Below are 42,882 nucleotides of genomic sequence, written 5' to 3'. Positions count from 1 at the left end.
GGTTTTAGGAACTTTGACAACTTTAAGAAACGAATTTTCATCGCTCTGAATATAAAAATGGAGAGGACAACGATTGTCCTCTCCAGATGTTAGCTTTTATTCAACCCACTACAGTTGACAAAGAGCCCTTTTTTATCTAGTGGATCCTTCTTAAAAATCTATAGTGAATGATTAATCTTTTCATCTCAGATCTTAAGTAACATCTACTTATTCGCTTACTTCAACAGTTTCAACGACTTCTTCTACAGTCGTATCAACTGGAGCTTCTTCTTGTGAAGATGCTAGGTAAGACTCTTCGTTGACTGCTTGTGGTTCAAGGTTACGGTAACGTGCCATACCTGTACCAGCTGGGATAATCTTACCGATGATAACATTTTCCTTAAGACCAAGGAGATGGTCTTTCTTACCACGGATAGCTGCGTCTGTAAGGACACGAGTTGTTTCCTGGAAGGAAGCTGCTGACAAGAAACTATTTGTTTCAAGTGAGGCTTTGGTGATTCCCATAAGGACTGGACGACCAGTCGCTGGCACTCCACCTGCGATAAGAACATCCTTGTTAGCATCTGTAAAGTCGTTGATGTCCATAAGCGTTCCCATGAGAAGATCTGTATCCCCTGGATCCATAACACGAACTTTACGGATCATTTGACGAACCATTACCTCAATGTGTTTGTCACCGATTTCTACCCCTTGGCTACGGTAAACTTTTTGTACTTCACCGAGAAGGTACGTTTCAACTGACAAGACATCACGAACTGCAAGGAGACGTTTTGGTTGGATAGAACCTTCTGTAAGAGCAGCACCACGCGCTACTTGGTCCCCAACTTCAACACGCATACGAGCGGTAAATGGAACAACATATTCGCCTTCGCCAGTTTCACCCTTAACAAAGACTTTCTTAGTACGAGTTGAAGCGTCTTCTTCGATAGCGGTAACTTGTCCTTTAACCTCTGTGATAACCGCTTCCCCTTTAGGATTGCGGGCTTCAAAGATTTCTTGGACACGAGGAAGACCCTGAGTGATATCGGTATTTGAGGCAACCCCACCCGTGTGGAAGGTACGCATTGTAAGCTGTGTACCAGGTTCCCCGATAGATTGGGCAGCGATTGTACCAACCGCTTCACCAACTTCAACCGCATCACCAGTCGCCAAGTTGATACCATAACAGTGACGGCAGACACCATGACGAGTGTTACATGTAAATACAGAGCGGATAGTCACTTCTTCCACACCAGCATTGACAATTTCACGCGCCTTGTCTTCTGTGATCAATTCATTTGGACCGATAATCACTGCACCAGTTTCTGGATGTTTAACAGTTTTCTTAGTGTAACGGCCATTGAGACGCTCTTCAAGAGACTCAATCATCTCTTTTCCTTCTGCGATAGAACGGATCAAGAGACCACGGTCTGTTCCACAGTCGTCCTCACGGATGATAACGTCTTGGGCAACGTCAACCAAACGACGAGTCAAGTAACCTGAGTCGGCTGTCTTAAGGGCCGTATCAGTCATACCTTTACGCGCACCGTGAGTTGAGAAGAACATTTCCAATACCGACAAACCTTCGCGGAAGTTTGAAAGGATTGGCAATTCCATGATACGTCCGTTCGGAGCCGCCATCAGACCACGCATACCGGCAAGCTGTGAGAAGTTCGAGATGTTACCACGGGCTCCAGAGTCCATCATCATAACGATAGGGTTCTTAGGATCTTGGTTAGCAATCAAACGTTTTTCAAGTTTTTCACGGGCAGCACGCCATTCAGCTGTAACAGCATTGTAGCGTTCGTCATCTGTGATCATACCACGACGGAATTGTTTTGTGATTTGTTCTACACGTTTGTGTGATTCTTCGATGATTTCAGCCTTGTCTTCAACGACTGGAATATCAGCAATACCCACTGTCAAACCTGCAAGGGTTGAATGGTGGTAACCGAGGTTCTTCATACGGTCAAGTAGGGCAGAAGTTTCTGTCGTACGGAAACGTTTGAAGATTTCAGCGATGATATTTCCAAGGTTTTTCTTCTTGAATGGAGGGTTAAGTTCAAGATTGCTGATTGCTTCCTTGATATCTCCACCAAGTGGCAAGAAGTATTTAGCTGGAACGCCTTCTGTTAAGTTGGCATTGTTCGGTTCTTGCAAGTATGGTAGACCCTCTGGCATGATGTCGTTGAAAAGGATTTTACCAACTGTTGTAAGCAAGACTTTATGTTTTTGCTCTTCTGTCCATGGTTTGTTGAGGCTGTCTGTTGCAATACCAACACGTGAGTGGAGGTGAACATAACCATTGCGGTAAGCCATAACCGCTTCGTCACGGTCTTTGAAGACCATTCCTTCACCTTCACGACCAGCTTCTTCCATAGTCAAGTAGTAGTTACCCAAAACCATGTCCTGAGATGGAGTAACAACTGGTTTACCATCTTTCGGGTTCAAGATATGCTCAGCAGCAAGCATCAAGATACGAGCTTCTGCTTGGGCTTCTTCTGAAAGTGGTACGTGGATGGCCATTTGGTCCCCGTCGAAGTCGGCATTGTAGGCCTCACAGACAAGTGGGTGCAAGCGAAGGGCTTTACCGTCAATCAAGACAGGTTCAAAGGCTTGGATTCCCAAACGGTGAAGGGTCGGTGCGCGGTTCAAAAGCACTGGGTGTTCTTTGATAACTTCTTCGAGGATATCCCAGATACGTTCATCTCCACGTTCTACCAAGCGTTTAGCCGCTTTAACGTTTTGCACGATATCGCGCGCAACGATTTCACGCATGACAAATGGTTTAAAGAGCTCGATTGCCATTTCACGTGGCACACCACATTGGTACATCTTAAGAGTTGGACCAACGGCGATAACGGAACGTCCTGAAAAGTCAACACGTTTACCGAGCAAGTTTTGACGGAAGCGTCCTTGTTTACCTTTGAGCATGTGGCTCAATGATTTAAGGGGACGGCTACCTGGTCCTGTAATCGGACGACCACGACGACCATTGTCAATCAAAGCGTCAACCGCTTCTTGAAGCATACGCTTCTCATTTTGAACGATGATACCTGGTGCGTTCAACTCAAGCAAACGAGCCAAACGGTTGTTACGGTTGATAACACGACGGTAAAGGTCGTTCAAGTCAGATGAGGCAAAACGGCCACCATCCAACTGCAACATTGGACGAAGATCTGGTGGAATAACCGGAAGGATGTTAAGAATCATCCATTCAGGTTTGTTTCCAGACTTGTAAAAGGCATCCAAAACATCCAAACGACGGATAGCTTTGATACGTTTTTGTCCAGTTGCTGTCTTCAATTCTTCTTTAAGCTCAGCAATTTCTTTTTCAAGATCTACTTGTTTTAAGAGGTCTTGGATAGCTTCGGCACCCATTTTAGCAACGAATGATCCGTAGCCATATTCACGCAAGCGCTCACGATATTCACGCTCTGTCATGATAGATTTGTGCTCAAGTGGTGTATCCTTTGGATCAATCACCACGTAAGCAGCAAAGTAGATTACTTCCTCGAGGGCACGAGGGCTCATATCAAGGGTCAAGCCCATACGGCTTGGAATCCCCTTGAAATACCAGATATGAGATACAGGAGCTTTCAACTCGATGTGTCCCATACGTTCACGACGAACTTTTGTACGCGTCACTTCAACCCCACAGCGGTCACAAACAATCCCTCTGTAACGAATACGTTTGTATTTTCCACAAGCACATTCCCAGTCTTTTGTAGGACCAAAGATGACTTCGTCAAATAGTCCTTCACGTTCTGGTTTCAACGTACGGTAATTGATTGTTTCAGGTTTTTTGACTTCTCCATAAGACCATGAACGGACTTTACTTGGAGAAGCTAGTGTGATTTGCATACTTTTAAAACGATTTACGTCAACCACTATTTCTTCCCTTTCTATTCTAAGCGAGCTACCTATTCTTGTTCAGTAGCTTCTTCTGTTGCTTCCGCTTTTGCACCTTCTTCAGCTTCAAAAGCAGCTTTTGCTTCTTCAGCAGCTTTTTTACGTGCTTTTTCAAGGTCATCTACGTGGATGACATCTTCGTCCATGCCCTCATCAAGATCACGAAGTTCAACTTCTCGATCATCTTCGTCAAGGACACGCATGTCAAGACCAAGTGATTGCAATTCTTTAACAAGAACTCGGAAGGATTCTGGAACACCTGGTTTTGGAATTGGTTTTCCTTTTGTAATAGCTTCATAAGCTTTCAAACGTCCGTTGATATCGTCAGACTTGTAAGTCAAGATTTCTTGAAGGACATTTGATGCACCATAGGCTTCAAGCGCCCAAACCTCCATCTCACCGAAACGTTGTCCACCAAACTGAGCTTTACCTCCGAGTGGTTGTTGAGTAACGGTTGAGTATGGTCCGACTGAACGAGCGTGCAATTTATCATCAACCATGTGGTGAAGTTTGATCATGTACATGACACCAACTGACACACGGTTATCAAACGGTTCACCAGTACGTCCATCGTAAAGGATAGTCTTAGCATCGCTATCCATACCTGCTTCCTTAACAGTTGACCAAAGATCTTCTGAACTTGCTCCATCAAAGACTGGTGTTGCGATGTGGATACCAAGAGTACGAGCTGCCATACCAAGGTGAAGCTCCATAACCTGACCGATATTCATACGTGATGGCACCCCAAGTGGGTTCAACATGATATCAACTGGAGTTCCGTCTGGAAGGTAAGGCATGTCTTCTACAGGAACGATACGAGAAACAACCCCTTTGTTTCCGTGACGTCCGGCCATCTTATCTCCGACCTTAATCTTACGTTTTTGAGCGATGTAGACACGAACCAGCATGTTAACACCTGATTGCAACTCATCTCCATTTGCACGTGTAAAGATCTTAACATCACGAACAACACCATCGGCACCGTGTGGTACACGAAGAGAAGTGTCACGAACTTCACGAGATTTGTCTCCGAAGATAGCGTGCAAGAGACGTTCTTCAGCTGAAAGATCTTTTTCACCCTTAGGTGTCACTTTACCTACAAGGATGTCCCCTTCTTTAACCTCAGCACCGATACGGATAATACCCATTTCGTCAAGGTCTTTGAGGGCATCTTCCCCAACGTTTGGAATTTCACGAGTAATTTCTTCAGGCCCAAGCTTTGTATCGCGCGTTTCTGATTCGTATTCTTCAAGGTGAACAGATGTATAAACATCGTCTTTCACCAAGCGTTCGCTCATGATAACGGCATCCTCGAAGTTGTAACCTTCCCAAGTCATGTAGGCAACGATTGGGTTTTGTCCAAGCGCCATTTCTCCATTTTCCATAGAAGGTCCGTCAGCGATGAAATCGCCTTTTTCTACAACGTCACCAACTTTAACAAGCGTACGTTGGTTGTAGGCAGTACCTGAGTTTGAACGACGGAATTTTTGGATATGGTAAACATCCAATGAGCCATCTTCACGACGAACTTCTACCTTGTCAGCATCGGCATAAGTAACTTTACCATCATACTGAGCAATTACAGCCGCTCCAGAGTCATGGGCTGCTTGATATTCCATACCAGTACCAACGTAAGGTGCTTTTGGATTGATCAAAGGAACAGCCTGACGTTGCATGTTGGCACCCATGAGGGCACGGTTAGAGTCGTCGTTTTCCAAGAAAGGAATACATGCTGTCGCAACGGCAACTACCTGTTTTGGAGAAACGTCCATATAATCAACACTTGAAGCTGGGTATTCTTGGTTAACCCCTTGGTGACGTCCCATGACAACTTTTTCAGCAAAAGTGCCATCTGCGTTAAGGCGTGAGTTAGCCTGCGCTACAGTAAATTCATCCTCTTCATCGGCAGTCAACCAAACGATTTCGTTAGTTACTTTGCCTGTTTCACGGTCAACCTTACGATATGGTGTTTGAACAAAACCATATTTGTTCAAGTGACCGTAAGATGACAAGTTGTTGATCAAACCGATGTTCGGTCCTTCAGGTGTCTCGATTGGACACATACGACCATAGTGAGTGTAGTGCACGTCACGTACTTCATATCCTGCACGGTCACGTGTCAAACCACCAGGTCCTAAGGCTGACAAACGACGTTTGTGAGACAACTCAGAAAGAGGGTTGTGTTGGTCCATGAACTGTGACAACTGTGATGAACCAAAGAATTCTTTAACCGCAGCTGTTACAGGACGGATATTGATAATTTGTTGTGGTGTGAGCACTTCGTTGTCCTGAACAGACATACGTTCACGAACGTTACGTTCCATACGAGAAAGTCCAAGACGAACTTGGTTAGCAAGCAATTCACCAACGGCACGGATACGACGGTTCCCAAGGTGGTCGATATCATCAACACGGCCAATACCCTCAGCTAAGTTGAGGAAGTAGCTCATCTCAGCCAAGATATCCGCAGGAGTGACGATGCGAACCTTGTCATCTGGATTTGCATTACCGATGATTGTTACAACACGGTCTGGATCAGTTGGTGCAACAACCTTGAATTTTTGAAGAACAACTGGCTCTGTTACTACGGCAGCATCATTTGGAATGTAGACAATCTTGTTCAAATCGCCATCCAAATGACTTTCAATACTTTCAATAACGCTGCGAGTCATAACTGTCCCAGCTTCCACCAAGATTTCACCAGTTTCAGGATCTACCAATGGCTCTGCAATAGTTTGGTTGAGCAAACGTGTTTTAACATTGAGTTTTTTATTGATCTTGTAACGACCAACAGCTGCCAAGTCATAACGACGTGGATCAAAGAAACGAGCCACTAGCAAGCTACGTGAGCTTTCAGCAGTCTTAGGCTCACCTGGACGAAGACGCTCATAGATTTCTTTCAAAGCTTCGTCTGTACGAGAGTCCATTGGGTTTTTATGGATATCTTTTTCAACAGTATTACGAACGAGGTCGCTGTCACCAAAGATATCAAAGATTTCGTCATCACCTGAGAAACCAAGCGCACGAACCAAGGTCGTAAATGGAATCTTACGAGTACGGTCGATACGAGTATAGGCGATGTCTTTTGAGTCGCTTTCAAGCTCCAACCAAGCTCCACGGTTAGGGATTACAGTTGAACCGTAGCCCACTTTACCATTTTTGTCTACCTTATCATTAAAGTAAACACCTGGAGAACGAACCAACTGTGATACGATGATACGCTCACCACCATTGATGATGAAGGTACCCATCTCAGTCATGATTGGGAAGTCCCCAAAGAAGACTTCCTGTGTCTTGATTTCGCCAGTTTCTTTGTTAATCAAGCGGAAGGTTACAAAGATAGGTGCTGAGTAGCTGGCATCGTGGATACGTGCTTCCTCTAGCGTGTATTTTGGTTCTTTGATTTCGTAGCCAACAAATTCCAACTCCATTGTGTCTGTGAAGTTTGAAATTGGCAATACATCTTCAAATACTTCCTTAAGACCGTGATCTAGGAAATCTTTGAATGAATCTGTTTGAATTTCAATCAAATTTGGTAAGTCAAGAACTTCTTTGATTCTTGAAAAACTACGACGGGTACGATGTTTCCCGTATTGAACGTCATGTCCTGCCAAGATGATTCTCCTTTAAAATAAAGTTTCAAGCCTAGTCGTCTAGGCCTTTGATTATCGTCAAAAGGTTGTAAACCTTCTATCACCTTATCCCCCTTAACTAATTTTCAGAATTTTTAAATCTTTGTTACAAACACTAGAAAACCTGAAAAAAAGCACAAAAAGAGCAGCTAAATCTGACTTTTGTAAGAAGATTTAACTGCTGTGAGCCTTGCCTGGACAATATTTCAGACAAAACCTACGACAAATGATTATTTATATTATACCCTATTTAGCTAGATTTTTCAAGGTTTTAAAATATTTTTCTCTTCCTCTAATCCGTTAATTATCTACATCTTTCTCTGGAAAATCAGGTCCATATTTAGGAAAACGCTTGCCTTAACTATTCCCTCATGCTATACTGTTATTGAAATTAATAGACAGGAGACATTTTATGAAAACAGCTAAAACCACTGTTACAATCGTTTCTGCACTTGCATCTGTCATCTTATTGACCAGCTGCGCCACAAAATCCACAGAAACACAAACATCCGCTAATAACTCATCTGACAATCAGATTACAATGACTTACGACCAACTACGGTCTAGAGAAAATACCATGTCAACTCTCTGGTATCAAAAAGCGGCCGAAACAAAAGCCTTGTATCTACAAGGTTATAATGTTGCTACAGATCGTCTAAAGGAATTACTGAAAACAGAATCAGACAAGCCTTATTCGATTGTTTTGGACTTGGACGAAACGGTCCTAGATAACAGTCCTTATCAAGTTCAAAATGTCAAAGATGGAACAGCATTCACACCTGAAAATTGGGATGTTTGGGTCCAAAAAGCTGCAGCAAAAGCCGTCCCAGGTGCTAAAGATTTTCTTCAGTTTGCCGATCAAAACGGTGTCCAAATCTACTATATTTCTGACCGTTCAGTCGACCAAGTAGATGCTACCATTAAAAATCTAGAAAGCGAAGGTATTCCTGTACAAGGACGTGATCATCTCATGTTCCTAGAAAGTGGTGTAAAATCCAAAGAAGGTCGTCGACAAGCGGTTCAAGAAAAGACAAATCTTGTGTTACTATTTGGTGATAACCTTGTAGACTTTGCAGATTTTTCTAAGACTTCTGAAGCTGATCGTGACAAACAACTTGAAGAATTGCAAAAAGAATTTGGTGAAAAATTCATCATCTTCCCAAATCCAATGTATGGATCATGGGAAACAGCAGTTTACGGTGGTAATAAACTAGATTCCAAGGGACAAGTAGAAGAACGCGAAAAGGCTTTACAAGGCTTTGACAAATAAAGTAAGCTTGAAACCGAACAAATTTACAAGTACACAAATGGGGGCAATAGCTCTTTAACTGACAAAACTCAAAAAAGCGGACAAGAGAGGATTCTGATAATCAGAAAACTTTCCTGTCCGCTTTTATTATATGAATTGTATCTTAATGCGCCAACATCTCTTGGGCGATTTCTTGACCAGATAAGCCATCTGGATAGTAGGTTGGCCAGTTATCCATTTCTTCAAAGAGGGCTTCCTGGCTAGTACCTCCAAAGAAGATATGGAAATGTTCTGCCTTGACTGGAGCGATATTGTGGTCGCTAAACTGAACATACTTAAATTGTCCAGCATCCGCATCTGTTGCTTCAAAGAGATAACGAACTCCTCGATTCCCTTTCTTGTAGGTTAAGATTTTCTTGCCGACATACTTGTAAGTATATTTCTTACTTTGGCCACCTTGGATGAATTCCATAGTATTATCCGTGATATTAATCTTAGATACATCGGTTTGATAGCCTTTTTGATAGTAGGCTTTATATTCATCCTTGGTCATCTTACCAGTCAATTTAGCCTTGTAGTCAAAGACTTGGTCTAGAGTACCATTTTCAAGGAAAGGATAAACAGACTGCCAGTTACCAGCATAGTCACTCAAGGTACGATCCTTGACATCGGCATCTTCAAAGTAACCATTTTGAACGGTTTTAGTTTCCTCTGCTTTTTCTGGCTCAATTTCTGCCCCTGCTTGGTCAGTTGTTTGCTTGAGGGCCTTGAGATTTTTCTCCATGACAGAGATATAGTTTTCACCGGCCTTCATGTCCTCTTCGGTCAAGCTTTCTAGAGGATTCAGAACGTCTAACTTAACTCCTGTTTCTTTTGAAAGAGTATTAGCTAGAGCTTGAGAGGCATTTTCTTCAAAGTAGATATAAGAAATCTTGTTTTTCTTGATGTACTCGGTCAATTCTGCCAAGCGGCTTGCTGAAGGCTCCGCATCTGGGGAAAGACCTGAGATAGAAACTTGATTCAGTCCGTAGTCTAAAGCTAAGTAACGAAAGGCAGCGTGTTGAGTCACAAAACTCTTTTGTTTTGCACTAGAAAGTCCTTCAGTATAGGCCTTGTCCAAGGCTTGTAGTTTTTCGATATAGGCTGCTGCATTTTGTTCAAAAGTCGCCTTCTTATCTGGATAGTCAGCTGATAAACTGTCACGAATGTGCTCTACAAGCTTAATGGCACGCGCAGGAGACAACCATACGTGAGGATCATACTCGTGATGATGACCTTCTTCGCCATGGTCATGGTCTTCCTCTTCTTCACTTCCTGGAAGAAGCAACATATCTCCAGTAGCCTTGATTGTTTTTACTTTTTTCGCATCTAGTGAATCTAAAAGCTTAGGAACCCATGTTTCCATGTTCTCATTTTCATAAACAAAGGCATCAGCGTCTTGGATTTTAGCCACTGCCTTAGGCGATGGTTCATAATCATGTGGTTCTGTCCCTGCCCCGATTAAGAGCTCGACATTGGCTGTATCGCCTGCAACTTGCTTGGTAAATTCGTAGACAGGATAGAAAGTTGTGACAATATTTAATTTTCCGTCTGCCTGTTTTTGATTGGAACAAGCGACTAAGAATAGTGTCACAAGACTTGCCAAAAGTAAGCCTAGTTTTTTCATTTTTTCTCCTATTTGATAAAACGTTTGAGTAAGCTGACTAACAAAAAGACAACTACAAAGATAATGGTAATACTTGCACTCGGTGGTGTCTCTGCATAGTAGGAAATATAAAGTCCTGCTACCATACCTAGAAAACCAATAACGCTGGCAAGAATCATCACCGAGCTAAAGTTCTTCCCTAAACGCAAAGCGATACTAGCTGGCAAGACCATGATAGTTGATACCAAAAGTGCCCCTGCAGCTGGAATCATAAGAGCAATAGCCACACCCGTCACCATGTTAAAGAGGATAGACATGGTACGCACTGGAAGACCATCGACAAAAGCTGTATCCTCGTCAAAAGTTAAGATGTACATGGGTCTTAAAAAGAGGAAGGTCAGGATTAAAACAACCGCTGCAATGACAAAGAGCCCAATTACCTGTTCTTGACTGATGGTCACAATAGAACCAAACAGATATTGATCCAAACTCATCGAGCTAGAGCTCTTACCCTTACTCATAACAATGAGTGAAACTGCAAGACCCGTCGACATGAGGATAGCAGTTCCAATCTCCATAAAGCTCTTGTAAACCGTGCGGAGATATTCAAGAAAGACTGCCGCAATCAAGACAATCACAATGGTCGAGATGGTCGGAGAAATCCCTAAAACCAAACCAAAGGCCACACCTGATAGCGATACGTGACTCAGTGTATCACTCATAAGGCTCTGACGACGCAAGATGAGGAAGGTCCCAAGGACTGGCGAAAAGAGACTCATGGCAATAACAGCCAAAAAGGCTCGCTGCATAAAATCATAAGACAATAGATTAAACATGGTCCACCTCCTGATCATTTTCATGGACATTGAAACAACGCCATGGCGAATCTTGGTCACGGACAAGGTGGATATTGCGATCTGCGTAATCCTTGACTTCTTCAGGATCGTGAGTAATCATCAAAACAGCCTTGCCATGGTGGTGGGCACTGTGATGCATGAGTTCATAAAATTCATTCTTGGTACCTGCATCCATCCCTGTTGTCGGCTCATCCAAGATAAAGATATCTGGATCTGAAGCAAACATACGTGCAATGACCGCTCTTTGCTTTTGCCCACCAGAGAGAGAACCAATGCGTTTATCCCGATGTTCCCACATACCAACTGAGTTTAAACTAGCCTTGATGTGTTCTTCATCATGGGCATTCAAACGACGGAACCAGCCCTTTCTTGGGTAGCGACCTGATTTGACAAACTCATAAACAGTACTTGGAAAGCCCGCATTAAAACTTGCAATCTGCTGAGGAAGATAGGCGATTCTTAGCTTTTTCCCATGAATATTTGTCTTTGAGATGGTTACTTTCCCAATTCTCGGTTGTAAAATACCTAGACTAGCTTTGATAAGAGTAGTCTTTGCCGCTCCATTTTCTCCTGTCAGTGTGACAAATTCCCCACTATCAACACTGTAATTGATATGCTCAAGCACAGGTTCCTTGTCATAATAGAAGGACAAATCCTCTACTGTGATGTATCTCATTACTTGATTTCTCCTACTAAAGCAGTTAAAAACCGCTGGATAATTTTTTGTTCGTTTGGTGTGAACTGAGTGGCAACCTGCTCATAAGCCGAGAGGGTATGTTCATGATGATGGTGGTGTTCCTCAGCAATAGGTCGAGCCAAGTCTGTCAATTGATAGAAGACAACACGAGCATCCTTAGGGTCCTTAGACGTTTCTAACATTCCCTCCTTAACCAGGGATTTGATAGCCTTTGTAACGGCAGCTTGACTAACATTGAGACGACGCGCCAACTCAGAGTTGGTGAGCGACTCCTCTGATAAAAGCATGAGAATATGCTCCTGGGTATTCGTCAAGGCCACATTACTGGTGCAATGACCAATGAGAATTTCATGTTGGTTTTCCGCCTTGAGAATAATCTCATTTAAAAAACGATCGATATCTTTTGCCAACTGTCTCATGATTTGCTCCTTTCTCAGAACGGAATTTCTATAAATACAAGGTTTTCATACTCTTCAAAAATCAAATTCAAACCATTCCTTTACTAGTTAAGTATATCACATCCAAGCAAGGAGTCAAGAAAAAAGATGAAAACACCTGAGATGTTTTCATCCTTTAGAATTATTTTTCTTGTTTACGGCTAGTCCAGAGGGCTGTCGCTCCAAGAATCATACCAAGTAGCATCATGAAAATAGATTGCTCACTACCTGTATTTGGAAGTAGTTTCTCTGAGACTACTGTTTTCTTAGCAAACTTATCTGCAACCTTATAATCAACTTTTACAGTAGAAGGTTGAGTCGGTTTTGTTGCTTGGTCTTCTACTGGTTTAGCTGGATCCTGCTCTTTACCTTCTTCAGGAAGTTTAAATGTTTTTGAGTCCACAGAAATCGTGCGTGAATTTGGATTTACCTTTTCATACTGAGTCAAATCAGCTGTTTTGAGATAGTCTTCAAAGGCAGCATCCATTGAAGGACCTTCTTCTCTAGCACCACCAAGCATGGTATAACCGTCACCACCTGCCGCAAGGAAGTCATTGGTTGCTAGGTAGTAGATTTTCGCCAAATCTAGTTTTTCATAAAGACCAGTTGCACGATTCTTCACTTGAATAGCCAAGACGCGTTTACCTGCGACTAGATTTGTATCGTAGTAGACCTTGGCTCCTGAAATCTGTAAGAATCCACCACTTGGTTCTAGCAATGGTTGACCATTTTCATCCAAGACAGTTTTTCCTGCCTTATCAACCTGCAAGATAGAGCCGAGAGATTTTTCAAACATATCCAGAACTTGCTGACCAGTTACTTGAATTTGTGAGATTGTGTTTCCAAATGGCAAGACTGCAATGACATTTCCTTTTGTAATTGGCTTATCTTTGGAAATCGTTTCACGCAAGCCACCACCATTTGTCACAGCGATATCTGTTGGATGACTGAAGCCTGTTTGACCGTACTGATAGAGAGAATCTGCGACAACATTTCCAAGGTTTGTCTCGCGGACACGGACATTTTCACGGTCACCGTTCAATTCAACTGGGCTATTTGAAACAACTTCTACAGCATTTTCAGCATCATATTTTTCTTTGATTTCTTTGACCATGGCTGCAATCTTTGGATTGGCTTCTAATTTCTTAGCATCTGCAGCAGGTACCTGGCTTGGATTTCCTAATAATTGACGAGATTTGTAAGTGATTTTACCAACGTTATGGAGATAGCTTCCTGTCTGGTTGTATGTCACATTGTCCCCATAGGTAGTAGATTCTACTGTATGAGAGTGACCATCAATCACTGTAACACGCTTACCTTTCAACAAAGGATTTTTTGAAAGTGCTTCTGCAAGTGTTGAACCACGCCATTCTACAGGTGTTGTTGTATCAACTCCCAAGTGAGCGAGAACAACATAGTGTTTGTAGTCTTTGCCTTCTGCCAAGGCTTTAGCTTGAATTTCTTCGATAACCTTGTTAACCTCTGCAATCGGTTCTGTAAAGGTTACGCCTTTAACATTTTTAGGGTGAGTCTTAGTAGCTGTTTCAGGTGTTGTCACACCGATGACGACAAACTCATCACCTGCAATATCCTTGTTCTTATCAACAATTGTTGCTGCTTCAAATAGACGAGCTCCATTTACATAAGTATTCGAGCTAAGCAGTGGAAAGTTCAAGATTTCTTTGTATTTTTTAGCTTCGTCAAGTCCAAAGTCAAACTCATGATTTCCTACAGCCATAGCATCGTAGCCCATCTCATTTAGGATTTTGGCACGTGCTTCACCCTTTGTAGAGTTTGAAATTGGCAGACCTTGGAAGGCATCCCCTGCATCCACCACTAGAGTCGTTTGATTGCCCTTTTCGCGCTCCTTCTCAATAACTGTCGCGAGCTTGGCATCTCCAATTACTCCTTTTTCTTCTACGATACGACCATGCACGTCATTGGTATGCAAGATAACAGTATCTTGTTCTTCTTTTTGAGGTGCAACCTCTTCAGCTGGTGTTGCCGTATTTATAACAACCTCAGGAGTCGCTGCTACTACTGGTGCTTCTGCAGTACTCACAACTTCTGTAACTTCTGAAGAACTAGTATTTTCTTCAGCATAGACTTGTCCAGCTAAAAATGCTGGAGCTAACAGGGCTGTCGATAGGACAGGCAACAAGAAACGTTTATTCATTTTGAAATCCCTTTCTCTTCTTTCTTCTACCATTATACGCTATTTAGCATGATTTTAAAACTTTTAGCCTTTTTTAGGGCAAGCTATCTGATATTTCATAAAAAAGTCTGAACAAAAAGTTCAAACTCCTTTTCTATATTATTGAAAATCTTTAATATTCCCATCGTAATTTGCCCAATCCTGGCTAAAGAAACGGTCATTCATTTGGTAATTAGGTGCTGTTGTCGGATTGCTCAAAAAGGGATTCACAACCTTATCAAACGCCAACCAGCCCAACCAACCGATATGAATCGTATCCTTAACAAAGTAGGGATCTCCACCATTTTTTGAAAAGTCAGCGATATTGGTGAAACCCTGACTTTCCAACTGGTAACGAATTTTTTCAATAGAGTGTTGATACATTTCTTCGTCCAAACCTGTATAGTTCATCCATTTTTGATTGACAGGTTGAAAGACAAAGAGCACATTAACCTTAGACTTGGCAAATTGATCGAGCACTAGCTGCAAATCATTGTACTCACTTGATTGGAGAAAGTTATAATTCTTTTGATAGCCTTCTAAATTTTTTAAGTCCTTCTTTAGTTGAGTATTATAAAAGTGGTTCTCCATTCCCAAATCATTATTGGTCGTATTTTCCTCTGCATCCTTACGTGCAATATTTTCCAATTCTTCATAAGAAAATTGTTCTGGGAGACTGCTCAAATATTTCTCAACATGATCTTTGTACTTTAATCGACCATGAATGGAGAATTGACCAAAAAGAGCAGCTTGTCTTTCATTGAACTCGGCAGAGAGATTAACCATCGTTTGATCAAAGTCTGACAATTGTTCATTCTTGGCCAGCTTCTCAACAATTCCCTTCATCGGTACTCTTGGATTTTGCTTCAAGAGTCTAGTGGCCGCATATTGAGAGGCCAGATCTCCGGATTGATTTTCCAAAAAGGCCGTCAACTGGTCATTGTTAAAAAAGCTTTGAAAAGTAGGCGCATCGTGCTCCTCTTTTGTAAACCATTGTGGAGAGATTACAAATACCGCTTGTTTGTTTTCAAGCTCAGATGTGATTTGTTGTAGCCCAAAGTACTGACTAAGAGAAGCTGCTCCTGCCTGCCCCATAAAATAAGGACGATAGGGGCGATTATACTTTTCAGCTAATACTGCTGGATGCATGCTATCAAAACGAATCCATTCACTCGAACCCAAAAAGGGTATAAAACGTATATTAGGATCCGTGAGAGCTCTCACTTTTTGTCTTCTCTCTTTGAAACTTTCTGCACTTATCGAGGCTGCAGAGTATTTTTCCTCCATTAGATTATGACTCTTACTACTAGGATAGAAAATAATGAGTAGAAGAACCAATAAACCTGCAGTAAGAATGGGCCCGAAGATTAACCACAGGCGTTTAAGCATTCTTTAACTCCGTAATCCCTACTACGATTTTATTAGCTGTATTCCAGTCATCACGACCAAATTCTGTAACTGGGACACGAATATCAAAGCGATTTTCGATTTCCACGATCAATTCAACTGTTCCCATACTGTCCAAGACACCTGCATCAAAGAGATCCTCATCCATCATGTCAGAAACATCTTCCATAAACAATTCATCAATAATTTCAATAACTTCTGATTTGATATCCATTTTTTAATTCCTTTTATTTTTTAAACCATAAATCATTCAAAAATCCAGAGAAGATTAAGAATGAAACCATCACGACATGGAAGGTTATAACCATGCCAAGCAACTGAATCCAGCGATTCTCAGGTAGAGCAGCCTTCCCTGCTTTTTTCCGTTCCTTATTGAGGGTTTTCTTCTTACGAAGCCAGGCATCATTAATTACTAAACCTAACCCATGAAAGAGTCCGTAGACGATGTAAAACCATGTTATTCCATGCCAGAACCCCATAAGGAGCATGTTCAGGATATAGGCGACACTTGAAGTCACATTTCGATTCTTAAACAATTTCTTTCTCGTCATCACCATGACCAAGCGCATAAAGACAAAGTCACGGAACCAGAAAGATAAGCTCATATGCCAGCGATTCCAAAACTCTTTCAAATCCCTTGATAAGAAGGGTTTGTTGAAGTTGATCGGACTACGAATCCCCATCAGATTTGAAATAGCTATAGCAAACATGGAATAACCCGCAAAGTCAAAGAAGAGCTCCAAACCAAATGTGTACATGATGGCCACTACATAATAGTTAAAGACGCCCCCTTCCTGTAAAGCTAAGTTCTTTAGAGGAGGTAACAAAATCTCGCCTAAAATATGAGCTAGGATAAATTTGTACAGAAATCCCCACATGATATACCGAACGGACTCGGCTAGCATATCCATCAACTCATCGCGCTCTGGAATCGTCTGATAATTTTCATTAAAACGTTTGAAACGATCAATAGGACCACTTGAAAATGTCGGCATAAAGAGAAGAAAACGCAAATACTCCCACATCTTCAAATCCTTAATGACTCCATCTCGAAGTTCGATGATGATTCCCACCGAACGAAAAGTCAGGTAAGAAATTCCCAAAAATCCAAGCAAAGACTGCGTTCCATTGATAGCAGGCTGCACCTTGACAAAGATAATCGGAAGGAGGGACAGAAAACTAACTAGGTAGAAGACCCACTTGCCATCCTTACTTTTTCGATACTGCTTGTAAAAAAGAACCAGTACCATTTGCCAAATTAGATAGATTCCTAAGGCAGCTAATTGATTGGTCTTGCCTCCCGTCAACATAGTGACTATAAAGAAGAGACTAACCAATATTTCATACCAGCCAAAACGTTTTTTGAAAAAAAGACCGATAAAGATTGGCAAGGTAGCGGTAATCACGTAGACAAAGTACTGTAGATTTCCATAAGGCTCAATATGAGGAAGCTGTTTGAAAAGCTCCATCATCTATTATTCACCTCATTGATTAAGCCTTTAATGTCAATTTTGCCATTTGGAGTTAGTGGCAATTCCTTTCTGTAAAGGAACTTAGACGGCATCATGTAAGACATCATAATATCTTCCAAGTCTTCCTTGATCGCTTTCGTGATATCAATTTCGCGCTCAAATTGTTCTTTGACGCCATCTTTTAAGATAACATAGGCCAAGAGGTTTTGAACCTTGTGGTCTTTGTTGTAACGTGGAACTGCAACAGCGGATTCAACATACTGAGATTTATTCAAGTTTTGAGAAACATCTTCTAGCTCAATGCGGTAACCGTTAAACTTGATCTGGAAGTCCATCCGTCCACCATAGAGAAGGAGACCTTCATCTGTCATGGTTCCGACATCTCCCGTATGATAGGCTGGAAGACCTTCAAATTCGAAGAAGGCTTCAGCTGTTTTTTCAGGATTGTTCATGTAGCCTTTTGAAACAGCTGGACCAGATACGATAATCTCCCCTTGCTCTCCGTTTGGCAATTTGTTCCCTTCCTCATCAATGATAAAGGTTGGAGAATCTTCTTTGGTGTAGCCAATTGGAAGACGTTTCAAAGTTGCTAACATCTCATCTGTAATAGCGACTGCTGACAAAGCAACTGTTGCTTCTGTTGGCCCGTAAGCATTGATGATGCGCGCATTTGGGAAACGTTCGCGTAATTTTTGAGCAGTTTTAACTGTCAACTCTTCCCCATCAAAGTAAAAATGGGTAATATCTGGCATCTTTTCAGCATTGAAATCTTCAGACAACATGGCCATATCTGCAAAAGATGGTGTCGAAGTCCAGATAGCAATCGGAAGAGAAAAGATAGTTGCAAAGAGTTGTTTGAAGTCTTGAGTGATAGCTGATGGAAGAGCAAAAAGGGTTCCTCCAAGAGCCAAGGTCGGTGCCCAATACATGACAGACAAGTCAAAAGAATAAGGTGGCTGAGCCAGCATTTGTGGACGCTCTGGCGTCGCAAATTCCTTGTCCGTAATCATCCAGTTGGTAAAGCTGAGCAGATTATCATGCGAAATTTGCACCCCTTTTGGCTTACCAGTCGTACCAGAAGTAAAGATGATGTAGTAGTTATCATCTCCCTTGACTGGATGCGTCATCTCATAGCTTGCCCCTTGAACAAAGGCTTCATGAACCTGAGCTAGATTCATCATTGGTGTAGAGACCTGCTCCAATGGAAAGTCTGAAATAGCAATGATCAAGCTTGGCTCAGCCACTTCAAGAATGGCAGACACGCGCTCCAAGGCCGAATGACTGTCAATTGGAATGTAGGCATGACCTGACTTGGTCAAGGCTACAAAGGTAGCCAACATCTCATACTCCTGACCACCAAAAACGACTACAGGAGATTTTTCAGGTAAATCTAGTTGATCGATGGTTGCAGCCAAACTATCCGAATCAGCCTTCAAATCACCATAGGTACGTTCCTCACCAAGAACATTATAGACTGGAAAGCCAGGCTGAGTTTGGGCGAAGTACTCAATCACTTCAATCATATCTTTTATCGGTTTATTAGACACAGTTCGTTTTCTCCTTAAAGTTAAAATTCATTGTAGATAAAGCCACCCTGACCTTGACCTAGGTAACTAAAAAAGTAAAGCAAACCCAGTAAAACAATAAAATACAGGACCGTTTGCCCTAAAAAAATATATAATGGTTTCTTTCTATCCATGATCGATTTCTTTTCTGTAAATTTCCGTCAATTTTTCCACAAACAATTACTATTTTTTCTTGTTCCCATTTTACCACTTTATTCCCTCTATTTTCAACTGTTTACCATTTTTAGAAAGCACATTTTAGCTTATTTTAAGACAAGTTAAAATATTAATGTTTTGCCCTCAAAAAACAACAAAGTTTGAGAATCCAATCTCAAACTTTGTTACAAATAGCTCTTTTATCTTAGAAAAGTGAGAATACAAGCACGGCCAAGGCTGCACCGATAACAGGTCCCACAACTGGAATCCAGGCATAAGACCAGTCTCCATCTCCCTTGTTTGAAATTGGCAAGATGCTGTGCATGATACGAGGGCCAAGATCACGAGCTGGGTTCAAGGCATAACCTGTTGTCCCACCTAGTGATAGACCGATACCGACAATCAAAGTTCCCACTGCAAAGGTTCCGATACCAGGCTGAAGGTCATAAAGCCCCAAAGCAAAGATTGTCAACACCAAAACAAAGGTTCCAAGGATTTCACTGATCAAGTTAGAAACTGTATCCTTGATGGCTGGACCAGTACTGAAGGTTGCCAGGATATTGCCTGCATTTTCTTCTGCATCATAATGTGGTTTGAATTGCAACCAAACCAAAATCTGACCGAGCATAGCTCCTGCAAACTGAGCTAGGATGTAAGGGAAAACGGATGCCCAAGGCAGGCCACCTTTTAAGGCCACACCAATGGTCACAGCTGGATTTAAATGAGCTGGACTGAGGGTGCCAGACACAAAGGCTGCGACAGCAACGGCAATTCCCCAACCCATGGTAATGACAATCCATCCTGAATTGTTACTCTTAGTTTTGGGAAGAACCACACCTGCAACAACACCATTTCCTAGGAGAATCAGGATTAAAGTCCCCAAAAATTCTCCAAATAATTCTTTCATCATATCTTTGTCTCCATTTAAAAGAAGGAGAGAGAAAGCAAGGAACGCTTGTCTCCCTCTCTTCTAGTTTTTCTTAATTTTTTAATGCTGCTAAGTCATTTTGAGCGAGAGCTGCTTCGACATCAGCACGGTAAGCTGCTTTTTCTTCTTCTGACCAGTCATAGAATCGTCCCATTTCATTCAAAACTGGCTCAACGATGCTATCCAAACTATCACGCATAAAGAGCATATGGTTGGTACGACGAAGAAGGAAGTCAACTGGGCTAAGAGCTAGCTCATTGCGCATTGCATAGTGAAGTGATAAAGTATCTGCCAAGCTAAGTCCTGGCGCTTGTTCCAAACTATGAACAAGAGCAAAGACTTTCGGTGCATTTGAACCATAGAGATTTGCTAGGTAGTGAGCTTCCTTGCTATCCAAACCACGTGACACTCCAAGTTGCGCAAAGGCTTCGATTTCTGAGTCTACATTTGCTGGGTTCAATTCTCCACCTGAAACAGGGTAAGTCTTAGAATTGATGAGTTTAAAGCTACGGTCAAATTCTGCTTTGAGGATGTCAACCACGCGCTCCATAGCTCCTTCAGCCATCTTACGGTAGTCTGTGATTTTACCACCAGCAAGGGTCAAGAGACCATTATCATCTCGGTCCAAGCTCGAACCACGTGAAACTGCAGATGGATCCAAATGTTTCTCAGAGGTACTGCTTTCAAGCTTGCTGACAGCAGACTCAACATCTTCACGCGTTTTTTCTTTCGATAGATAAGATTCAACAGTCGCAATCAAGTTGTTAAAGCTTTCATCACTGATGGTTCCGTTATTTCCTCCATTGTAGTCAGAAGCGCTATTGCCTGCGATCAATGGACGAAGACCTGCCCAGCTACTTTCGATATCATCAATGGTGATGTTGACTTCTGGGAAGCGGTTGTTGACAATACCAAGTAGATAATCTACATCTTCCTGAGTCACTTTTGGATGTTCCAAATCACCTGTGTAGTCTGTATCAGTTGTACCGAAGTAGGTCTTGTTTTCACGTGGGAGAACAAAGACCATACGACCGTCACCCAAACCTGTGTCAAAGTAAACTGGCTGTGAAACCTTGATCTTGCTTGAGTCCACTACCAAGTGAACTCCCTTAGTTGGACGCATTTGTGAGAATTGTGTTCCCTTATTAGACAAATTGCGTACTTTGTCGCTCCAAGGACCTGTTGTGTTAATAACCAGACGGGCCTTGATTTCAGAGACTCGGTCTGTCAACAAATCACGAGCTACGACACCAGTAATCTTGCCACTTTCGTCAAAGAGGAAGCCTTCTGCCTTCACGTGGTTGGCAATGAGGGCACCGTCTTGGTTGGCACGTTTGATGTTTTCAATCACAAGACGCGCATCGTTGTTACGGAAGTCAAGGTAAACTCCACCTCCTACCAAGCCTTCTTTCTTCAAGTTTGGTTGACGTTCCAAGACTTCTTCCTTGCTCAAGACCTTGTTTGCAGCTGGTGTGTTGTTAACTCCTGCCAAAAGGTCGTACAAATCCATAGCTACTTTCAAACGGAAGAGGCTAAAGGTCGCTCCATCTTCTTCATAAACTGGTAAAAGCATTGGATCTGGCTTTGGAATATGTGGAGCGATTTGTTGAACCACTGCACGTTCAGAAACTGTATCTGATACCACTTCTACGTCGAATTGTTTGAGGTAACGTAGACCTCCGTGGACCAATTTTGTTGAACGGCTAGATGTTCCTTCTGCGAAGTCCTGCATTTCAATCAAACCAGTATCTAGACCACTAGCTGCTGCCTGTAAAGCTACACCAGCCCCTGTGATTCCTCCACCAATAATCAAGAGGTCCAGGGTACGTTCCTGCATTTTTTTAATTGATAATTCACGTGTTTTCTTTGAAAATTCCATATTTACACACTTTCTAACTAAGTCGCTTTATTCTTCCGGTATTAGTCATCTACTTCCGCAAAGACTTGAGTCGCTTTCACAGCCTTCTTCCAGCCCTTGTAGAGTTGTTCCTTGCGAGATTCGTTCATAGATGGCTCAAAAAGTTCCCCAGTCTCGTTCAAGAGCTTCAACTCATCCAAGTCTTTCCAGTAACCTACTGACAAACCTGCTAGGAAGGCTGCTCCTAGAGCAGTTGTTTCCAAGTTTTTGGCGCGTGCAATGTCAATTCCTAAAATATCAGCTTGGAACTGCATGAGGAAGTTATTCATGGCTGCACCTCCATCCACTTTCAATACTTGAATAGCTGTTTGAGCATCCACCTGCATTGTGTCAATGATATCACGTACTTGATAAGCAATTGATTGAAGAGTTGCCTTGATAAAGTCTTCCTTACTTGTTCCACGAGTCAAACCAAAGACAGAACCACGTGCATTTTGGTTCCAGTATGGTGCTCCTAGTCCTGTAAAGGCTGGAACTACATAAACTTCATCATCATTGTGAGAATCACGAGCGTATTTTTCAGATTCTGGTGAATTTTCAACCATGCGAAGACCATCACGAAGCCACTGAATAGCACTTCCTGCGATGAAGATAGAACCTTCCAAGGCATAGTAAACCTTGCCGTTGATTCCGTAACCAATCGTTGTCAAGAGGTTATTTTCAGACAACTGCATTTCTTCACCAGTATTCATGATGATGAAAGATCCTGTTCCATAAGTATTCTTAACCATACCTGGTTCAAAGGCCAACTGTCCAAAGAGGGCTGCCTGTTGGTCCCCAGCCATACCTGAGATTGGCACTTCTCCACCGTAGAAATGGAATGGAGCTGTCTTGCCGTAGATTTCAGAGTTTGAACGAACTTCTGGAAGCATAGCCTTGGGAATGTTGAGGATTTCCAAAATCTCATCATCCCATTTGAGTTCCTTAATGTTATAAAGCATGGTACGGGCTGCATTTGAGTAGTCCGTCACGTGAGCCGCACCGTCTGTCAATTTCCAAACCAACCAAGTATCGATAGTACCAAAGAGCAATTCTCCCTTTTCTGCTCGCTCTTGAGCACCTTCAACATGGTCCAAAATCCAACGAACCTTAGTTGCTGAGAAGTAAGCGTCAATAATCAAACCAGTCTTTTCATGGAATTTTTCCACATAGCCTTTGCTTTTTAGTTGCTCAGCCAAAGGGGCTGTCTGACGAGACTGCCAAACGATGGCATTATAGATAGGAAGACCTGTTTTTTTATCCCAGACAACTGTCGTTTCACGCTGGTTGGTAATCCCGATAGCTTGGATTTGATTTGGCTTGATACCACTTTCGATAAAAGCCCCAGCAATTACTGACTGCACAGAGTTCCAAATTTCATTGGCATTGTGCTCAACCCAACCTGCTTGTGGAAAGATTTGTGTGAATTCTTTTTGACTTGAGCTGACCTTTTCCCCTTTTTTGTTAAAAATAATAGCACGAGAACTGGTAGTTCCTTGGTCAATGGCCATAATGTATTTTTCTTGTGACATGTGCTGTCCTCCTGATAAAGATCTTGAGGTTATTTCCTCTTTACAGTAACTAGTATACAAAATAAAGCGCTTTCTTGTTTATCAATTTTTTTAAAATTTTTAAAAAAATTGATAAAATTGTGAGAATTTCACAAAAAAGGCCTGGTTTCCCAAGCCTTTTAAGCAAATAGTATCTGACGAATCCCTGCCAAATCTTCCATATCCAAGTCGTTTTTTAAATAATATACTGAAGTCTGGTCCTTTTTATGAATAGGGTTATTTGTAACCAGCAAGTCATAATGCCGACTAGGGTCATAGACCTCAATGCTAATAAAACGATTGTATTCCAAATACCGTTTCAAGACAGCAGTCATTCTTGAAAAAACAAGAAAACCAGATGTCAAATCCAGACCAATCCGCATATGCTGACCACCATTTTCAGCCATATATTCAATTAACTGGAGCCATTCCCAGAGAATTTTCTTATCCAAATCCGTCCCCTGCTGAAAGGCAGGTAGAGTATGAAAAATCTCCTCTGCCGTTCCCTTAAAATCATGTTCCATCAGCAAATAGGGATGACGATTCTCTAACTGGTACTTGTAGCGATCCTGTAAAATATAGCCCTTGTATAGATAGACTTGAGCACAAAGCTGACTGAGTTCATAGGTGACATGGTCCTCTGTATAACCGCCCAGTAACTCTTCCTTCTTCATTTCTTGAATCAATTGCGTCAACAAATCTGCCAGCCGCCCTCCAAACCCAAGGATATACTCCATGGTATGTAGGGGCAAAATGCGATGAGAAAGAAGAAAAGAGAAGAATATCATCATCTCACCATCCTCAGTTCCCAAAGGAATGTGTTGCCCAGCAAAAAAGGACGGTGTCTTTCTCAACAGGCGAAGGTAGAAAATATTGTCAAAATACCCTCGCATTTTATCTTCTATGACTTGAAATTGACAGGCATTGACCCGTAGACGTTGTTGGCTGATATGATTCCACAAAACCAAGTCTAACTTCTGCCCCGAAGACAATTGAGCACCACAGATTTCTTCTAAACTAGCAATCTCCCGCCTTCTCTCAGGCTTTTGCATTTCATTTCCCCAGTCCTTACTCGACCAAACCTTACGTAAAAGACAGAAATAGAAATAGCGAATCTGATGCTCTGGACCTCGCCAACGTCCATTTTGAATAGATAAATCAAATTCTGACAAAATCTGATTTAAGCTAGCTAAGTGACGACCAAGCGTAGCCTCGCTAATCATCAATTCTTGAGCCAGCTGATGGGCTAAAAACTGTTGGTGATAGAGGAGATAGACCAAAATCTGGTATTTAACAGCATTCTCCAAAAACAAGCTCCGAATATCTCTCCCCTTGGTAGCTGCACCGATTGACAGACGCAAATTTTCATCTTCTAAGGAGATATTCAGCTCCAAACCACTGTCCAAAGCCTTGTCATTGAGCAGGGTGACATATTTTGTTAGGGTTGCTTTTGAAAATCCCGTCTCCTCCATCAGTGCTTTTAAGGTCGTTTGTGACTCCTGCAATAAAAAAGAAAGGACTAAAAATTGACCAGCTTCAGCTTTTTCCATCAAGTCTCCTAAATACATTTATTACCCCTTTCATTTTCTTCTTCAAGCATAGCATAAATTAAAAAAATGCTAAAATAATCTGTTTATCTTTTTCAGTTTTTCCCTAGTTTCAAACTCAAATAATCCTCAGAATCAGCAAACACAGCACTCCCCCTTTGGGCATTTTTATGCTAAAATAGTAGCTATGGATAAAATTATTAAAACTATATCAGAAAGCGGAGCCTTTCGTGCTTTTGTCCTTGATAGCACAGAAACCGTTCGCACTGCTCAAGAAAAACACCGAACCCAAGCTAGCTCAACTGTAGCGCTTGGTCGAACTCTTATCGCTAGCCAGATTCTCGCAGCCAATGAAAAAGGGAGTACCAAACTAACAGTGAAGGTACTGGGCTCTAGCTCTCTAGGTGCTATCATCACCATCGCTGATACCAAGGGAAACGTCAAAGGCTACGTTCAAAACCCTGGAGTTGACATTAAAAAGACTGCAACAGGAGAAGTCCTCGTTGGACCTTTTGTCGGAAACGGTCAATTTCTAGTGATTACAGACTATGGCACTGGAAATCCCTATAATTCCATGACGCCTCTTATCTCTGGAGAAATCGGTGAAGACCTCGCTTTCTACCTGACAGAAAGCCAACAAACCCCTTCAGCTGTAGGGCTTAATGTCCTTTTAGACGAAGACGATAAGGTCAAGGTTGCAGGTGGTTTCTTGCTACAAGTATTGCCAAATGCCAAAGAGGAAGAAATTGCACGTTTTGAAAAACGCATCCAAGAAATGCCAGCTATCTCAACCCTTCTAGAAAGCGACGACCATATCGAAGCTCTTCTTAAAGCCATCTATGGTGACGAGCCATACAAACGCTTGTCTGAAGAAGAGATTCGTTTCCAATGTGACTGCAGTAAAGAACGCTTTATGAAGGCTCTTTCTAGTCTCCCAAGCTCAGACTTGCAGGAAATGAAGGACGAAGACCACGGGGCAGAAATCACTTGTCAATTCTGCCAAACAACTTACAACTTTGATGAAAACGACCTGGAGGAACTCATTCGTGACAAATCTTAATACACCTTTTATGATTGGCAATGTTGAGATTCCCAATCGTACCGTTCTAGCACCCATGGCTGGTGTCACCAACTCAGCCTTTCGTACTATCGCAAAAGAGCTCGGAGCTGGGCTCGTTGTCATGGAGATGGTCTCTGACAAGGGAATCCAATACAACAATGAAAAAACCCTTCACATGCTTCATATCGATGAAGGCGAAAACCCTGTCTCTATCCAACTTTTTGGTAGCGATGAAGACAGCCTAGCACGCGCAGCAGAATTCATCCAAGAAAATACCAAAACCGATATCGTCGATATCAACATGGGCTGCCCAGTTAACAAAATAGTGAAGAACGAAGCTGGCGCTATGTGGCTCAAGGACCCCGATAAGATTTACTCTATCATCAACAAGGTCCAATCTGTCCTTGATATCCCACTCACTGTCAAAATGCGCACCGGCTGGGCGGACCCATCTCTGGCAGTAGAAAATGCCCTCGCTGCTGAGGCAGCAGGTGTTTCTGCCCTCGCCATGCATGGCCGTACCCGTGAGCAAATGTATACAGGTCATGCAGACCTTGAGACCCTTCACAAGGTTGCCCAAGCTCTGACCAAGATTCCATTTATCGCCAACGGTGACATCCGTACAGTCCAAGAAGCCAAACAACGCATTGAAGAAGTCGGTGCTGATGCAGTCATGATTGGCCGCGCTGCCATGGGAAATCCTTACCTCTTCAACCAAATCAACCATTACTTTGAAACAGGAGAAATCCTCCCTGATTTGACTTTTGAAGACAAGATGAAAATCGCCTACGAACACTTGAAACGCTTGATTAACCTCAAAGGGGAAAATGTCGCAGTTCGTGAATTCCGAGGACTCGCTCCTCACTACCTCCGTGGAACATCTGGCGCAGCCAAACTCCGTGGAGCTATTTCACAAGCTAGCACCCTAGCAGAGATTGAAGTTCTCTTACAATTGGATAAGGCTTAAACTTCTATACTGCCTTTCGAGTAAGGGGTGATTTCTAGAGCCTCTCATACCACCGTACCTGTCGTTCTGCATACAGCGTTTCAACGTATACCGTTCAAGGTAACAATCCAATCACCCCCGGTCTAACGGCTAGTTTGCATCAGAACGCTATAAGCCCAAATTCCCAGCCAGCGCCTAAAGACGCTGGCTTTCACTTTGTTCAAGCCTTATTGCTCTTGACTCGTCACTTGCTTCTCAAAGAGGCTTTAGTATTACTTACCACTATCCCTAAAGGGATCCTCATGCTCTTTTACACTCAATTTATCTAGTGCTATATCATGCTTTACTCGTTCTCAAATTTTTATACTCGTGAAGAAATCATCCACTGGATAATTTCTTTAATCTTGGATGTATTTACTTATTGTGGCTTCATTAAGCCCTACTGTACTTACATAATAACCTTCCGCCCAGAAATGTCGATTCCTAAACTTGTTCTTGAGATTGACGTGTTTGTCAAACATCATGAGTGCACTTTTTCCTTTTAAATAACCCACACTTATCCTTGGTGGGATACTTACTAACATATGTACATGATCTGGCATCAAGTGTCCTTCGATAATTTCAACACTTTTATAACTACACAAGCGATGGAATATTTCTCCTAAACTACTCCTATATTGATTATAGATGACTTTTCGTCTATACTTAGGGGTGAACACAATGTGATAGAACACATCCACTTTGTGTGCGATAAACTATGAGCATTTTGTGCCATATTTTTCTCCTTTCGCTTTACAATTGGCTTGAACACCTTTATTGTATCGCGTTCGGAGTTTTTTTGGTATAACCTTCGACGCGCACCCGCATAGCGGGTGGTTTTTTTGTATCGCACCTAACGGAGCGAGACGGACTAATAATCACATAACACAAAAAATCTCTTAGATTCATTTCTAAGAGATTTTTTCTTTCTACCCCCTCACAACCAGCCTTCTTCTTCGGCAGTTTTGGCTGCTTCGGTTCGGTTGCTGGCGTTTAGTTTGGAGAGGATATTGGTCATGTAATTACGGACGGTGCCGTTTGAGAGGTAGAGCTTATCTGCAATTTCTTGGTTGGACAGCCCCTGTGCAACTCCATGTAGAACAGCGACTTCTTGCTCGGTCAAGGGATTGGGATGGGTCATCATGACTTCCATCAGCTCTGGAGAATATTCCTTGCGTCCCTCTAACACCGTATGCAGGGTTTGCATAAGTTCGGCGATGCTTCGCTCTTTCAAGACATAGGCGTCGACTCCTGCTTTGACCGCTCGTTCAAAATAGCCTGGACGTTTAAAGGTCGTAACGATAACCACCTTGGTTTCAGGCACTTCTTGTTTGATCCACTCGAGCGCTTCTAGTCCCGTCTTGACTGGCATTTCGACGTCAAGGATGGCAATATCTACTGCTTCTTTCCTCAAAACCTCGATAGCCTCGGCTCCATTTTTTGCCTGCAAGACAGCCTCCACATCTGGTTGAAAGCTCAAGAGCTGGCACATGGCATCTCTAAGCATACTTTGATCTTCTGCGACTAATACTTTCATCTACTTTCTCTCCTTATAAGGCAGATGCACGCGCACCTCTGTGGGATCTTTCAAACTGACCAGCTCTACTTGACCTGAGAAGGCTGTTGCACGATCACGGACTGTATGAAGTTCATTTCCTTTTACCGTTGCAAATCCTTTCCCGTCATCTCTGACTGTCAGGACCAATTCCTGATCTGTACGCTCCAGTTTTAGATAGGCTTTTTCAGCGTTGGCATGCTTGATGATATTGGTCGCCAGTTCTAACAAAATCATAGCAGCCGTCGACTCCACATCTTGGGTCAAACTAGCCTTGTCCAATTGATTCTCAACCTCGACCTCAATCCCAGCAATTTCCAGCATCTTCTTAACAGTCTCAAGCTCTGAAGCTAGGGTCCGTGATTTCAGATTTTCCACAATGGTTCGCACTTCATTCATGGAATCCTTGCTGATCTGGTGAATTTCTTTTAATTCCTTTTCCACCTGTGGATAAGCCTCCATCTGAAATAGCTGCAAGGCTAAATCTGTCTTGACACTCAGCATAGCAAAGGTATGTCCCAAGCTATCATGCAAATCCTGACCGATACGACTGCGTTCATTTTCAGCAAGCAATAGATTTATCTGGGCATTTTGCTTAGCCTGAGCTTCTTTCAAATCCTCCACAATCCGAATCCGAACCAAACCAAAAGTCATTAAATCGACAAAAGCAAGGATTACAAGTAGATAGAATAGAAACTCAACTTCGATTCTCTGAATAATCAACAGTTGGCCCAAAACAAGGACTTGAGCAAGAAGAAAAGTCCAGACATGTAAAGACTTTAAACCACTTACGCTAAAATGATAACTTAAGAGATTGGATAGGAAAAAGAAAAACCAGATATAATTAACAGTAACAAAGGCAGTATTCCCAACTACATAAGTCAGCATGAGACCCCAGAAAAGCCAAGATAGGCGCTGGCTCTTAGTTGTTAAAATACCCAAATACGCAACTACAAATAGAATATCAATCAATAAATGCCAGGCAGAAAGCCACCCAGTCACTACAGGCAGGATGGGGAAAATCATAAAAATTAAACTGACCCAGAACATATAATGTATGCTTTTCAGTCTTTCAAGCATTAAGCATTCTCCTTATGACCTTGAAGGTAAATGGTCAAACCAAACAAAACTGCTGAAAAAACAAGTAGATAAACTGTGGCTGATAAATTGATGCCACCCTCGTTTAAGAAGGTCTTGAGCAACTCCATCAACTGATAGCTTGGTAGACGCTTCCCGATTGCTTGCATCCAGTCTGGAAATAAAGAGACAGGCATCCAGAGTCCGCCTAAAACAGCCAAGCCAAAGTAAAGAAGATTGCCCACGACAGACATCAGCTGACTGGACGGCAAGAGAGTCAGGGTTAAGCCAAGTGCTACAAAGGCAACACTTCCTACTATCAGCAAGAACGCAGCCCCAATCCAGTTTCCAAGAGACATATCCACACCTCTTACAAAATGCCCAACTGAGAAAACAACCAGAATTGAGACCAAATAATCAACCAGCATACTTGTTATCTTTGATAGATAATATTCTACCATATTTACAGGGCTATGACGTAATATTTTCTGCCAGTTGTTGATCTTATCGGTATGTAAAACAACTGGGAATGAAAAGATAGCTGTCGACATCATGGAAAAAGCCGTCATGGAGATGAGGTAGTCGCGCATAAAATTAGCCGGTCCACCTGGTGTGTCCTGGTACATACCTGAAAAGAATAAATAGAAGGCTGTCGGCATCCCTACGGATAACAGATAATAGACTAATTGTCGTTTGGTCAATAGAAATTCTATCTTGTTTAGTGCGATCCATCGTTTCATCTTAGTCATCTCCCTTTTGTGTTTCTTCAAAGATTGTATCCAACAAGCTACGGTTATTAACTTCGATTTCTTGTATGCTACATCCTGCTTGCACTAACAGTTGCCAAAAAGCATCCGCTTCACGTGTAACTACTTGCAGAGCATCTTGTTTTTGTGACCAGTTTTCAACCAAGTTTGACTGTTCGACAACTTCCTTATATGCTAGAGGAAGGATAAAGTGCTTTTCAATCTCCTCACTGCGCATGGCTAGAGGTGTTGTATCGCGAATCAACTCTCCCTTATTCAAGACCAAGATTCGGTCCGCTGTATGCTCTACTTCTTCGATATAATGGGACGAATAGAGAATGGTGACTCCTTGGGATTTTAGGTCCTGAACAATTTCCCAAAAACGTTGACGAGTAGAGGTATCCATAGCAGCAGTTGGTTCATCTAAAAAGACAAGCTTTGGTCGCCCAATCAAGGTCAAGACAAAAGAGAAGAGACGCTTTTGCCCACCTGACAATTTTTCTGCGAATTGGTCTTTTTGTTGCTTGTCAAACTGCAATAGTTGATCGATTTCCTGGTTGCTCAAGGGATTTGGGTAAATGCTTTGAAAGAAAACAATCAACTCTTTGACCTTTAATTTCTGAACGATGACATTTTCTTGAGGCAGGTAGCCTCTAATATAGTCTAACTGAGAGCTCGTCACTGGCAAGCCTTGTATGGATACTTGACCGCTGGTGACCAGTTTATCTCCAAGCAAACAGTCCAAGAGTGTGGTCTTCCCAGCACCATTGGGCCCAATCAAGGCGACGCATTCACCTTCAGCTACCTCAAAGGAAATATCCTTCAAAATAGCCTTGCCCTTGATGTTTTTATTTAGGCTTTCTACCTTAATCATGTTCATGATATTCTCCTTTCAGCCACTCCTTTCCCATCGGAAAGGCGATAAAAATCATAAATCCTAGACCCCAGGCACCGCGAATGACTTGGTGAAGGAAGGTTTGATCAAACCAACCTGTAAACATTTCTACCAACCATACCACTAGTGATAGTCCAATAAAAAGAAAGAGAATCGCTTTTTTCATTTTTCAAACTCCTTTTTCACATCTGAGACCAATTTCAAACCTTCTCGAATCAACCAAGACATGATTCCAAAGCTTGCAAACAATTCCCAAGGAAAATGATAGAAGCCTTCATCCATCCCAGAAAACATGAGATAAGTCATGACTCCTGCTGCTACTAAACTCATTGCGACAATTACTTTATGTTTCATTTTTTTCTTCCTCCATTTGATACATCTAGTATAATTCTTTGAAGGTAGAATCACTAGAAGCTTCTGTCATGAGGAGATATGACAAATGTCATTAAAAATGATGGAACAGAAATTACTAGATTGGATTGATTTTCTAGCACCAATCAGCTACTGGGTCCAAAACTCATTGCAAACCAAAAAGATCGGGAATCTTTTCCCGACCTCTTTCGTTTTCTATTTCATTCTTATTCCACACTGAAAAGATATGGGTAAACTGGTTGTTGACCATGGTGGATTTCTACTTCGACATCTTCGAATTCTTCTGCGATTTCTTGGGCGATTTGGTTAGCCAATTCTTCGCTTCCATCTTCACCAATATAGAAGGTTACGATTTCTCTGTCTTCATCCAACATATGTTTCAAGGTTTCAGTCAAGGTTTGGTGCATGTCAGGGTTTGATACGAGGATCTTACCATCTACCATACCTAGATTGTCATTTTCATGGATTTCCAAACCATCGATAGTCGTGTCACGAACGGCTGTTGTTACACTACCGCTGACAACATCGCCAAGAGCTGCAGTCATGCGTTCTTTATTTTCTTCGATAGACTTGCTTGGGTCAAATGCTAGAAGGCTAGTCAATCCTTGAGGAAGGGTACGAGCTTCTACCACTACTGCTGGTTGTTCCAATACCTCAGCTGCAGATTGAGCTGCCATGAAGATATTTTTGTTGTTCGGTAAGAAGATAATGTTGCGAGCATTAACTTGCTCAACAGCCTTGACAAAGTCTTCTGTCGAAGGGTTCATGGTTTGTCCACCTTCGATGACATAGTCCACACCTTGAGCACGGAAGATGTCTGCCAAGCCTTGACCAGCTACTACTGCGATAAGGGCATATTCTTTTTCTTCAGCCGGCTTGCTAACTTGAGCTTCTTTTTCTACTTGTGCTTCGTGTTGGTTACGCATGTTATCGACTTTAACCTTGACCAAGCTACCATATTTAAGACCTTCTTGCATAACAAGACCTGGATCTTCTGTATGGACGTGAACTTTAACGATTTCATCGTCATTGACAACAAGCAATGAGTCCCCAAGGTCGTTCAAGTAGTTACGGAATTCTTCGTAGTCAAACTCTTTAGCATAAGTTGGACCTTGCTTAAGGGCTACCATGATTTCAGTACAGTAACCAAAGGTGATGTCTTCTGTTGCCACATGTCCAGCTACAGACTTGTGGTGTTCTGCATTGATCATTTCACTCATATTAGCTGGAGTCGCTACAAAGTCCTCAGAAGCGCTATATTCACCAGTAAGAGCTGAAAGGAAGCCTTCATAGATGAAGACCAAACCTTGACCACCTGAGTCTACAACTCCAACTTCCTTCAATACTGGAAGCATGTCTGGAGTCTTAGCAAGGGCTGTTTTAGCTCCTTCCAAAGCTGCACGCATAACCTCAATAGCATCGTCTGTCTGCTCGGCTTTTTTCTTAGCACCGATGGCAGCACCACGTGATACAGTCAAAATTGTTCCTTCAACTGGCTTCATAACAGCCTTGTAGGCTACTTCAACACCAGATTGGAAGGCAAGAGCTAAGTCTTTTCCTGTTAACTCTTCTTTGGTTTTGATGGCTTGCGAAAATCCGCGAAAAAGCTGTGAAGTGATAACTCCTGAGTTCCCACGCGCACCCATCAAAAGACCTTTAGCCAAGATGCTTGCAGCCTCACCAACTGTTGAAGCTGGTTTGTCTGCTACTTCTTTAGCACCATTTTCGATAGTCATTCCCATGTTTGTTCCTGTATCTCCATCTGGAACTGGGAAGACGTTTAATGAGTTGACATATTCGGCTTGCTTGTTCAAACGAGTAGATGCAGCCTGTACCATTTCTTGAAATAAGCTTGTAGTAATATTTGACACGATTATTCTCCTACAACTTTGATATTTTGAATATAGACATTCACAGCTTGAGCAGTGATGCCAAGTTGGTTTTCCAAACTAAAGCGTACACGCTCTTGGATGTTTTTTGAGACTTCACTAATCTTAGTTCCATAGCTCAACACGGTATATACATCAACTGCAATGCTACCATCTTCGGCCGCTTTTACAACGACACCTTTAGAATAATTTTCCTTCCCAAGAAGGGCTTGGAAATTATCTTTGAGGGCTTTCTTACTTGCCATACCGACCACACCAAAAATCTCAGTTGCTGCACCGCCTACAACGGTAGCAATCACTTCATCTGTTAGTTCGATTTGACCATCTTTTGTATTAATTTTTACAGTCATTTTTTCTACCTCAACTAGTTGATACTCTATTTTATCATATTTCAAGCCAAGTGTAAAAGCAGAATACTGTATCGGCGGATATTTGCTCCTTTGACAAGTGATTTTGTACTTAGAGCAAAAGAAAAAGACCTGATGGCCTTTTACTCTTTATTAAACGCGTTCTACTTTACCTGATTTCAAAGCACGAGCTGAAGCCCAAACTTTTTTAGGTTTACCATCTATAAGTACAGTAACTTTTTGAAGGTTTGGTTTTACGGCACGTTTTGTTTGGTTCATCGCGTGTGAACGGTTGTTTCCTGATACAGTCTTACGACCTGTAAAGTAACATACTTTAGCCATTTGTGTTTTCCTCCTATTAGATCTAATATAGCGGATGTGCTAGCACCACATACTGTACTATGTTATCACACTTTCTCTTTTTTGGCAAGGGGATTGGAAGATTTTTTTATTTAACGTAAACAACTCCTAGTTTCCCAAAAGCTACATCTCCACGGATAATCAAAGTTTTGCTGGTTGGGGCTAGAGGGGCATCTGCCTTGGCTGCTCCACAAAAAGTCTCTACCTTTAGATCTACTCTCCAGTGTTGAGGCACGTAGATAACTGCATTCCCAAATCCGACTTCGATATTCAGAGTAGCAAAATCACCTAACATCTCTGCATTATCATAATAAATCTTGGCATTCCCAAAACCGACCTCAAACTCATCTTCTACCAATTCTTGGTCTTGCTTGTAAAATGTACCCGCCCCAAAAGCGACTTCCTTGTCTGTCAGAATGGTCTTTTCACCGTCATACCACCATTTTTTTCCATTCCAAGTTCTGTTAGAATGAGTGAGTGTGCTGACACCCATTACGATTAAAATACTTGCCCAGAACAATGACTGATTGGGAATCGGTAAAATACCATAAAAATGATTAGCAATCATGAGGGCTACTAGGGCTGTAAAAGAGGCTGATGTTAGATGACGACGAAGCAAAGCCTCAACTGATTGATAGGCAAAAAATCCAATACCGATCAAGGGCCAAATTTCCCCTTCAAGTGAAGGAATACCAAAATTCCCCTGCAATAACACTACAGCTGCCAATACTAGCAACACAATACCAAATGCTTTCTTTTTCATGTTCTTACCTCATGTTTCTTAGATTTTCTTTTAGGAGGGATTGATAGTGCCGTGACACGTGAACCTCCTTGTGGGTTTGATAAAAGGAAATAGTGCCTGTCCCTGAGAAGGACTTGTCAACCGAGTAAACTTGCCGGATATTGGCAATGGTCGACTTGGATACCCGACTAAAATAGCGTGGCAGGATAGACTCCAACTCATAAAGCTTGAGCCGAACCTCATAGGCCTCTTTCTGGGTATGGGCGTAAATCTTGCTACCTTCCGTCTCAAAGAAGAGGATTTCTGCCAAGTCTAAGTAATACTCACCCGTCCCCTTGTAAAAGATCAACCTAGGAGCCTTGGTTTCTTGCAAGAGTCGTTGCAAGTCAGCTATCTCATCTGTCAGGGCTGCAGCCTTGATGACAATCTCTGTCTCAGTTAATTCACTATCAATCTCGATTCGTAACTTCATCCTATCTCCTTTCTGCATCTACTATACCAAAGGCCAGAAGACTTTACAAGGGCAAAAAAGCAAGTGGTCACTTTTGACCCGTAAGTGGTTACGAGGCCAAGCCCACTTGCTTTGCATTTCACAAAATAAAGAAAAGAAATCCCCAAAGGAGACCACAGGCGTAGCCAACTAAAACATCCTTTGGATAATGAACGCCTCCTAAGACCCGCACAAGACCGAGAAGAGCTGATAAGACCAACAAAACCAACCCCACAGGCAGATTTGCATGCAAGCAAGCCATGGAAATAATGGTTTTTACTTTCATTAGTTACGAAATAACACATATCAAAATCAGTTTGAGCAAAGAAACTTCTTTGCTCTTTTTATCTAAGTTTTAAAATTGGAGTAATTTAAATATAGAATTAAGTCAAAAATAAAATTTTATGATATTATAGTAAAAAACAAAAGAAATTTTGTGCAATTAATTTAGAAAAAGATAAAGAGGGATCTGATATGAAAAAACAAACTATTATTGTTGGGGCCGCAATCCTAGCTGCAACCACTGGAACGACTGTATTCGCAGAGGAAGCTGAACCAACTTCTGTAGCACAACCTACTAAAGCAACTGAAGCAGCTCCAACAGCAGAAAATGCTACTCCTATTCAGAAAGCAGAAAAAGAAGTTGCGAAAATTTCAAAAGATGTAACTAACGCTGAAACTTCTGCAAAAGAAACTTTCGATAAAGAAACTCAAGCTAAATCTGATCACGATAAAGCTACAGATGAAGTAAAAGCTGCTCAAGATGCAGTTAATAAAACTAACGAAAAATTAAAAAATGCTGAAGCTACTTTAGCTAAAGATAAAGAATTAACTCCAAAATTAGAAAAAGAATTACAATCTAATAAAGACGAAGTAACAAATACAGAGAATGGAATCTCTAATACAGAAAATCAATTAACAACAGCTAAAGAAAAACAAAAAACAGAAGAAGCTAAAATTCAACCACAAGTTGATGCTTTGAATGAAGCAACTTCTTCTAAAGAAGTTGCTCAAGATAAAGTAAATTCTATTAAACAAGATTTGAAAACAAATCAAGCAAATGAAGCTACTTTAACTAAAGAAATCAATGATTTAACTTCTGCTAAAGAAGCTGCTAACCAAAATGTAACCAAAACAAAAACAGCTTTAGATAATGCTAAAACAGCTGATAAAACTCGTGCTAACAACATTGCTTCACAAAAAACAATTGTAGCGCAAGACCAAAGAAATAAAGATAATGCTATTGCAACAGAAAAAGCAAAAACTGCTGAAAAAGAAAAATTAGCTAATGACTTGACTTCTGCTAAGAATGCACTTGCTGACAACTTGGAAATTCCAGTAACAGATGCTTATATTTCTGCTCTTAAAGCTTACAAACAAAACAAATCAAAAGCAAATGATGAAGCTTTAGTTAAAATTTCAAAAGAAATCTTAGCATCAAAAGAAGTTGAAGCTGCTAAGGAATTACTAAAAGAGAGTGACACACGTACTGTTGACCCAGCAAATCTAACAACAGAACAATTAAAAGAATTGAATATCCGTATGGCTCAATTTATTGAAGATGTACGTACTAAATTCGGAACATTCTCTCCAACTATGATTCGTGTAAGTGAAGAATCAGTTAACCTATCAAAACTTATTAGTGAAACATACAAAAATGCTGTTCGTAATCATGCTAATACTACAAATCCAACTGTAGATGATGCGTATGATACAGGTCATGTGAAAAGTAATGTAACTATTGCTCCAAATATGGCTAAAGCTGGTTATAAAACTGACGCTCTCCCAGTTCGTATGGAAACTCTTGCATATTCTTATGAAACAAATATGACTACAATGGGCGAATTAAAAGCAGAATTATATAATAGTATGATTCGTTGGATGTATGATGATTATTTGAGTGATTGGGGTCATGCTCTTATTCAATCTGGCTTACAATGGGATTACAAGAAAACAGAATTGCATACATTTGTTGTTCAAGATGGTTCATATGTAACGATTGGGACTGACGAAACAGCCTTCAAGACCCAAGATAGCAATTTGAAAACTAAAGAGTATGAAATTCCAGCAACAGATTACAGCAAAACGGTTACTCGTGTAAATTCTCTTGACAAACTAATTGAAACAAACAAAGCCGAATTGGCTCAAGCTACTAAGAATGTTAAATCAACGACTGATAAGCTTGATGCTTCAACAAAAGAATTGAAACGTTTAGAAGCAATTGAAATTCAAACTCCTAAAGCACAAACTGCTTACGACAGTGCTGTTGCTAAACAAACTCAATTAGCAAACCAATTAACAGAAAAGAATAACAATCTTACTGCTGTTCAAAACAAAAGCAAAGAATTAAATATTGCTCTACCTAAAGCTGAATCTGATTTAACTAAAGCAACTGAAACTTACAACAAAGCGAAAGCTGAATATGATAAAGTAAGTGCTGATGTAGAACGTGCTAAAGCCGAAGTTAAACGAATTGAGGCTCAATTGAAAGCACTTAATGCTAAATTGACAGAAGCAAAAAATAAAGTTACTAACACTGAAAAATCTATTGCTGAAAACAACAAAGAAATTGAAACATTAACAAATTCTATTAAAGAATTAAAAGAACAACTTAAAGATCAAGAAACTATTCTTAAAGAAAAAGTAAAAGTTCAAAAAGAAAAAGAAGAGATCTACTTGAAAGCTAAAGGAGTTGCTGATGTAGAACGTGCTAAAATCAATGAACTTAAATCTAAACATGAAGCTGCGGTTACTTATTTAGAATCATTGAAATCAGAAAAAGCTCGTGAAGTACAAAAACAAAGAAAACTTGAAAAATACAATAGAATGTTCGATAAAGTATTGTACGGAACAAATACTACAGCTAATCAAAATTCTAATCACACTCTACCAGCAACTAACTCTTCTAATGAATCAGTATTACCAAATACTGGTTCAATTGAACAATCATTCATGACATATTCAGCACTTATAAGTTTAGCTACTGCAGGTTATGCTTTGGCAAGAAAGAAAAAAGAAGACTAATCCATTCTGACAATTTAAAAAAGAGAAGACAAGTTTAGACAATGTCATTAAGTTAAGAAATTCAAATACGATTCTGTATTGAATTGCACCCCAAAAGTTAGACAGAAAAAATCTAACTTTTGGGGTGTTTTATTATGCGACTATTAGTCCGTCTCGCTCCGCTAGGTGCGCGTCGAAGGTTATACCAAAAAAACTCCAAACGCAATACAATAAGGGTGTTCAAGCCAATTGTAAAGCGAAAGGAGAAAAATATGGCACAAAAGGCTCATAGTTTATCGCACACAAAGTGGCACTGTAAGTATCACATTGTGTTCACCCCTAAGTATAGACGAAAAGTCATCTATAATCAATATCGGAGTAGTTTAGGCGAAATATTTCATCGCTTGTGTAGTTATAAAGGTATTGAAATTATCGAAGGCCATTTAATGCTAGATCATGTTCACATGTTGGTAAGCATTCCACCTAGAATTAGCGTTGCAAGTTTCATGGGATATTTAAAAGGTAAGAGTTCACTCATGATGTTTGACAAACACGCAAATCTCAAGTATAAGTTTGGTAATCGACATTTCTGGGCGGAAGGTTACTATGTGAGTACAGTAGGGCTAAATGAAACTACAATTAAGAAATATATTCAAGATTAAAGAAATTATCCAGTGGATGATTTCTTCACGAGTATGAAAATTTGAGAACGAGTAAAGCATGATATAGCACTAGATAAATTGAGTGTAAAAGAATATGAGAATCCCTTTAGGGATAGTGGTAAGTAATACAAAAGCCTCTTTGAGAGGCAAGTGACGAGTCAAGAGCAGTAAGGCTTGAACAAAGTGAAAGCCAGCGTCTTTAGGCGCTGGCTGGTAATTTGGGCTTATAGCCCCGGTACAAACCACCCGTTAGACGGGTGGTTATGATTATGAAATTAACTTATAAAGATAAGGTTCAGATCTATGAACTTAGAAAGCAAGGTCAAAGCTTCAAACAACTTTCAAAAAGATTTGATGTGGATGTTTCTGGTCTAAAGTGCATGGTGAAATTAATTGACCGTTATGGAATAGAAATCGTCAAAAAGGGGAAAAATCGTTATTATTCCCCTGAATTAAAGCAAGAAATGATTGATAAAGTCCTACTTGAAGGTCTTTCACGAAAAAGAGTATCTTTAGATTATGCTCTACCCAAAATCGGCAAAATTGTTTACGCCATATGATTGTAACACCTTATCAAAAAAATCACTAGGTAAGGTGTTGGTTTTGTATAGAATTTTTACACTAAACTTTAATTCAAAAAAGACAATTTCCTTAGTTTGACTATGGAACTCAAACTATTTTTTATCAAATACCTTGATATGTGGGTGGTTGATTTCATCTATAGAGTAACATAAATCTCAAAAAATAGGGTGAAAAAACCTTTATTTGTGATGCAAAAAATAGAAGATAGGATAGAGGATCACTTTGATAACCTCAATCCTATCTCCTATTCAAATGGTTAGTTCACTAACTTATGACATTGACTCTACAGTATGCTCTTTTTAAAAGTTATTAGTCATATTTACGTTTAAGACCGATTACTCCTAGAGCATAAGTAATACCCGCCATAATCACACCTAACACATTTACTTCAGCACTAGTATTTGATCATACTTTCTTAGTTGAAGTAGGAGTGTTTGGAATTTCTTAAGCAGTTGCTTTTTGGTATTCTGCCTTAATGTCAGCAACTGGTTCTTCATTGGTTTTTTTACTTTTACAATTTCTTGATTATTTCCTTCTTTTCAGCTATTTTCTTATCAAGTGTTTCTACTTGTTTAGCTTCATCTGCATAAGTTGTTCCATAGTTCATTGCTAATGTTACTGCGACCATACCAAGAATGTTCCCACAAATTCCATGTTGTTTGAATTTACGGCTTGACCCGTAAGTGGTTACGAGGCCAAGCTCACTTGCTTTGCTTTTTTACAAAATAAAGAAAAGAATTCCCCAGAGGAGTCCACAGGCATAGCCTGCTAGAACATCCTTGGGATAATGAACGCCACCCAAGACTCGGACCAGACCGAGAAGAGCTGACAAGACCAATAAAATCAAGCCCACAGGCAGATTTGCGTGCAGACAAGCCATGGAAATGATGGTGGCTGAAAAGACATGGCGACTGGGCATTGAATTGCCAGAACTGTCCTTATCTAGTAGCGGAATAATTTCCCAAGTCTCATAAGGACGCGGTTGATTGATCCACTTGCGAATAAGCGTCAATAGGAGAAAGCCTAAAGCTGGAACTAAGATATAGGTGGCAAATTCTTTCCCCAATCCCTTGCTCATAAAGCTTGTCCCCAACAAAGTCAAGTAGGCTAAGGGCATCAGAACTGTCATCATGCGATTAAAAACTCGCATCAATTGTAATAGCTGTGGATGTTGAAGGAAACTTGATTTCCTTTTATCATACCATTCTTGATAGTTTTTCATGTATTTCTCGGTATTCCTATTCTTTTCACAAGAAGCCTACTAGCTTCTCCTACTCTAGTATAGTGTAGAAAAAGAAGGCCGTCAAGCCTTCTGAGGTTTATTCTTCTACTTGGTCTTCTGTAAATTGACTATTGTAGAGGTCAGCGTAGAAACCACCTTGAGCCATAAGCTCTTCATGATTGCCTTGCTCAATGATATTTCCATCTTTCATGACCAAAATCAAGTCCGCATTACGGATAGTTGACAAGCGATGGGCGATGACAAAGGATGTGCGTCCTTCCATCAAACGATCCATGGCTTTCTGAATCAACTCCTCTGTACGTGTATCGACTGAAGATGTCGCTTCATCAAGAATCAAGAGTGGAGAATCTTTGAGAAGGGCACGAGCGATGGTCAAGAGCTGTTTCTGCCCGACTGACAAGGTCACTGTATCATCCAAAACAGTATCGTAGCCATCTGGTAAGGTTGTGATAAAGTGGTGGATTCCTACTGCTTTGGCAGCTTCAATCACGCGCTCTTCACTAATCCCAGCTTGATTATAAATGAGATTGTCACGAATGGTTCCTTCAAAGAGCCAGGTATCCTGTAAGACCATTGAAAAGGCATCGTGTACTTCTGAGCGCTTCATAGCCTTGGTATCCACACCATCAATGCGAATACTTCCCTTATCAATCTCATAGAATTTCATCAAGAGGTTAACAATGGTCGTCTTCCCAGCTCCAGTTGGTCCAACAATAGCAACCTTTTGACCTGCATGAGCTGTCGCAGAAAAGTCATGAATGATCGTTCGCTCCGGTGTGTAGCCAAATGAAACTCTGTCGAAGATTACTTCACCCTTCATGTTGGTCAATTGTCTTTCCTTATGAGATTCATCTTCCATTTCCTCTTCACCTAGAAATTCGAAGACACGAGTCATGGCTGCACTAGCTTGTTGTAAGCTGGTAATTCCTTGGGCAATCTGTGATAAGGGTTGCGAGAAGGTTCGAACATAAACCATGAAGGCTACAATAATCCCGATACTGATATACCCTTCAAGAGCCAAGGCAGCACCGACGATAATGACTAGAACATAACTAAAGTTGCCTACAAAGACCATGGCAGGCATCATAATTCCAGAGATAAACTGAGATTTCCAAATGCTATCATGTAGATTCTGATTCAATCCTGCAAATGTTTCTTTTGTTGGTTCCACAGCATTATAGCTGGTCACCACATTGTGGCCAGAGTACATTTCTTCCACATAGCCATTTACAGCTGCTAGGTTATTTTGTTGAGCTTTAAAGTAGCCCTGCGACTTGGCCATAATTACGGAAACCGCCGTAAATCCAACAAGTGTTGAAACAACGGTTACCAGAGCCAAAATCCAGTTCATACCAAACATGGTAATCAAAACAGCAATCAGTAAAAAGCTAGCTGAAAGAACTGTCCCAAGGCTTTGGTTAAGAGACTGAGCTGCTGTATCAACGTCATTAGTCACACGAGAAAGGGTGTCCCCTTGAGAATGACGGTCAAAATAAGCAAGTGGCAAACGATTGATTTTCTCAGCAATAGCTGTCCGCAAACGTTTTGAGAAATGTTGGATACTAGTTGAAAAAATGTAGGCTTGCGTATAGTTCAGGATAATCCCAATCACATAGAGGATAACCAAAAAACTAGCAATACTTGAGACAGCCTCTAGGTCAATCTCTGTCATTAACCCATCTGAAATCAAATTGGTAATTTCTTTGATCTTAGTTGGTCCATAAACCGTGATAATACTTGAACAGATAGC

General features: G+C 41.2%; 33 protein-coding genes and 4 pseudogenes (1 of these 37 cut by a window edge). 6 read left to right on the top strand and 31 right to left on the bottom strand.

Features of this window, described 5'->3' with window-relative positions; all coding sequences use genetic code 11:
- Positions 1–207: 207 nt before the first annotated feature.
- Together rpoC and QM867_RS02730 are read right to left on the bottom strand one after the other, a co-directional pair.
- Positions 208–3,870, bottom strand: coding sequence for a DNA-directed RNA polymerase subunit beta' (gene rpoC / locus QM867_RS02735; RefSeq protein WP_414315111.1), 3,663 nt, complete (start codon positions 3,868–3,870; stop codon positions 208–210).
- Positions 3,871–3,902: 32 nt separating this feature from the next.
- Entirely contained in the window at positions 3,903–7,505 is a 3,603-nt protein-coding gene (locus QM867_RS02730) for a DNA-directed RNA polymerase subunit beta (protein ID WP_414315110.1), read from the bottom strand.
- A 430-nt stretch (positions 7,506–7,935) separates the two neighbouring features.
- On the opposite strand from QM867_RS02730, the gene QM867_RS02725 reads away from it, so the two are divergent.
- Positions 7,936–8,793 carry a 5'-nucleotidase, lipoprotein e(P4) family gene (locus tag QM867_RS02725; protein WP_414315109.1) on the top strand — a complete coding sequence of 286 codons (858 nt, stop codon included), beginning with the start codon at positions 7,936–7,938 and terminating at the stop codon, positions 8,791–8,793.
- A 142-nt stretch (positions 8,794–8,935) separates the two neighbouring features.
- On the opposite strand, the gene QM867_RS02720 is transcribed toward QM867_RS02725, so the two are convergent.
- The 14 genes from QM867_RS02720 to QM867_RS02655 form a co-directional block, all read right to left on the bottom strand.
- A complete protein-coding gene (locus tag QM867_RS02720; protein ID WP_414315108.1) occupies positions 8,936–10,438 on the bottom strand; it encodes a zinc ABC transporter substrate-binding protein AdcA in 1,503 nt (500 codons plus the stop codon).
- Positions 10,439–10,446: 8 nt separating this feature from the next.
- The gene (locus QM867_RS02715; RefSeq protein WP_311523167.1) at positions 10,447–11,253 is read right to left on the bottom strand and encodes a metal ABC transporter permease; all 807 of its coding nucleotides are present in this window, start codon (positions 11,251–11,253) and stop codon (positions 10,447–10,449) included.
- Positions 11,246–11,950 carry a metal ABC transporter ATP-binding protein gene (locus QM867_RS02710; RefSeq protein WP_045762612.1) on the bottom strand — a complete coding sequence of 235 codons (705 nt, stop codon included), beginning with the start codon at positions 11,948–11,950 and terminating at the stop codon, positions 11,246–11,248. Before QM867_RS02710 ends, QM867_RS02715 begins: the two co-directional genes overlap by 8 nt.
- Positions 11,950–12,390, bottom strand: coding sequence for a zinc-dependent transcriptional regulator AdcR (adcR, locus tag QM867_RS02705; protein WP_414315107.1), 441 nt, complete (start codon positions 12,388–12,390; stop codon positions 11,950–11,952). The genes QM867_RS02710 and adcR overlap by 1 nt, the downstream gene beginning before the upstream one ends.
- A 160-nt stretch (positions 12,391–12,550) precedes the next feature.
- On the bottom strand, positions 12,551–14,584 hold the full coding sequence (gene nt5e / locus QM867_RS02700) for a cell surface ecto-5'-nucleotidase Nt5e (RefSeq protein WP_414315106.1): 2,034 nt from the start codon (positions 14,582–14,584) through the stop codon (positions 12,551–12,553).
- A gap of 138 nt (positions 14,585–14,722) precedes the next feature.
- Positions 14,723–15,991 carry a D-alanyl-lipoteichoic acid biosynthesis protein DltD gene (gene dltD / locus QM867_RS02695; RefSeq protein ID WP_414315105.1) on the bottom strand — a complete coding sequence of 423 codons (1,269 nt, stop codon included), beginning with the start codon at positions 15,989–15,991 and terminating at the stop codon, positions 14,723–14,725.
- Positions 15,984–16,223 (bottom strand): D-alanine--poly(phosphoribitol) ligase subunit DltC, encoded by a 240-nt coding sequence (gene dltC, locus QM867_RS02690; RefSeq protein WP_075232372.1) that lies wholly within the window; start codon positions 16,221–16,223, stop codon positions 15,984–15,986. The genes dltD and dltC overlap by 8 nt, the downstream gene beginning before the upstream one ends.
- 13 nt (positions 16,224–16,236) lie before the next feature.
- Positions 16,237–17,481, bottom strand: a complete 1,245-nt coding sequence (gene dltB, locus QM867_RS02685; RefSeq protein ID WP_075232371.1) for a D-alanyl-lipoteichoic acid biosynthesis protein DltB — start codon at positions 17,479–17,481, stop codon at positions 16,237–16,239.
- Positions 17,478–19,028 (bottom strand): D-alanine--poly(phosphoribitol) ligase subunit DltA, encoded by a 1,551-nt coding sequence (dltA, locus tag QM867_RS02680; protein WP_414315104.1) that lies wholly within the window; start codon positions 19,026–19,028, stop codon positions 17,478–17,480. The genes dltB and dltA overlap by 4 nt, the downstream gene beginning before the upstream one ends.
- 20 nt (positions 19,029–19,048) lie before the next feature.
- Positions 19,049–19,180, bottom strand: coding sequence for a teichoic acid D-Ala incorporation-associated protein DltX (locus QM867_RS02675; RefSeq protein ID WP_000375187.1), 132 nt, complete (start codon positions 19,178–19,180; stop codon positions 19,049–19,051).
- Between the two features lie 227 nt (positions 19,181–19,407).
- Positions 19,408–20,112: an MIP/aquaporin family protein gene (locus QM867_RS02670; RefSeq protein ID WP_414315103.1), complete on the bottom strand. Its 705-nt coding sequence runs from the start codon at positions 20,110–20,112 to the stop codon at positions 19,408–19,410.
- 70 nt (positions 20,113–20,182) lie between these two features.
- Positions 20,183–22,009, bottom strand: a complete 1,827-nt coding sequence (gene glpO / locus QM867_RS02665) for a type 1 glycerol-3-phosphate oxidase (RefSeq protein WP_414315102.1) — start codon at positions 22,007–22,009, stop codon at positions 20,183–20,185.
- Between the two features lie 41 nt (positions 22,010–22,050).
- A complete protein-coding gene (glpK, locus tag QM867_RS02660; RefSeq protein WP_414315101.1) occupies positions 22,051–23,559 on the bottom strand; it encodes a glycerol kinase GlpK in 1,509 nt (502 codons plus the stop codon).
- 158 nt (positions 23,560–23,717) lie between these two features.
- A complete protein-coding gene (locus QM867_RS02655) occupies positions 23,718–25,145 on the bottom strand; it encodes a helix-turn-helix domain-containing protein (RefSeq protein WP_414315100.1) in 1,428 nt (475 codons plus the stop codon).
- A gap of 166 nt (positions 25,146–25,311) precedes the next feature.
- On the opposite strand from QM867_RS02655, the gene hslO reads away from it, so the two are divergent.
- Both hslO and dusB read left to right on the top strand, forming a co-directional pair.
- Complete coding sequence (gene hslO / locus QM867_RS02650; RefSeq protein WP_414273130.1) at positions 25,312–26,184, top strand: Hsp33 family molecular chaperone HslO; 873 nt, start codon at positions 25,312–25,314, stop codon at positions 26,182–26,184.
- Complete coding sequence (dusB, locus tag QM867_RS02645; protein WP_165847417.1) at positions 26,171–27,151, top strand: tRNA dihydrouridine synthase DusB; 981 nt, start codon at positions 26,171–26,173, stop codon at positions 27,149–27,151. The genes hslO and dusB overlap by 14 nt, the downstream gene beginning before the upstream one ends.
- A gap of 251 nt (positions 27,152–27,402) precedes the next feature.
- On the opposite strand, the pseudogene tnpA (QM867_RS02640) reads toward dusB, so the two are convergent.
- The 13 genes and pseudogenes from tnpA (QM867_RS02640) to QM867_RS02580 form a co-directional block, all read right to left on the bottom strand.
- Positions 27,403–27,905: pseudogene (gene tnpA, locus QM867_RS02640) on the bottom strand (IS200/IS605 family transposase).
- Between the two features lie 201 nt (positions 27,906–28,106).
- Positions 28,107–28,706, bottom strand: a complete 600-nt coding sequence (locus QM867_RS02635) for a response regulator transcription factor (RefSeq protein WP_414315099.1) — start codon at positions 28,704–28,706, stop codon at positions 28,107–28,109.
- On the bottom strand, positions 28,707–29,804 hold the full coding sequence (locus QM867_RS02630; protein ID WP_414315098.1) for a histidine kinase: 1,098 nt from the start codon (positions 29,802–29,804) through the stop codon (positions 28,707–28,709). It abuts the gene before it with no gap.
- Entirely contained in the window at positions 29,804–30,541 is a 738-nt protein-coding gene (locus tag QM867_RS02625; RefSeq protein WP_414315097.1) for an ABC transporter permease, read from the bottom strand. The genes QM867_RS02630 and QM867_RS02625 overlap by 1 nt, the downstream gene beginning before the upstream one ends.
- A gap of 1 nt (position 30,542) precedes the next feature.
- Positions 30,543–31,427, bottom strand: a complete 885-nt coding sequence (locus QM867_RS02620; protein WP_414315096.1) for an ABC transporter ATP-binding protein — start codon at positions 31,425–31,427, stop codon at positions 30,543–30,545.
- Positions 31,414–31,608 (bottom strand): hypothetical protein, encoded by a 195-nt coding sequence (locus tag QM867_RS02615; protein ID WP_414315095.1) that lies wholly within the window; start codon positions 31,606–31,608, stop codon positions 31,414–31,416. Before QM867_RS02615 ends, QM867_RS02620 begins: the two co-directional genes overlap by 14 nt.
- On the bottom strand, positions 31,605–31,796 hold the full coding sequence (locus QM867_RS02610) for a hypothetical protein (RefSeq protein ID WP_301392128.1): 192 nt from the start codon (positions 31,794–31,796) through the stop codon (positions 31,605–31,607). Before QM867_RS02610 ends, QM867_RS02615 begins: the two co-directional genes overlap by 4 nt.
- A gap of 224 nt (positions 31,797–32,020) precedes the next feature.
- The gene (locus QM867_RS02605; RefSeq protein ID WP_414315094.1) at positions 32,021–33,685 is read right to left on the bottom strand and encodes a DAK2 domain-containing protein; all 1,665 of its coding nucleotides are present in this window, start codon (positions 33,683–33,685) and stop codon (positions 32,021–32,023) included.
- Positions 33,686–33,687: 2 nt separating this feature from the next.
- The gene (locus QM867_RS02600; RefSeq protein ID WP_371560699.1) at positions 33,688–34,053 is read right to left on the bottom strand and encodes an Asp23/Gls24 family envelope stress response protein; all 366 of its coding nucleotides are present in this window, start codon (positions 34,051–34,053) and stop codon (positions 33,688–33,690) included.
- 150 nt (positions 34,054–34,203) lie between these two features.
- Positions 34,204–34,392, bottom strand: coding sequence for a 50S ribosomal protein L28 (gene rpmB / locus QM867_RS02595; protein WP_001140948.1), 189 nt, complete (start codon positions 34,390–34,392; stop codon positions 34,204–34,206).
- Positions 34,393–34,498: 106 nt separating this feature from the next.
- Positions 34,499–35,173, bottom strand: a complete 675-nt coding sequence (locus QM867_RS02590; RefSeq protein WP_414315093.1) for a LiaF transmembrane domain-containing protein — start codon at positions 35,171–35,173, stop codon at positions 34,499–34,501.
- Positions 35,174–35,177: 4 nt separating this feature from the next.
- Positions 35,178–35,624 carry a LytTR family DNA-binding domain-containing protein gene (locus tag QM867_RS02585; RefSeq protein ID WP_004250544.1) on the bottom strand — a complete coding sequence of 149 codons (447 nt, stop codon included), beginning with the start codon at positions 35,622–35,624 and terminating at the stop codon, positions 35,178–35,180.
- A gap of 118 nt (positions 35,625–35,742) precedes the next feature.
- Positions 35,743–35,916, bottom strand: a pseudogene (locus QM867_RS02580) (phosphatase PAP2 family protein); the annotation flags it as partial.
- Positions 35,917–36,116: 200 nt separating this feature from the next.
- Between QM867_RS02580 and QM867_RS02575 the strand changes: the two are divergent.
- The 3 genes and pseudogenes from QM867_RS02575 to QM867_RS02565 form a co-directional block, all read left to right on the top strand.
- Complete coding sequence (locus tag QM867_RS02575; protein ID WP_414315092.1) at positions 36,117–38,666, top strand: SEC10/PgrA surface exclusion domain-containing protein; 2,550 nt, start codon at positions 36,117–36,119, stop codon at positions 38,664–38,666.
- 251 nt (positions 38,667–38,917) lie between these two features.
- A pseudogene (gene tnpA, locus QM867_RS02570) lies at positions 38,918–39,304 on the top strand (IS200/IS605 family transposase); the annotation flags it as partial.
- Between the two features lie 272 nt (positions 39,305–39,576).
- A pseudogene (locus QM867_RS02565) lies at positions 39,577–39,852 on the top strand (IS3 family transposase); the annotation flags it as partial.
- A 755-nt stretch (positions 39,853–40,607) separates the two neighbouring features.
- Here the strand turns inward: QM867_RS02565 and QM867_RS02560 are convergent.
- Both QM867_RS02560 and QM867_RS02555 read right to left on the bottom strand, forming a co-directional pair.
- Positions 40,608–41,111, bottom strand: coding sequence for a phosphatase PAP2 family protein (locus QM867_RS02560; RefSeq protein ID WP_414315091.1), 504 nt, complete (start codon positions 41,109–41,111; stop codon positions 40,608–40,610).
- Between the two features lie 97 nt (positions 41,112–41,208).
- Positions 41,209–42,882 carry the 3' portion of an ABC transporter ATP-binding protein gene (locus tag QM867_RS02555; RefSeq protein WP_414315090.1) on the bottom strand. 87 nt of this gene lie beyond the right edge of the window, so the window shows 1,674 of its 1,761 coding nt (coding positions 88–1,761); its start codon lies off the right edge, out of view — the gene reads right to left on this strand; it ends in the stop codon at positions 41,209–41,211.

Origin of the sequence: Streptococcus infantis (assembly GCF_047463635.1) — a bacterium.
GTDB classification, from domain to species: Bacteria; Bacillota; Bacilli; order Lactobacillales; family Streptococcaceae; genus Streptococcus; species Streptococcus infantis_W.
Note: the sequence above shows the minus strand (reverse complement) of the source record. Positions and strands in the feature narration are given on the sequence as shown.

What these genes read in the sequence shown, in the direction of transcription:
- QM867_RS02725 (WP_414315109.1), top strand. Translation starts at nt 7,936, where the DNA reads ATGAAAACAGCTAAAACCACTGTTACAATCGTTTCTGCACTTGCATCT.
- QM867_RS02720 (WP_414315108.1), bottom strand. Translation starts at nt 10,438, where the DNA reads ATGAAAAAACTAGGCTTACTTTTGGCAAGTCTTGTGACACTATTCTTA.
- QM867_RS02715 (WP_311523167.1), bottom strand. Translation starts at nt 11,253, where the DNA reads ATGTTTAATCTATTGTCTTATGATTTTATGCAGCGAGCCTTTTTGGCT.
- QM867_RS02710 (WP_045762612.1), bottom strand. Translation starts at nt 11,950, where the DNA reads ATGAGATACATCACAGTAGAGGATTTGTCCTTCTATTATGACAAGGAA.
- adcR (WP_414315107.1), bottom strand. Translation starts at nt 12,390, where the DNA reads ATGAGACAGTTGGCAAAAGATATCGATCGTTTTTTAAATGAGATTATT.
- nt5e (WP_414315106.1), bottom strand. Translation starts at nt 14,584, where the DNA reads ATGAATAAACGTTTCTTGTTGCCTGTCCTATCGACAGCCCTGTTAGCT.
- dltD (WP_414315105.1), bottom strand. Translation starts at nt 15,991, where the DNA reads ATGCTTAAACGCCTGTGGTTAATCTTCGGGCCCATTCTTACTGCAGGT.
- dltC (WP_075232372.1), bottom strand. Translation starts at nt 16,223, where the DNA reads ATGGATATCAAATCAGAAGTTATTGAAATTATTGATGAATTGTTTATG.
- dltB (WP_075232371.1), bottom strand. Translation starts at nt 17,481, where the DNA reads ATGATGGAGCTTTTCAAACAGCTTCCTCATATTGAGCCTTATGGAAAT.
- QM867_RS02675 (WP_000375187.1), bottom strand. Translation starts at nt 19,180, where the DNA reads ATGGATAGAAAGAAACCATTATATATTTTTTTAGGGCAAACGGTCCTG.
- QM867_RS02670 (WP_414315103.1), bottom strand. Translation starts at nt 20,112, where the DNA reads ATGATGAAAGAATTATTTGGAGAATTTTTGGGGACTTTAATCCTGATT.
- glpO (WP_414315102.1), bottom strand. Translation starts at nt 22,009, where the DNA reads ATGGAATTTTCAAAGAAAACACGTGAATTATCAATTAAAAAAATGCAG.
- glpK (WP_414315101.1), bottom strand. Translation starts at nt 23,559, where the DNA reads ATGTCACAAGAAAAATACATTATGGCCATTGACCAAGGAACTACCAGT.
- QM867_RS02655 (WP_414315100.1), bottom strand. Translation starts at nt 25,145, where the DNA reads ATGTATTTAGGAGACTTGATGGAAAAAGCTGAAGCTGGTCAATTTTTA.
- hslO (WP_414273130.1), top strand. Translation starts at nt 25,312, where the DNA reads ATGGATAAAATTATTAAAACTATATCAGAAAGCGGAGCCTTTCGTGCT.
- QM867_RS02635 (WP_414315099.1), bottom strand. Translation starts at nt 28,706, where the DNA reads ATGAAAGTATTAGTCGCAGAAGATCAAAGTATGCTTAGAGATGCCATG.
- QM867_RS02630 (WP_414315098.1), bottom strand. Translation starts at nt 29,804, where the DNA reads ATGCTTGAAAGACTGAAAAGCATACATTATATGTTCTGGGTCAGTTTA.
- QM867_RS02625 (WP_414315097.1), bottom strand. Translation starts at nt 30,541, where the DNA reads ATGAAACGATGGATCGCACTAAACAAGATAGAATTTCTATTGACCAAA.
- QM867_RS02620 (WP_414315096.1), bottom strand. Translation starts at nt 31,427, where the DNA reads ATGAACATGATTAAGGTAGAAAGCCTAAATAAAAACATCAAGGGCAAG.
- QM867_RS02615 (WP_414315095.1), bottom strand. Translation starts at nt 31,608, where the DNA reads ATGAAAAAAGCGATTCTCTTTCTTTTTATTGGACTATCACTAGTGGTA.
- QM867_RS02610 (WP_301392128.1), bottom strand. Translation starts at nt 31,796, where the DNA reads ATGAAACATAAAGTAATTGTCGCAATGAGTTTAGTAGCAGCAGGAGTC.
- QM867_RS02600 (WP_371560699.1), bottom strand. Translation starts at nt 34,053, where the DNA reads ATGACTGTAAAAATTAATACAAAAGATGGTCAAATCGAACTAACAGAT.
- rpmB (WP_001140948.1), bottom strand. Translation starts at nt 34,392, where the DNA reads ATGGCTAAAGTATGTTACTTTACAGGTCGTAAGACTGTATCAGGAAAC.
- QM867_RS02590 (WP_414315093.1), bottom strand. Translation starts at nt 35,173, where the DNA reads ATGAAAAAGAAAGCATTTGGTATTGTGTTGCTAGTATTGGCAGCTGTA.
- QM867_RS02585 (WP_004250544.1), bottom strand. Translation starts at nt 35,624, where the DNA reads ATGAAGTTACGAATCGAGATTGATAGTGAATTAACTGAGACAGAGATT.
- QM867_RS02575 (WP_414315092.1), top strand. Translation starts at nt 36,117, where the DNA reads ATGAAAAAACAAACTATTATTGTTGGGGCCGCAATCCTAGCTGCAACC.
- QM867_RS02560 (WP_414315091.1), bottom strand. Translation starts at nt 41,111, where the DNA reads ATGAAAAACTATCAAGAATGGTATGATAAAAGGAAATCAAGTTTCCTT.